The sequence below is a fragment of the Oharaeibacter diazotrophicus genome (genome assembly GCF_004362745.1).
GTDB lineage: Bacteria > Pseudomonadota > Alphaproteobacteria > Rhizobiales > Pleomorphomonadaceae > Oharaeibacter > Oharaeibacter diazotrophicus.
In genome coordinates this window covers 284,178-338,937 of sequence record NZ_SNXY01000007.1, presented here as the reverse complement: position 1 = coordinate 338,937, position 54,760 = coordinate 284,178, and the positions used below count along the sequence as shown (strand labels likewise).

Here is a 54,760-nt window from a genome sequence, read left to right as displayed (position 1 = left end):
ACGATGCCGCTCGGCGGCGCGCCGCGCGCGTCGGCGGTGAGGGAGGAGAGGAGGCGGTCGGTCTGGCTCATCGGGGACATCCTGGCGCGGCGCCGGCTGCGCCGCTCGCGCGCCCTGCCATATCGCGGCCGGGCGCGCGGGGAAACCCCTGCCGGCGGTCGGGACCGGCGGTCAGCGCGCCTTGAGGGCGTCGCGGATCTCGGTGAGGAGCACCACCTCGGCCGACGGCGCCGGCGGGGCGGCGGGAGCGGCGGCCTCCTTGCGCTTCAGCCGGTTCATCGCCTTGACGACCATGAACAGCACGAACGCCACGATCAGGAAATTGATGAACAGCGTCAGGAAGTTGCCGTAGGCGAGCGTGGCGCCGGCCTTGCGGGCCGCCTCGAGGTCGTTCTCGACCGGCGTGCCGGCGAGCTGGACGTAGAGGTTGGTGAAGTCGATGCCGCCGGTGATCACGCCGACGATCGGCATGATGATGTCGGCGACGATCGAGTTGACGAGGCCGCCGAAGGCGCCGCCGATGATCACGCCGATGGCGAGGTCGACCATGTTGCCCTTGAGGGCGAACTCCCGGAATTCCTTCAGCATCGCCGCAACTCCCCTAGAGACGAGAAAAACGTCAACCGTCCGTCAACCTTTTAGCAACCGCGCCGGCGCGGTTGAAGCCCGCCGTTCACGCCGTCCACCATCGCGCCGCCTCCTCCCCCCGGGTCCCTCCCGATGGACAAGGCCGGCGCGACGTGGTCGGATCGGACCCGATGAGGCACGGCGCGGGGAACGCCGGCCGGGAGGGGCGGCGGATGCTGCTGCAGGGTTGGGCCATCATCGCGGTGGCGCTCGCCTACATCGGGGCGCTGTTCCTGGTGGCGAGCCTCGGCGACCGCCGCAGCCTGCGGCGACCCGGCGGCCGTGGCCGGCCGATGATCTACGCCCTGTCGCTCGGGGTCTACTGCACGTCCTGGACCTTCTTCGGCGCAGTCGGCCTCGCCGCCGGCCACGGCTTCGACTACCTGACGATCTACGTCGGGCCGATGCTGGTGTGGGCGCTCGGCTATCCGGTGATCCGGCGGATCGTCCGCCTCGCCAAGGCCGAGCACATCACCTCGATCGCCGACTTCCTCGCCGCCCGCTACGGCAAGAGCCAGGCGGTGGCGGCGACGGTGGCGATCATCGCGGTGGTGGCGACGCTGCCCTACATCGCGCTGCAGCTGAAGGCGGTGTCGAGCTCGGTGTCGGCGCTGATCTCGTTCGACCACGGCGAACCGATGGGCCCGGTGCCGGTGATCGGCGACGTCGCGCTCCTGGTGGCGCTGACCATGGCCGCCTTCGCGGTGCTGTTCGGCACCCGCCACATCGACGCCACCGAGCACCAGGAGGGCCTGATGCTGGCGGTGGCGACCGAGTCGGTCGTCAAACTGGTCTGCCTCGTCGCCGTCGGCATCTACGTCACCTTCCACCTGTTCGACGGCCCGGCCGACCTCTGGGCCAAGGCCGAGCAGACCGGCGCCTCCGCGGTGCTGCGCAACGGCGGCCAGGGCGGCACGCTGATCGCGCAGACGCTGGTGTCGGTGTTCGCGATCCTGATGCTGCCGCGCCAGTTCCACGTCACCGTGGTCGAGAACAACGCCGACCGCGAGATCCGGCGCGCGACCTGGATGTTCCCGCTCTATCTGGTCGCGATCAGCCTGTTCGTGGTGCCGATCGCGCTGGCCGGCCTGATCCGGCTCGGCCGCGACGTGCCGGGCGACCTGTTCGTGCTGGCGCTGCCGATGCACGCCGGCGACGGCTTCGTCACCATGGTCGCCTTCGTCGGCGGGCTGTCGGCGGCGACCGCGATGGTGATCGTCGCCTGCGTCGCGCTGTCGATCATGATCTGCAACGACCTCGTGATGCCGTTCCTGCTCCGGCGCCGGCCCGACGACGCCCTGAACCGGCGCGACATCGGCAGCCTCGTGCTGGTGGTGCGGCGGATCGCGATCTTCGTGCTGATGGTCGCCGGCTACGTCTACTACCGCGCCGCCGGCAATTCGGCGGCGCTGGCCTCGATCGGCTTCCTGTCCTTCGCCGCGATCGCGCAGCTGGCGCCGGCCTTCCTGATCGGCCTCGTCTGGCGCGGGGCGACCGCGCGCGGCGCCATCGCCGGCATGGTCACCGGCTTCGCGCTCTGGCTCTACACGCTGATGCTGCCGGCGCTCGCCGGCGCCGGGCTGGTATCGACCGACGTCCTGCATTCCGGCCCGTTCGGGCTCGAACTCCTGAAGCCCGAGGCGCTGTTCGGCATCGCCTTCGAGCCCTTCACCCACGGCGTGTTCTGGAGCCTGACGCTGAACGCGCTGGTGCTGGCGACCGTGTCGGCGCTCGGCCGGCCGCGGCCGATCGAGCGGGCACAGGCCTCGATCTTCGTGCCGCCGCAGTTCGCCCCGGCACCGTCCTACCGGCGCTGGCGCACCAGCGTCACCGTCGACGACCTCAGGACGACGGTGGCGCGCTACATCGGCGAGGAGCGCACCGAGCGCTCGTTCAACCGGCACGCCCGCGAGCAGGGCGCGACGCTGGAACCGCTGATGCCGGCGAGCGTCGACCTCCTGCGCTTCGCCGAGCAGATGCTGGCGAGCGCGATCGGCGCGGCGTCGGCCCGGCTGGTGCTGTCGCTGCTCCTGAAGCGGCGCGACCCGTCGACCAAGGCGGCGATGAAGCTGCTCGACGACGCCACCGAGGCGATCCAGTATTCGCGCGACCTGATGCAGATCGCGCTCGACCAGGTCGCGCAAGGCATCGGCGTGTTCGACAAGGACCTGCGGCTGATCTGCTGGAACCGGCGCTACCGCGATCTCCTCGACCTGCCGCCCGAATTCGGTCAGGTCGGCACGCCGCTCACCGAGATCCTGCGCTACAACGCCGAGCGCGGCCTCTACGGCGACGGCTCCCCGGAGGACATCGTCGCCGACCGGCTCGACCGCTTCGTGCGCCGGCTCGCGACAGTGCAGGAGACGCTGCAGCCGACCGGCACCGTGCTCGAACTGCGCACCAGCGCCATGCCGGACGGCGGCATCGTGATGACCGCCACCGACATCACCGACCGCGTCGAGAGCGAGCGCGCGCTCGCCCGCGCCAACGAATCCCTCGAGCGCCGCGTCAAGGAGCGCACCGAGGCGCTGACGGCTGCCAACGACGCCCTCGCCAAGGCCAAGGCAACCGCCGACGAGGCCAATCTCGGCAAGACCCGCTTCCTCGCCGCCGCCAGCCACGACATCCTGCAGCCGCTCAACGCGGCGCGGCTCTACACCACCAGCCTCGTCGAGAAGACCGCCGGCGGCGGCCTCTCCGACCACGTCGCCAACATCGACGCCTCGCTGGAATCGGTCGAGGAGATCCTCGGCGCCGTGCTCGACATCTCCCGGCTCGACACCGGGGCGCTGAAGCCGGAGATCGGCCTCGTCCGCCTCGACGAGGTGTTGAAGCCGCTGACGCTCGAGTTCGAACCGCTCGCCCGCGACAAGGGCCTCGAACTCGTGGTGGTGCCTTCGACCGCCACCGTGCGCTCCGACCGCCGGCTGCTCCGGCGCATCCTGCAGAACCTGATCTCCAACGCGATCAAGTACACCGAGGAGGGCCGCGTCCTGGTCGGCTGCCGGCGGCTCGGCGGGCGGATCGCGGTCCAGGTCACCGACACCGGCATCGGCATCCCCGCCGCCAAACAGCGGGCGATCTTCCGCGAATTCCACCGGCTCGACGCCGGCGTCCGCGTCGCCCGCGGGCTCGGGCTCGGGCTGTCGATCGTCGAGCGCATCGCCCGGGTGCTCGACCATCCGGTGACGGTGGACTCGACGCCCGGCCGCGGCTCGACCTTCCGGATCGAACTGCCCGAGGCGGCGCCGCTGCCGAACCTCGTGGTCGCACAGCCGCAGCCGAAGCCACCGACGGCCGATCTCGCCGGCCTGTCGATCCTGTGCATCGACAACGAACCCCGGATTCTCGACGGGATGCGGGCACTGCTGGAAGGCTGGGGCTGCCGGGTCGTCACCGCCCCCGGGGCCAAGGAGGCGATCGCCGCGGTCAAGGAGACCGGCGCGCCGGACGTCATGCTGGTGGACTACCACCTCGACGAGGGCACCGGCATCGACGCGGTGGTGCGGCTGCGCTGGCGCTTCGGCGGCGACATTCCCGCCGTGCTTATCACCGCCAACCGTCAGCCGACCGTAAAGTCCGAGGCGGCGGAGAAGGACGTCGGCGTCTTGTTCAAGCCGGTCAAACCGGCGGCGCTGCGCGCGATGATCGCCCAGCAGCGCGCGAGCCGGGCCGCCGCGGAATAGGCGGCGCGCGCCCCGGGGATCGGCCGACGGGCGCGGGGGATCCCGGCGCCGGGCCGGGACGCCGCGACGACCGCGTCAGTCGTTGGCGGGAGCGCCGCGGGCGGCCGACATCGACACGACCTCGCCGCCGGTCCTGGCGGCGTCGTGGCGCGAGGGGGCGGCGGTGCTCGGCAGATCCGTCGCCGACCAGTCGAGCACGTTGCAGGAGCCGGCGACGAGCGCCTCGCGAACCACGGTCTCGACGTCGAAGGCCATCGGCGACGGCGCACGGCGACGAACCTCGAGATAGGTGCCCGGCGTCACGCCTCGGCGTGCCACGTGGCGCAGGGCCGCGTCGAGCAGCAGGGCTTCGTTCGGGCACTGAATCGTCGCGGTCGCGTGGAGATAGCGCATGGTCGATCCGTCGTCGTGTGAGATGGCGAGACCATGCCGAAGCCGGCGGATTTTATCCAGTTGATAAAACAATGGGCTGAAATCCATTTCTTGCATATCTCCGGGACGCCGCCGGAGGTCGCATCTGATTTATAAGGCGTTTCCGCCATGTGTACGCCGCACGACCGGTGGCGCGACGCCGCGCCGCCACCGCGCGGCAGCCGACTCGCCTCGAGGAACTGATATCGTTTTCAGCGATCCCCCCATCGTCCGCTTCGATGATCGCGCGGTGCGGCGGCCTGGTCGTCGGTCAGTAGCGGGACAACCGCAGGCCCGCCGCGACGGAGCCGCGCTGGGTGAAGGAGCCGAACGTCTCGGAAAACCGGTGCGAGATCGAGCCGGACGCCGACGTCGTTCCGAACCGGATCGCGCCGCCCCAGCGGTCGGTGAGCGGGCCGGTCGCGAAGGAGGCCGACGCGCCCTTCAGGGGCACGTCCTTGGCGAAGCCGATCGCCCAGTCGTCCTCCCAGTCGCACGGCGCCGAGTTGGATATGGCCTCGCCGCCGAACAGGGAGACGCGCGCCGCGCCCGGCTTCTTCTGCGACAGCGTCGCCTGGACCCGGCCGGCCAACCCCAGCTTGGCGGTGCAGGTCGTCTTGCCGTTCTCGACGAGGCTGGCGCGGCCGAGAGCCGAGACGTCGCCCTGGAAGCGCGACCAGCACGACGGCGCGAAGGTCACCGCGACGGACCGCGCTCCCTGCGACGGCCGGTAGGAGACGGCCGGCAGGCGGACGGTCTCGGGGACGCCGTTCGGATCGGTGTAGGTGAGGCTCGGCACCATGGTGAAGCTGCCGTCGATGGCGGCGAGGCGGTCCTTGCGCAGCTACGACACCCGCCGGCTCAGCTCGGAGAAGCCGGCGCAGATCGCCGCGCCGGGATCGTAGGCATGTCCGCAGCCGAGCCGGTACTTCGGCGGCAGCGCCGCGCACGAACTCACCGTGAGCAGCGGGCAGAGGAGGTTCATCGAGAACTCGAGGTCCGACTGCACCTGGTCGACCCGGCGCAGGTACTCCTTGACCACCAGCAGGTCGACCTCGGCGCGCCAGTCGTTGGCCTGCGGCGAGACCCGCCGCGCCGGAATGTCGACCGTGCCGAAGCCCGGGCCGACGACCCGGAGCCCGACGCCGCCGACGTCGATCGGCCGTGGATAGGCATAGGGCGCCGGACAGGCCGCCAGCGTCGCCGAGAAGGCGACGCCGCCGACCGGGATCCGCCGGGCCGAGGCCGGCGGCGTCGGCCGGCCTGCCGCGAGGCGACGAAGGACCAGGCCTCCTCGCCGATCCGCGCCACCGCGGCGACGTCGTCGGTCGGCGATCGGTAGATCGTCAGCGAGTCGGCGGCCGCCGACACGGCGACCACGTCGGCGGCGGCGGCCGGCGGGATCGCCGGGAGGAGAAGGGCGGCGAGGACGGCGGGAACGGCGGTGCGCACGGCGGATCTCCGGTTGCGGAGAGGGGGCCGGACCGCGCGGCGGCGCGCGGCCGGTGCGGCGGGACGACGCGCCGCAGGGATCCGTCGGTGCGGACACCAGCGCCGTGGAGACCGGCGCGCCCGACCTCTTGCCGGTGGACGACCGCCTCGACGCCAATCCCGGCATCGACGCGCTCGTATCGGCATCTCGGCCGCGCCGTCGCCGCGGCGTCGATCATCGCCAGCGGGGCCCGGATCGTCAAGCCGGCGGCGGTGCCGTCCGACCCGCCGGCCCTCGATGTTTCATCCGTTACAGACGGGTCGTTCGGCGCGACCTCGTACCGAAACAACCCGGGTTCATCGTCACTTTCAACGCCGGACGACGGAAATCACGGATCGACCGGCGCTCAGGTCCTCAGCAACGCCTCCCGCCGTCGCCATCCGAAAAGGAACGAACCGATGTCCAAGTTCACCGCCCTCGCCACCGCCGTCTTCGCCATCGCCACCGCGGCCACCGTCTACGACGCGTCCGCCCTGCAGATCACCGGCAACCGTCTGATCGAGCAGGCGAGCAGCGACTGCGGCGATCTGATGAACTGCTACGTCACCTTCAGCCCCGTTCCCATCGGCAAGCGCCTCGTGATCACCGACGTCAGCTGCAGGGCCATGATCCCGAAGAACGAGAGCATCTACTACTCGCTGCTGAATGGGACCAAGTCCAACGGGTCCAAGACGGAGCAGGAGACCTACCTCACCATGACGAAGATCGGCGACGCCCCCTACGGCGGCACGAGCATCTGGCAGGTGAATCAGAAGGTGACCCACGTCCTGCTGGCCGGCCAGCGCCCCTACATCGGCATGTATCGGACGACCGACAGCCTCTTCAACACGGGCACCGACTGCTCGATCTCCGGCATCCTGGAGTGACCACGCCCGCCGCAGGAGCCGCTCGCGACCCCGCCCCTCGTCGAGGGGCGGGGCTTTCGCTCAGCCCGCCGCCTGCAGCGCCTGCCACTGGCCGTTCTCGATCTTCGAGGCGGCGATCACGGCCTGGGTGCGGCTCTCGACGCCGAGCTTCTGCAGGATCGCCGAGACGTGCGCCTTGACGGTCGCCTCCGACACCGTGAGCTCGTAGGCGATCTGCTTGTTGAGCAGCCCCTCCGACAGCATCATCAGCACGCGCACCTGCTGCGGCGTCAGCGAGGCCAGCCGGGCGACGAGGTCGGAATTCTCGTCGCGACCGGAGATGTCGATGTCGGGCGGGGTCCAGACGCCGCCCTCGAGCACGCGGCCGACGGCGGTGCGGATCACCTCGATGCCGAGCGACTTCGGGATGAAGCCCGAGGCGCCCATTTCCATGCAGCGGCGGATCACGGCCGCCTCCTCGGTGGCCGAGACCACCATCACCGGCACGCCCGGGAACGAGGCGCGCAGGTAGAGCAGGCCGGAGAAGCCGCGGACGCCCGGCATGTTGAGGTCGAGCAGCACGAGGTCGACGTCCTCGTCGGCGGCGAGCGCCGTGCCCATCGCCTCGATCGAGCCGGTCTCGATGATGACGACGCCCTCGAACATCCCCTCCAGCGCCTGACGCAACGCGCCGCGGAACAGGGGATGGTCGTCGGCGATCAGAAACCGGTAGCGTGCGTTCTCCATGGCGCTCTCCCCCCTCGCGCGACGGCGACCGGCACCCCGTGCGGGAGCGTCCGGGTCGGCGGGGAACGGGGCGGGACGATCCTGTCGTCCGCCCGACGGGGCCTTCTCGCGGGCCCTCCTCCCCTCCGACGGCGGCACCCGTCCGGGACCGCCGCGACCGTCTCGTGAAAACAGTATCTATCCTCGCCCCCGCCCTGCAAGCCTGGAAGATGCCGAGGGGCGGAAATGCAAGGGACGCGGGACTTTCCCGCCTCAGATCCGGCTCTCGTCGCCGAACTCGCGGCGCATCTCGCGGACCATGCCGAAGAAGCGCCGGAACGCCTTGTCGGAGAAGTCGAGGAACTCGTCGAGCCGCTTCTCCTCGTCCGCGGCGTCCGCCGGCGGGCGGCGCTCGGCGCGAAGGGCCGCGACCTCGGCCTCGAGGTCTGCGACGCGCTTCTTCAGCGCGGCGATCTCGCCCTCGTAGGCGTCGCGGTCGTCGGGCACGAGGCTGCAGCGCCACGCGCCGGCCTTCTCCTCGCAGAGCGAGATCCGGCCGTCGCGGCGGTCGATCTTGAGGTGGCGGCCCTCGGCCGGGGCGATCGCGAAGTTGTCCTCCGCGGCCACGGGGCCGTCCACCGGCGGCGGCGCCGGTTCGGCGGCCACGGCGGCGCCCGCGACCAACGCCGCGAGGGTGGCGACGACGATGCGCATCACGTCCTCCTTGCCCGAGCCCCGCGCACAGTCTAGGCGCCGGAGCCGCCCGGCGCCATGGCGTCGCGGCGAAAAGGGCGGGCGGTCGGACGATGCGGGAAGCGCGACGGTCTCAGAGCCCGCGCCGGCCGAAGGTCTGCGGCGGGTTGCTTGGGCCGCCGCCCTGCCAGCCGGCCGGTCGCGACCAGCCGCCATCGGACGGCGACCGAGCGTCCGGGCCGGCGTCCGGCGTCTCGCCCGGGCCGGCGGCGACGTCGCGGCGGACGACACGCGCCACGATCTCGTCCCGCAGCGCCGCGTCGAGGGCGGCGCGGTCGGCCGGGTCGAGATCGTAGCGGTTCGGGCCGGGCGTGCCGGCGAGGAAGCCGCACTCGACCAGCACCCAGAGCGAGCCGACGTAGGGCACGCAGTTCATCAGCAGCCACACCGCCGACTTGTCACGGTCGTGCCAGCGCTTGACCTGAAGCGCGACGGTGATCCAAAGCCCGACCAGGAAGCCGAGGAACAGCAGCGCAAAGGCGGCCGGCGACGGCCCCTCCGGACCGGCGCGCCACATGGCTAACAGCGCGAAAACGATGGCGATCGAGATCAGCATCGGCACGAGGCCGCCGACCCAGAAGGCGAGCCGGCCGATCCGGCCGCGGAACCCGAACAGGAGATTGAACAGCGACATCGCGGCCCCCGTGCCGTGGAGACCGCGACTTTGACGTGCCGGACATGACGCCCCGGTTGCCGGATCAGCGCCCGCGCGCGATTTTTCGCGCGATGGTTGACGCGAGGTTTCACCCGGCGCCGGGGCGCGGGATCAGTCGCGCAGGAGGTCGTTGATCGAGGTCTTGGAGCGGGTCTTCTCGTCGACGCGCTTGACGATCACGGCGCAGTAGAGGCTGGGACCGGGCCGCCCGTCCGGCAGCGGCTTGCCGGGCAGCGAGCCGGACACCACCACCGAATAGGGCGGCACGCGGCCGACGTGGACCTCGCCGGTCTCGCGATCGATCACCTTGGTGGAGGCGCCGATGAAGACGCCCATCGAGATCACCGACCCCTTGCCGACCACGACGCCCTCGACCACCTCGGAGCGCGCGCCGACGAAGCAGTCGTCCTCGATGATGGTCGGGCCGGCCTGCATCGGCTCCAGCACGCCGCCGATGCCGACGCCGCCCGAGAGATGCACGTTCTTGCCGATCTGGGCGCAGGAGCCGACGGTGACCCAGGTGTCGACCATGGTGTCGGTGTCGACGTAGGCGCCGAGGTTGACGAAGGACGGCATCAGCACGACGCGCGGCGCCACGAAGGCCGACCGGCGCACCACCGCGCCCGGCACGGCGCGGAAGCCGGCGGCGCGGAACTCGTCCTCGCCCCAGCCGGCGAACTTGGAGGGCACCTTGTCCCACCAGGTCGCGCCGCCGGGACCGCCGGGGATCACCGCCATGTCGGTGAGGCGGAACGACAGCAGCACCGCCTTCTTGAGGAACTGGTTGACCACCCAGTCCTCGCCGATCTTCTCGGCGACGCGCACCTTGCCGCCGTCGAGCAGGTTCAGCGCCTCCTCGACCGCCTCGCGGACGGGGCCGCGGGTGTCGAAGCCGACGTTCGCCCGGTCCTCCCAGGCGGCGTCGATGGTGGCGGCGAGGTCGGCGTGGGCGGCGAGCGCGGCGGAGGTCATGGCTTGTCCCCGGACGAAGGGCTGGATCGGCGCGGGACCCTAGTGAAGCCCGCCCGCCGTTGCAACGCCCCGAGCGGGCGCCGCGACGAACCGGCCCGCCGCGAGGTCTCCGAGCGGCCGGCGCGCGCTGCCGCGGCGGGAACCCGAGGGGTGTCCGAGGGGTTACCGAAACTCAAAGCGCTTCGAGCGTGAGAACGGCCGGATTGCGGCGGGATTCCGCCGAAAACAAAATCCGTCCGGCGCTCCTCCGCGGCCCTTGACAGTGGTTCGCGGAAGCGCTTTGGATCGTTTCATCCGAGCCATGGGGAGGCGTAGCGTGACCATCCGCACGACCGTGTGGGGCGAGAACGTCCACGAGCAGACCAACGAGATCGTCCGGTCCATCTATCCGGACGGCATGCACGCGACGATCGCCTCCGCGATCGCCGCCGACCCCACCGTCGCCGTCTCCACGGTGACGCTGCAGGACCCCGAGCACGGGCTGACCGAAGAGAAGCTGGCGGCCACCGACGTGCTGGTCTGGTGGGGCCATCAGGCCCACGGGGAGGTCGACGACGCCGTCGTCGAGCGCGTCGCCCGCCGGGTCTTCGAGGGCATGGGCCTCATCGTCCTGCACTCCGGCCACTTCTCCAAGATCTTCAAGCGCCTGATGGGCACGCCCTGCGCCCTGAAGTGGCGCGAGGCCGGCGAGCGCGAGCGGCTCTGGGTCATCAACCGCAACCATCCGATCGCCGCCGGGCTGCCCGAGTATTTCGAGCTCGAGAACGAGGAGATGTACGGCGAGCCCTTCTCGGTGCCGGAGCCGATGGAGACGGTGTTCGTGTCCTGGTTCCAGGGCGGCGAGGTGTTCCGCTCCGGCCTCTGCTACAAGCGCGGCGCCGGCAACGTGTTCTACTTCCGCCCTGGCCACGAGACCTATCCGACCTACCACGATCCCAACGTCCGCCGGGTGCTGCTCAACGCGGTGAAGTGGGCCTACAACCCCGCCGCCGCCTGGATCGGCATCCACGACGCCCCGAACGTGCCGACCGAGACCGCCCCCGAGAAGATCGAGGAGCGCGGGCCGAAGCTGCACGCCCCCGGCGAGGCCGGCTACCGCTGATCCCCCGGACGGCCGCGTCCTGCGCGGCCGTCCGCCCCCACGGCCGGCCGGAAACCGCGCCGCCGCTGCTTCTCCGGGAGCGCCCCGCCGCCGGACGATCGCCGGCCCGCCGCCATCGGACCATCGCATCCTCGTCAAACGATCGCCGCGCGGCGCGCCCATGGTGGGCTCGACGTCGCGGCGGCCGCCTCCCCTCTCGTGCGGCACCGCCCCCCGGGCCACCCGGCGTCCGGCGCCGCCGCGCCGGTTCCCGCGTACCCTCCCCCCGAACGACCACCCCTCCTCCCGAGCGACCTCCCATGCGGCTCCTCATCCTCGGCACCGGTTCGATGGCGGCCAACCACGCCAAGCATTTCGCGGCGATCGACGGCGTCTCCGTCGTCGGCGCGGTCGACATCATGGCCTCGCGCGTGGACGCCTTCTGCGCCGGCCACAACATCCCGAACGGCTTCACCAGCCTCGACGAGGCGATCGCCTGGGGCGACTTCGACGCCGTCGCCAACGTCACGCCCGACGCCGAGCATCATCCGACCACGATGAAGCTGATCCGGGCCGGCCGGCACGTCTTCTGCGAGAAGCCGCTGGCGGTGACCTACGCCGACGCCCTCGAGATGACCCTCGCGGCCGAGAACGCCGGCGTCGTCGCCATGGTCAACCTGTCCTACCGCAACGTCCCGGAGATCCAAAAGGCGCGCCAGCTGGTGCTCGACGGCGTGATCGGCGAGGTCCGCCACGTCGAGGCGAGCTACCTGCAGAGCTGGCTGGTCGGCCTGCACTGGGGCGACTGGCGCACCGAGGACCGCTGGCTGTGGCGGCTCTCCACCGCCCACGGCTCCAAGGGCGTGCTCGGCGACGTCGGCATCCACATCCTCGACTTCGCCTCCTGGGGCGCGGCGAGCGACGTCGACAATCTGTTCTGCCGGCTCAAGACCTTCCACAAGGCCGAGGGCGACCGCATCGGCGACTACCCGCTCGACGCCAACGACAGCTTCTCGGCCACCGTCGAGTTCGCCAACGGCGCGCTCGGCGTCATCCACGCCAGCCGCTGGGCCTCGGGCTACGCCAACACGCTGCGCCTGCGCCTGTTCGGCGACAAGGGCGGCCTCGAGGTGCAGCACGGCTTCGACGGCTCGACGCTCAAGGCCTGCTGCGGCGAGGACGTCCATACCCAGAACTGGCGCGACGTACCGGTCGAGACGGTGCCTACAAACTACGACCGCTTCGCCCGCGCCGTCCTCACCGGCGCCGCCGAAGAGCCGACGTTCCGCCGCGCCATGGAGCTGCAGAAGGTGATCGACGAGAGCTACGTCACCGAGGGCGACCGCCGCGAGCACCGCATCGCCGAGCCGCGCTGACCGGTCTCGTGCAAGGTTGCGGCCTCGCGGCCGGCGCCCGTGGGCGTTCCGACCCGTGGTCGGGACGTCGCGCGCTTGGGCTCACGTCCGACCGATGCTCGCCAGCGTGCGCGCCTTCAGCGCGTGGACGTCGGCGAGGAGGGCCGGCACGTCGGCCGTGAGGAGGCGGCCGGCCTCGACCACCGGCCGCCCGGCGACCAGGACATCGGTCACGTCGGCCCGGCCGGCGGCGAAGACGAGGTGGGCGACCGGGTCGAACAGCGGTGCCGCGTGGACGCGGTCGGTCGCGACCAGCACCAGGTCCGCCTGCTTGCCGACCTCGATCGAACCGATCCGGTCGGACGCGCCGAGGGCGCGCGCGCCGGCCGTGGTCGCCATCGCGAGCGCCTGGCGCGGCGACACCGCGGTGGCGTCGCCGGTCACCGCCTTGTGCAGCGTCGCGGCGAGCCGCATCGCCAGCCAGAGGTCGATGTCGTTGCCGGAGATGGCGCCGTCGGTGCCGAGGGCGACGTTGACGCCGGCTTCCAGCATCGCCGGCACCGGCGCGAAGCCGGAGGCGAGCTTCAGGTTCGACAGCGGATTGTGCGCGACCGTGGTGCCCGAGGCCGCCATCGCTGCGATCTCCTCGGCGTCGACGTGGACGCAGTGCGCCAGCACCGTGCGCGGCGACAACAGGCCGAGCGCGCCGAGGTGGCGGATCACGCTCCGGCCGTAGCGGCCGGTCACGGTGTCCTGCTCGGCGCGCGTCTCGGCGGCGTGGGTCGAGAAGAAGCCGCCCGCGGCCTCGGCCACCGCGAAGGCGTCGGCGAGCCCGGCCGGCCCCACCGTGTAGGTGCCGTGCGGCAGCGTGCCGACGAACACCGTGGGATCGCCCGCGTGCGCGGCCGCGAAGGCCTCGGCGTCGGCGCGCCGACGTTCGGCGCCGTGGCCGTCCATGCCGGGGAAGTCGAAGAAGATGCCGCCGGTGGCGACGCGGATGCCGAGCGCCTTGGCCGCCCGCACCGTCGCCTCCGGGTGCCAGAACATGTCCATCACGGTGGTGACGCCGGAGAGCAGCAGCTCGGCGAAGCCGAGACGCGCACCGAGCTCGCAGGTCTCCTCGGTCAGGATCGCCCGCTCCGCCTTCCAGACGGTCTGCAGCCACGGCTCCAGCGGGAGGTCCTCGACCAGCCCGCGAAACAGACTGTCGGCGGCGTGGCAGTGCAGGTTGACGAGACCGGGCATCAGAATGCGGTCACGGGCTTCGATCACGCGGCGCGCCGAGGCCGGCGCAAGGGCCGTCGGGCCGATCCAGTCGATCTTTTCACCCCTGATCGCGACGGCCGCGTCGGCGAGCACCGTGCCCTCGGGATCACACGTGACGAGCGTCGCGCCGCGGATGACGAGATCGTGAGAGCCGGCCGTCATGGCACCTCCGCCGTGGCACCGGGTGCCGGCGCCGCATCGCTCGCCCCGGACGGGGGCGACCCGGCGATTTCGCACGGCGGGCGCCGCTCCCGCAACCCCGCGGGCCGCCGCGGCCGCGGCGCGGACGGGGGTGGAGCGCGGCGCGGCGAACCGGTGCTGCCACCGGCCGGAACGTTTCATCGCGAAAGGTAAAGTGAAGATCACTCCCACGTGATCGACAGGTGACCACCCCCGGATCGATCACGAATTGCGTAACGGTTTGTTCAATGGCGACCCTCTTCCACCGGTCGGCCGGCTGGATTAGATCAGGGTCACCGAGGCGGACGACAACGAACCGCCCAGTACCGAGACGAAAACTTCAACGTCGATCGGTCAGACGAACAAAATACGGGATGATTACCATGAACGCCAAGATCTCCACCATCGCCGCCGCCGCCCTGATCGCGCTGACCTCGGCCGCTTCCGCCGCCGGCGTCGACTTCGCCAACAGCGCCCAGGACGCCGCCCAGCGCGCCCAGGCCTTCTCGGTCGCCCCGTCGGCCGACGGCCGCGTCACCACCCCGGCGATCGACCTCGCGCTGTCGCAGCAGGACGCCAACGAGATCGTCCGCTCCCAGGCCGTCGCCGTCGTGACCACCCACGGCGCTGCCGCGACGGCCACCGCCCCGGCGATCGACCTCGCCATCGGCGACCAGACCCGCTGATCTCCGACGCGGGTCCACCCCTCCCGCGACCCGACCTCCGAAGCGTCCTCCCGAGACTTCTCCCCTCCCCGTGGCGCCCCCTCCCGGCAGCCCGGACATTCAAGAAGGCAAGACCATCATGACCACCAAGCTCGTCACCCTCTCCGCCGCCGCCCTGATCGCCCTGACCTCGGTCGCCTCGGCCGCCGGCGGCGTCGACTTCGCCAACAGCGCCCAGGACGCCGCCCAGCGCGCCAACGCCTTCACGGTCGCCCCCTCGGCCAACGGCTACGTGACCACCCCGGCGATCGACCTCGCCCTGTCGCAGCAGGACGCCAACGAGATCGTCCGCTCGCAGGCCGTCCCGGTCGTCACCACCCACGGCGCCATCCCGGTGCAGAAGGCCCCGGCGATCGACTTCGCCCTCGGCGATCAGATCCGCTGAACCGGCGGCTCCACCCTCTTCCCCTTCCCTTCCGGCGCGACGCCCACCGTCCGCCCGATTCTGAAATCGAGACCGTCATGAACACCCGCATCCTCTCCGCCGCCGCGATCGCCCTGGTCGCCCTCACCTCGGCCGCTTCGGCCGCCGGCGTCGACTTCATGAACAGCGCCCAGGACGCCGCCCAGCGCGCCAACGCCTTCACGGTCGCCCCCTCGGCCAATGGCTACGTGACGACCCCGGCGATCGACCTCGCCCTGTCGCAGCAGGACGCCAACGAGATCGTCCGCTCGCAGGCCGTCCCGGTCGTCACCACCCACGGTGCCATCCCGGTGCAGAAGGCCCCGGCGATCGACTTCGCCCTCGGTGACCAGACCCGCTGAACCGGCGACCACACCCTCTTCCCTCCCCGGCGCGACGCCCTCCGTCCGCCCGATCCTGAAATCGAGACCGTCATGAACACCCGCATCCTCTCCGCCGCCGCGATCGCCCTGGTCGCCTTCACCTCGGCCGCCTCGGCCGCCTTCGACCCGGCGCTGTCGCAGAGCGACGCCGCCTCCCGCGCGACCGCCTTCGCCGTCGCCGACACCGGCGGCTACGTCTCGACCCCGGTGGTCGACCTGACGCAGTCGCAGCAGGACGTCGCCTCCGCCGCCCTCGCCTCGGCCGCGCCGGTCGTGACGACCCACGGCTCGGTCTCGGCGAACGCCGCGACGCTCGACATCGTCAACGGCGACTCCAGCCGCTGACGCCGGCTCGCCGCCGACCCGCTCCCGAGGGGAGCGGGCCGCGGCGATCGAACGCCCACCGCCCCCGACGGGGCGGCCCGCAACGGCGCCGGATCTCCTCCGGCGCCGTTTCGCGTTCGCACGCCGTTTGCGCCCGGCCGCCCGGCCGGCCTAGGATCGCGGACCGCGTCAACCGGGACCCAGCCGTGCCCCTCGCGCCCCGCCTCCTGCCCGCCTCCGGCCACGGCGAGTTCCCGACCGACGAGCGCTGCCACATCCTGGAGCTCCTGAACCGTGACGAGCTGCCGGGGGTGTCGCTCGCCCGCGCCCGTGTCGAGCCCGGCGTCACCACCGAGCTCCACACCCTCGACGTCCGCGAGATCTACGTGGTGCTGTCCGGCCGCGGCCTGATGGAGGGCGGCGGCGCGGCCTTCCCGGTCGGCCCCGGCGACGCGGTCGACATCCCCGCCGGCGCGCCGCAGCGCGTCACCGCCGTCGGCGACGACGACCTCGTCTTCCTTTGCCTGTGCCTGCCGCGGTTCCGGCCGGAGGGCTACCGCTCGCTCGAGGCCGCCGCGCCGACGCCGTGACGGCCGGCTCGCCGATTCCGACCATGGCCGTGAACGCGCGGACCGGGGCCGCTTCCGCAGGTTCGCGACCTCCTGTACGGTCGCACCGTCGACGGCGCATCCAGCGCCCGGGAGTGGCGACCGCATGGGGCAGCGGCAGATCTGGATCCTCGCTGCGACCGTCTTTGCCATCCTCTGTTGCGTCGGTGCGCTCGCGAGCGTCTGGCGCGACCACGAGACCACGCGCCGGCTCGTCGCCGCCGAGGTCTCCGGACGCGTCGACCAGTTGGCGGCCCACGCCGATCAGGGCCTGCGCAACGCCGCCGCCGTGCTGACGCGCGCCGCCGACATCGTCGCCGGCCTCGATCCCGACGACGTCACGGACATCGCACCGTTGGCGCTCCGCCTCGACGACCTCGTCGTCGGCAACCCGGCGGTCGGCACGATGTGGGTGGTCGACCGCCGCGGCTTCACCTGGGTCAACAACAAGGCGACCACCCGGATGCGCACCGACGTGCGCGACCGCGCCTATCTGCGGGCGGTGCGCGCGCAGCCGGACGGGCTCTACGTCGGACGGCCGGAACTCGGCAGCGTGGTGCCGCGGATGCGCTCGCCGGTGGCGCTGGCGCTGCACGACTCGAAGGGGAGATTCGCCGGGGCGGTGGTCGCCGGCGTCGACCAGGGCTTCTTCTCGACCATCTACGGCCGCGTCCTGCGCGATCCCAACTCGGGCGCCGCGGCCCTGAACGCCGCCGGCGAGACCCTGGCGGCGGCCCCGCCCGCGATGTCGGGCCGCGTCGCCGGGCTCGCCATGCGGATCGCCGCCGCCGCCGACGGCGACCGGATCGAGGCCGACGGCTGGCTCTACGCCGTGCGCCGGCTCGACGACGCGCCGGTCACACTGGTCGCCGCGACCGATCTCGGCGTCGCCTTCGCCGACTGGAAGGCCCGCTCGCTTCGGCTCGGCGCCATCGGCGCGGTCACCGTTCTCGGCTTCGCGCTCCTGACCCTGCACGGCCTGCGGGCGGTCCGGCGCGAGGAGGCGACCGCCGCGGACCTGCGCCACGCCAACGAGACGCTGGAACGGCGCGTCGCCGAGCGTACCCACACGGTGGAGCTGCTGTTCCGCGAGCTCAACCACCGGGTCAAGAACAACCTGCAGATCATCGCCAGCCTGCTCCGGCTGCAGATCCGGCGCACCACCGACCCGGGGGTCAAGGCGGTGCTGCAGGACAGCGTCAACCGCGTCTTCGCGATCGCCGACGTCCACGGCGAGCTCGAGGGCGGGCGCGACGGCTCGGTGCGGCTCGCCACCTACGTCGGACGGATCGTGGATCGCATCTGCGAGGCGATGCGCAAGCCCGACCAGACGATCGACGTCACCGTCGCCGTCGAGGACGTCGAGCTGCCGCTCGACCGGGCGGTACTGGTGGCGATCGCGCTCAACGAGACCGTGACCAACGCCTTCAAGCACGCCTTCTCCGACCGCGCCCACGGCCGGCTCGACATCGCCGTGCGCATCGACGCCGGCGATCTCGAGATCGCCGTCGCCAACGACGTCGCCGAGGCGACGGCCGAGGACGCGCCGACGCGCGGCTCCGGGCTCGGCGCGCAGATCGTCGACATGTTGGTGCGGCAGATGAACGGGTCGGTCGTCGTCGATCGCGACGCCGGCTACCGCGTGGTGATCCGCGTGCCGGTGGACGCCGTCGCGGCGTGAAACGCCTCCGGGCGGTCGCGGCCGCCGGGCGTCGGAGCTAGAGGTCGAGACGCCGGCGGATCCGCCGCAGCAGCGCGGCCTCGGAATAGGGCTTCTGCTCGATCGGCGCGAGATCGGCGAGATCGGGGGAAAGGTCGCGGTCGCGCGACAGGCCGGAGGTGACGATCACCGGCACCGTCGGACGGTGCCGGCGGATCCAGCGCACGAGGCCGAGCCCGTCGGTCGAGCCCGGCATCTGCACGTCGGTGAAGACGAGGGAAACATGTTCGCCGGAGGCCATCACCGCGATGGCCTCGTCGGCGCTCGCCGCCTCGACGACGTCGAAGCCCTGACCGCGCAGGAAGTCCGAAACGTCGAGCCGGATCAGCACTTCGTCCTCGACGACGAGGATGACGCCGGCCGGCTCCGGTTCGTTGGCGACGATGATCTCGAGGGCACCCATGCTGCCAGAACGCCCGGACCCTGGTGTGGTTCCATGCATCGGCCACCATTCGTCATTTCGGTGCGGCCGCGCGGCGTTCGGCAGGGTGTCGGCGGGCTTCAGAGCCCGGAGAGGGTCACGGCCGCGACGGGCATCGCAAAGCGCTCGGCGAGGTGCCAGCGCAGTTCACGGGGCGATGCGTAGTCGTAGGTGCGGTCGACCAGGTGGCTGACGTCTTCGGCGTCGCCGGAGTAGATCGCCGTCAGACGGCCGATCCGGAAGCGGGTTCCCTCGCGCGTCTCGCGGACGCGGACGGGATGATAACGAAATTCCAAGTGCTTTCCTTTTGCGTGTGGGTCGTCCCGCGGCGCGTCGCGCCGCGGGAGACGGGTCGAGGGCCGATCAGGCGGCCTTCAGGTTGTCCGCCGAGGACTTGCCCGAGCGACGGTCCTTGACGATCTCGAACGAGACCTTCTGGCCGTCGGCGAGGCTGCCGAGGCCGGAGCGCTCGACGGCGGAGATGTGGACGAAAACGTCCGGGCCGCCGTTGTCCGGAGCGATGAAACCGTAACCCTTGGTGGTGTTGAACCACTTGACGGTGCCCTGGTTCATGATGACGATCCCTTTCCTTGAAGTCGGGATTGTAGAAAGCGCCGTGAGCGCGCGACGGGTGTCGCGCGGCGCGGGGGTGGTACCGATTTTGGAGGGTCGTCAGACTCGTTCCGTGCATCCCGCACGGAACCGCAGGCCCATCGTCTGGCCAAATCGATGTCGTGAAGATAGGCGCAGCGGGCCCGCTTGGCAAGACCCGCCGGGATATCGGAGTCCGAGGGCGGCGGCGGGACCGTTCCGGGACCCGCCGCCTGCTCCGTTCAGACCCACTCGCCGCCGCGCATCACCGGCTCGGAAGCGCCGTCGGCGTAGAGGCCGTCGACGTCGATCTCGCCCGATCCGATCATCCAGTCGATGTGGATCAGGCTGGAATTGGCGCCGCGGGCGGCGAGGTCCTCCGGCGACAGGCCGGCGCCGCCGTCAAGGAAGCACTTGGAATAGGCCTGACCGAGGGCGATGTGGCTGGAGGCGTTCTCGTCGTAGAGGGTGTTGTAGAACAGGAGCCCGCTCGCCGAGATCGGCGAGGAATGCGGCACCAGCGCGACTTCGCCGAGCCGGCGCGCGCCGGCGTCGGTGTCGAGCACCTTGGCGAGCACGTCGGCGCCGCGCGAGGCGGTCGCCTCGACGATCCGCCCGCCCTCGAAGCGCACCGCGATGTCCTCGATCAGCGTACCCTGGTAGCTGAGCGGCTTGGTCGAGCGGACATGACCGTCGACGCGGTCCTTGTGCGGCGTCGTGAACACCTCCTCGGTCGGGATGTTGGCGTTGCAGACGAGGCCGTTCTTCGACGTCGCCGCGCCGCCGCACCACTCGTGGTCGTCGGCGAGGCCGACGGTGAGGTCGGTGCCCGGCCCGCGGAAGCGCACCGCGGAGAAGCGTTTGGCGTTGAGGAAGTCCTTGCGGGCGTGGAGCCCGGCGTTGTGACGCGCCCAGGCCGCCAAGGGATCGTCGACGTCGACGCGCGAGGCGGCGAAGATGGCGCGCCACAGCGCGGCGACCGCCTCGTCCTCGGACAGCGCCGGGAACATCGCACGGGCCCAGGCCGGCGTCGCGTAGGACACGATGGTCCAGTTGATGTCGAAGTTGACGATCGGCTTCATCGCCGGCTTGTAGGCCGCCGAGGTGGCGCGGTTGGCGCGGGCGACCTTGTCCGGATCCTGGCCGGCGAGCAGGTTCGGATCGGCGCCCGAGACAGCGAGCCGCGCCGCACCCGCCTCGTAGGCGCGGGCCATGCCCTCGTAGAGCCAGGCCGGCGCGACGTCGAAGGCGGCGTCCGGGGCATGGGCGAAGCGGGCGAGCGTCGCCTCGTCGTCGGCGTAGAGGGTGGTGACGAGGCTGGCGCCGGCCCGGTAGGCCGCGGCGGTGATCCGGCGCACCAGCGGCACCGACTGGATCGGGGCGGTGATCACCAACTCCTGGCCCGCCTTCAGCCCGAGGCCGACCTTGACGGCGACCTCGGCGAGACGTTCGAGGCGGATGTCGTGGTCGGAAGGGACGGGCGCGTTCATCGGCGTTGCTCCGGCTGGATCGGGAGTCGGATATAGGCCCGGCGTGCGCGCCTGTCATCCCGCCCGGGCGCGGGAGGGCGCGCAGCGGTTGCGCGGCACTGCGGTACGTTTCTCAATACCTTGAATTCACGCTGAATTTCTTTCTCTCCCTGCAGTTCTGCAACGCTCCGTTAACCGCCTCCTCCCGACATTTCCTCCGCCCGAGGGAGTGCCACCCGATGTCGCTGTCGATCCGTGCCAAGTTGTTCCTCGCCGTCGGCATGCTGCTGGTGCCGCTGGCGCTGATGTCCGGCCTGTTCGTGCTGCAATCGCTGAAGGACATCCACTTCGCGGAGGCGGAGCGGGGCGGCGTCGCGGAGCTCCGCGCGCTCCGTGACGACCTGATCGGATTTGCCGCCGAGCCCGCGCCGATCGGTTCGGATCGCGTGGCCGCGACCGTCGCCGCCCTCGGCGCGCCGGCGATGCCCGAGGCGGTCCGCACCGCCGCCGCCGCCCTCGGGACGGCCGCCGCCGGCGGCGACGCCGCCACCGTCGCGGCGGCCTTCCGCGACCTCGCGACCGCGATCGGCAACGAGTCCAACCTGATCCTCGACCCCGACCTCGACAGCTTCTACGTGATGGACACCGTGGTGGTGCGCCTGCCCGACCTGATCGGCCGCGCCGCCGCGCTCGACCGCCTCGCCCACGCCCAGGCGGGCGCGGCGACGCTCGGCGACGACGCCAAGGCCGCCTTCGTCATGGAACTCGGGCTGGTCACCGCCGCCGCCGACACCATCGACGCCTCGATCGGGACGGCGGTCGCCAAGAACGCCGACGGCTCGGTGAAGCCCGCGCTCGCCGAGCCCGTGGCCGCGCTCGGCGCCGCCACCGACGCGTTCGAGGCCGCCGCCACGGCCGCGGCGGCCGCGCTCAGGGCCGACGGCACCCGCGCCGGCGCCGACCTCGCCCCGCTCGCCGCCGCCCGCGCCGCACTGGTGGAGGCCGCGGGCACGACGCTCGACGCCGCGCTCGGCAACCTCGACCACCTGCTCGCCGCACGCATCGACGGCTTCGCCACGCGGCTCTGGACCATGCTCGGCGTCGCCATGGCGGTCGCCGCCGCCGCGGTCGCCTTCGCCGTGGCGCTCGCCCGCTCGATCGTGCGCTCGATCGACCGGCTGGTGCGCCGGATCGACGAACTCGGCGAGGCCGACATCGGCGCCGACGTCGTCGAGGCGCGCGGCCACGACGAGATCGCCGGCATCGCGCGCGCCGTCGCCCACTTCCGCGACCGCACCATCGAGAAGCTGCGCGAGGCCGACAGCGACGAGCGCCGCCGCGAAATCATGCGGCGCGAGCGCACCGCTCTCGCCGGCGTCGCCGAGCGGCTGAGCCGGACGGTCGGCCGGGTCGTCGAGGCGATCGAGCGGCTGGCCGGCAACATCCAAGGTGCGGTCGAAACCGTCGGCTCCAACGCCGGCGAGACGCGCTCCGCGCTCGGCGCCGCGGTCGGCAACCTCGACGGCGCCAGCCGCGACCTGGCGGTGGTGGCCGCCGCGGTCGGCGAACTCGGCAACTCGATCGGCGAGATCGCCGGCCAGACCGGACGCTCGGCCCGCGAGGCCGGCGCGGCGCGCGAGCGCGCGGAGCACGCCCGCAGCGTCGGCGACCATCTCGGCCGCTCCTCCGAGCGCATCGGCGAGGTCTCCAAGCTGATCGCCTCGATCGCTGCCCAGACCAACCTGCTCGCGCTCAACGCCACCATCGAGGCGGCGCGCGCCGGCGAAGCCGGCAAGGGCTTCGCCGTGGTCGCGGCCGAGGTCAAACAGCTCGCCGACCAGACCGCGCGCGCGACCGGCGAGATCGAGAGCCAGGTGGCGGAGATCCGCGGCGCGGCCCGCGAGGTCGCGGCCGCGGTCGGCGACGTCACCGCCGCGATCGACGGCATGTCGAACCTCGCCTCGGCGATCGCCGGCGCCGTCGAACAGCAGAGCGCGGCGACCGCCGAGATCGACGCCAGCCTCGACCGCACCGCCGCCGCCACGCGCGAGGCGGTCGACGGTCTCGCCAGGCTGCCCGCGCTGGCCTCGGCCACAGAAACGGCGGCCGGCTCGCTCGACGGCCTCAGCCGGTCGCTGGTCGACCTGATCGGCTCGCTCGACCGCGAGGTCGGCGCGCTGCTGCGCGACCTCACCGACAAGCGGCGCTATCCGCGCAAGTCCGCCGACGTCGCGGTCGAGGTCGCGGTCGGCGGCCGCGTCGCGCGCTGCACGCTGATCGACGTCGCCCGCGGCGGCGTCCGGCTCGGCGGCCTCGCCGTCCTCGCCCCCGGAACGACGGTCGACCTCGCCGTCCCTGGCCTCCGCCGCCTTCCGGCGACGGTGGTCTGGCAGTCCGGCGACACCACCGGCCTCGCCTTCCGGGACACGCTGCTCACCGAGGCGGAGGAGGACCGCGTCGCCGCCCCGCTCGCGGCGTGAGACCCGTCTCGTAAACTCCCGACTCGTCGGGAGTTTACGAGGTTTCGGCCTGTCGGCCGGCGCCCGGTCGGGCGCTTCTCGCCCGTAATGCTCCGACCACAGGTCGGAGCATTACGGGCTCGTGACCGGAGCGCGGCTCGCCGGTCCGCGGCCGACCGTGCTATGCTCCAATCATGAACGCCCGCACCGTCATCGCCGCCGATGGTCTCCCCCGCCGCCTGTTCACGGTGGCGGACGTCGAACGCATGGTCGAGGTCGGCCTCATCGAGGAGGACGAGCGCATCGAGCTCGTCGAGGGGGAACTCATCCCGATGTCGCCGAAGGGAAACGAGCACGAGATCTGGAAGAACGCTCTCGTCCACCACTGGGCACGGAACTGCCCGCGCGAGCTGTTCTTCGCGGTCGAGACGACGTTTCGTCTGTCGCTCGACAGTTTCGTCGAGCCCGACTTGGTGGTGATGCCGCGAGACGTCGGCATTCGCGGTCTGAACGCCTCGACGGCTCTTCTCGCAGTCGAGATCGGCGTGTCCTCACTCGGATACGACCTCGGCCGAAAAGCCGCGCTCTACGCGCAGTCGGGGCTCCGAGAACTCTGGGTGGTCGATCCGGTGGCGAAGGTCGTCCACGTCCGCCGGCGGCCCGGACCGACGGGCTATGCCCTCGAGGAAAGGCACGGCACCGACGATATCCTCGTGCCAGAGTTCGCGCCGGCCCTTTCGCTGCGCTTTGCCGACCTCGATCTGCCGCACTGACCCGCGAGGTCAGGGCGTTTGCGCACCGCCGAGGGCGCCCCCGGCGACCTGCGCCGAGACATCGGTCGAGGGCGGCGATCCCCGCCGCCCTCGCCGTTCGCTCACTTCTCGATCTGGCCGACGTCGCGCACGGCGCCGCGGGCGGCGCTGGTTGCCATGGCGGCATAGGCGCGCAGCGCCGGCGTGACCTTGCGCGGGCGCGGGGCGGCCGGCTTCCAACCGTCGCGGCCCTTGGCGTCCATCGCCGCGCGGCGGGCGGCCAGCACCTCGTCGGAGACGTCGACCCGGATGATCCGGTTCGGGATGTCGATGACGATGGTGTCGCCCTCCTCGACGAGGCCGATCGCGCCGCCCTCGGCCGCTTCCGGCGAGCAGTGGCCGATCGAGAGGCCCGACGTGCCGCCGGAGAAGCGGCCGTCGGTGACGAGCGCGCAGGCCTTGCCGAGGCCCTTCGACTTCAGGTAGCTGGTCGGGTAGAGCATCTCCTGCATGCCGGGGCCGCCCTTCGGGCCCTCGTAGCGGATCAGCACCACGTCGCCGGCCTTGATCTCGTTGGAGAGGATCGCCTTCACCGAGGCGTCCTGGCTCTCGAAGATGCGGGCGCGGCCGGTGAACTTCAGGATGCTCTCGTCGACGCCGGCCGTCTTCACGATGCAGCCGTCCTCGGCGATGTTGCCGTAGAGCACCGCGAGGCCGCCGTCGCGGCTGAAGGCGTGCTCGACCGAGCGGATCACGCCCTTCTCGCGGTCGGTGTCGAGCTCGGCCCAGCGGTTCTCGGTCGAGAAGGCGACCTCGGTGCGCACGCCGCCGGGGGCGGCGCGGTAGAAGTCCTTGACGCTCTCGCTCTTGGTGCGCGTGATGTCCCAGCGGTCGAGCCCGTCGCCGAGCGTCTCCGAATGGACGGTGCCGCAGCCGGCGTGGATCAGCTGGTTCTTCTGCAACTCGCCGAGGATCGAGACGATGCCGCCGGCGCGGTGGACGTCCTCCATGTGGACGGTCTGCACCGACGGCGCGACCTTGCACAGCACCGGCACCCGGCGCGACAGCCGGTCGATGTCCTTCATGGTGAAGTCGACGCCGGCCTCGTGGGCGGCCGCGAGCAGGTGCAGCACCGTGTTGGTCGACCCGCCCATGGCGATGTCGAGCGTCATGGCGTTCTCGAAGGCCTCGAAGGTGGCGATCGAGCGCGGCAGCACGGACGCGTCGTCCTGCTCGTAATAGCGGCGGGCGAGGTCGACGATCAGGTGGCCGGCCTCGACGAACAGGCGCTTGCGATCGGCGTGGGTGGCCAGCGTCGAGCCGTTGCCGGGCAGCGACAGGCCGAGCGCCTCGGTCAGGCAGTTCATCGAATTGGCGGTGAACATGCCCGAGCAGGAGCCGCAGGTCGGGCAGGCGTTGCGCTCGATCGCCTGGACGTCCTCGTCGGAGATCTTGTCGTCGGCGGCGGCGACCATGGCGTCGACGAGATCGAGCTTCTTCAGCTGGTCGGCGAGCACGACCTTGCCGGCCTCCATCGGCCCGCCCGAGACGAACACCGCGGGGATGTTCAGGCGCAGCGCCGCCATCAGCATGCCCGGGGTGATCTTGTCGCAGTTGGAGATGCAGACCATGGCGTCGGCGCAGTGCGCGTTGACCATGTACTCGACGCTGTCGGCGATCAGGTCGCGCGAGGGCAGCGAATAGAGCATGCCGTCGTGGCCCATCGCGATGCCGTCGTCGACGGCGATCGTGTTGAACTCCTTGGCGACGCCGCCCGCCTTCTCGATCTCGCGCGCCACCATCTGGCCGAGGTCCTTGAGGTGGACGTGGCCGGGCACGAACTGGGTGAACGAGTTCACCACCGCGATGATCGGCTTGCCGAAATCCTCGTCCTTCATGCCCGTCGCGCGCCACAGGCCGCGCGCGCCGGCCATGTTGCGGCCGTGGGTGGTGGTGCGGGAGCGATAGGCGGGCATGGTGCGGGTCCGTCCGGCAGGAAACGAGGCGGGAACGTATATCGGCACCGGCGGGCAATTGCAAAAGGGCGCGCGGACCCGGCGGTGACCGTCTCGCCGCGCGGCGGCGGTGCGACGGGGGGAAAGCTCCCGGACCGGAGTGGACCGCGATGCACGAATACGTGATCATTGACTGCACGTTCATGCACATGTATCGACATGTCCGCACGAACGCGCAGGCAGTCATGATCCCGATCGCCCTCTCCCCCGACGAGCGGCAGGCCCGCATCCTCGATCTCCTCGCCGGCGCCGACCGGTTGCCGGTGGCCGGGCTCGCCGAGCGCTTCGGCACGTCGGAGGACTCGATCCGGCGCGACCTGCGCGCGCTCGCCGGTGCGGGGCGGATCCGGCGGGTGCACGGGGCGATCCTGCCGGCGGCCGTGCTCGGCGGCTTCGACCAGCGCGTGGGCGAGGACGCGCCGGACAAGGCGGCGATCGGACGCGCCGCGGCGGCGCTGGTCGCGGACGCGGCGAGTCTGCTGGTCGACGGCGGCACCACGACGCGTGCGGTGGTCGCGGCGCTGCCGCGCGACCGCCGGATCCAGGTCGTCACCACCAGCCTGCCGGTGGTCGACGCCCTCGCCGACCACCCGCTCGCCGAGGTGGTCGTGGTCGGCGGCCGGTTCGACCGCCACAGCCGCACCACCGTCGGCGCCGAGGCGGTGGCGGCGATCCGCGGCTTCCGCGCCGACGTCTGCCTGCTCGGCCTCTGCGCCGTCGACACCGCCGCCGGCATCACCGCCGTCGGCTACGAGGAGGCGGCGGTGAAGCGGGCGATGATCGAGGCGGCCGCCCGCGTGGTCGCCGTCACCACCGCCGACAAGATCGGCACCGTCTCGCCCAACGTCGTCGGCCCCGCCGCGGCGATCGACGTGCTCGTCACCGACCGCGCCCCCGCCGCCGCCGACGCCGAGGCGCTCGCGGCACTCGGCGTCGCGGTCGTCGTCGCCTGAACCCAGCCCCCTCCTCCGCCCACCGGAGCCGAACCCGTGCCCCTCTCACCGCTCGTGCGCGCCCGCGTTGGCGTCGCCGCCATCTTCCTCGTCAACGGCATGCTGCTCGGCAGCTGGGCGCCGCAGGTGCCGATCGTGAAGACGCGCCTCGGCCTCTCCGACCTCGAACTCTCCGCCGCCCTCCTGGCGATGGCGATCGGCGCCGTCGTCACGATGCCCTTCACCAGCCCGCTGGTTGCCCGCTTCGGCAGCGCGCCGGTGACACGGATCTCGGCGGCGGCGATGGCGCTCGGCCTGCCGCTCGCTGCATTGGCGCCGAGCTACGCCTTCCTGCTGCCGGCCTGCCTCCTGTTCGGCGGCGGCATGGGCCTCTCCGACGTCGGCATGAACACCCAGGCCGTCGAGGTCGAGACCGCGTGGCGGCGGCCGATCATGTCGGGCCTGCACGCGATGTTCTCGGTCGGCGGCTTCCTCGCCGCCGGCGCCGGCGGGCTGGCGCTGGCGCTGACCTCGCCGACGGTGCACGCCCTCGCCGCCGCCGCGGTCGCCCTCGCGATCGTCGCCCTCGCCGGCCCGATGCTGCTGCCCGGCCGCCCCGAGGGCCACGGCCACGGCGGCCTCGCCCTGCCGACCGGCCCCGTGCTGGTGCTCTCGCTCCTGACCTTCGCCACCTTCATGGCGGAAGGCGCCATGCTCGACTGGACCGCGGTGTGGCTGCACGAGGACCGCGGCGCCTCGCCGGCGCTGGCCGCGGCGGGCTATTCCGCCTTCGCCTGCGGCATGGCGATCGGCCGCTTCTCCGGCGACGCGGTCCGCGCCCGCACCAGCGCGGTGCCGCTGGTGGCCGTCGGCGCGGCGCTGGCCGCGCTCGCCCTTGCGGCGGCGGTCGCGCTCGCAGAGCCGGTCGCGGCGATCGCCGCCCTCGGCGTCGCCGGCCTCGGCCTTTCCAACGTGGTGCCGGTGCTGTTCACCGCCGCCGGCAAGGCGCCCGGCCAGACCGCCGCCGGCGGCGTCGCGGCGGTGGCCACGACCGGCTACCTCGGCATCCTCGCCGGCCCGCCGGTGATCGGCTGGATCGCCGAGCACGCCGGCCTGTCGGCGGCCTTCGCGGGCCTTTCCGCCGGCTGTCTGGCGGTCGCGCTGTCGGCCCGCGCCGCAGCCCCTGCCGACCGGACCTGACCGGGGGCGGAAGTCGCCGCCGCCGCACACGCGGAGGTGACGAATCCCGCCGAAAAGCGGCTTGCGCAGGCGGGTGCGCCGCAATACGGTCCGCCCGCCGCAAGGATCCCCCTCCCCCCGCGCCGCGGCCAACAGATCCAGCGTTCGGAGACGCGCCCCCGATGTCCTTCCTCGCCAAGTCGCTCGCCCGCGTGAAGCCGTCCGCCACCATCGCGGTCACCAACAAGGCCCGCGAACTCAAGGCGGCCGGCCGCGACGTCATCGGCCTCGGCGCCGGCGAGCCCGACTTCGACACGCCGGAGAACATCAAGGAAGCCGCGATCCGCGCGATCCGCGACGGCCGGACCAAGTACACCGCCGTCGACGGCATTCCCGAGCTCAAGGCGGCGATCGTCGAGAAGTTCAAGCGCGAGAACGGCCTCGCCTACACCCAGGCGCAGATCACCGTCGGCACCGGCGGCAAGCAGGTGCTCTACAACGCCCTGATGGCGACGCTGAACCCCGGCGACGAGGTGGTGATCCCCGCCCCCTACTGGGTCAGCTACCCGGACATGGTGCTGCTCGCCGGCGGCGAGCCCGTCTTCGTCGACGCCGGCATGGAGACCGGCTTCAAAGTGACCGCCGCCGCCCTCGAGGCCGCGATCACCCCGAAGACCAAGTGGTTCATCTTCAACTCGCCGTCGAACCCGACCGGCGCCGCCTACACCCGCGCCGAGATCCGCGCCATCGCCGACGTGCTGCTGCGCCACCCGCACGTCTGGGTGATGACCGACGACATGTACGAGCACCTCGTCTACGACGAGTTCGTGTTCACGACGCCCGCCCAGGTCGAGCCGGCGCTCTACGAGCGCACGCTGACCGTCAACGGCGTCTCCAAGGCCTACGCCATGACCGGCTGGCGCATCGGCTACGCCGGCGGCCCGGTGCAGCTGATCAAGGCCATGGGCGCGATTCAGTCGCAGTCGACCTCCAACCCCTGCTCGATCTCGCAGTGGGCGGCGGTCGAGGCGCTGAACGGCCCGCAGGACTTCATCCCCACCAACGCCGTCCTGTTCAAGCAGCGCCGCGACCTCGTGGTCTCGATGCTGAACCAGGCGCGCGGGCTGCAGTGCCCGACGCCGGAGGGCGCCTTCTACGTCTACCCCTCCTGCGCGGCGCTGATCGGCAGGACCGGACCGTCCGGCAAGGTGATCGCCACCGACGAGGACTTCGTCTCCGAGCTGCTCGAGGCCGAGGGCGTCGCGGTGGTACAGGGCTCGGCCTTCGGCCTCGGCCCGAACTTCCGCATCTCCTACGCCACCTCGACCGCCGACCTCGAGGAAGCCTGCATCCGCATCCAGCGCTTCTGCGGCTCGCTGACCTGAGACGGCCGCACCCGAATCGCGAACTCGAACATCAAGGGCCGGCGCGGCGACGCGCCGGCCCTTGATGTTCGCGCGGTCGGCGATGCGTCGGATTGCGCCCCGTCCGGAGACGCTTCGTCAACCATTCGTTCACACCGGTGAACGCGCCACGGAATGGCCACGATTTCTCCGGCCGGTGCCCGCATTCTCGGCCTTCCCAGACCCAAGTCCCATCGTGAAATCAGTCCCATGGGCCGGGGCGAACGGCAAGCGAGGGGAAGTCGGGTCATGGGGGTCTATCATCTCACCGAGGAGCACGGCGCCGGCATGGGCGTCGGTGTCGACGCGACCGAGAACGTCACGGTCGGGACCGGCGCGTCGATCGTGGTCGCGGTCGCAGCGGCGATCGCGCTGCTGCTGACCGTGCTGGTCGCCACGCTGTCGACCGTGGTCGGCGCCAGCGCCGCGCCGACCGCCGTCGGCACCGTCCCGGCGGTGTCGGAACTGTTCACGACGGTCGACGCGCCGTCGCGTCCGGTGGCCGCCGCCTATCGCATCACCGACCTCGCGCCGCCGCGCGACGGCACCTTCGCCGTGGTCTCGCGTGCCGCGGACCGCGACAGCGTCGCCCCGCTCGTGCTCGGCGGCCTGATGGTGATGACTGCCGCGGCCGCCGCCGCGACGCTGCGCAGCCTCGGCGCCGCCGTCGGCGCGGTGCCGCGCGCCCGCCGCTCCGGCACCGAGCATCGCCGCCGCGGCTGACGCGACCACGTTGCCGGACCGCGCCGGCCGGGGCACACTCGGCGGGCGCGCCGGCCACCGACGCCGCGGCGCGACGGAGCGGAACCGACGTGACGCGACGCAGCCTTCTCGGCGGCCTGTCCGCCCTGGTGACCACGGGCCTCGCGGCGATCGCCATCCGCGGCCGCGACCGGGTCATGACCGACCTCTTCGGCGATCCCGACACCGGCCCCTTCGACTTCGCCCACCCGATCCGCACCGGCTGGCCCAACGACGCCCTCGCCTGCCCGCCCGGGGAATGCGCCGACGCCGCCCCGGACATCGCGACCACCCCCTCGACCCGGCCGGCCGCCGACGTTCTCGCCGACCTCCGCCGCCTCGTCGCGGCCCTGCCCGGCGCCGTCGTCGTCGAGGACGTCCCGGCCGAGGGCCGGTTCCGCGCGGTGGTGCGCACGCCGCTGCTGCGCTTTCCCGATACCGTCTCGGTGCGCGTCGCAGCCCTCGCGGACGGCCGCACCGGCGTATGGATCTATTCGCGCAGCAAGGTCGGCTCGGCCGACCTCGGCACCAACCGCCGCCGCCTCGCCGGCCTTCTGGCCGGTCTCGTCGCCGACCGATCCACCGAGGGCGCGCCGCCGTAGACTCGTTTCGGACGATCGCGCGCCGCGCCGCCCGCGCGGGATTTTTCGTCCGGCCGACCGAACCCTTCGCGGGCTCGCGCGTTCACGGTGGAACGTGCCGAATTCCAGCCTGGACGGAGGCGGGGACGGCATCATGGGGAGGAGGTCGCGGGCGATGGCCGACCTTGAGGGACTGCGCATTCTCGTGGTTGAGGACGAGGCGTTGATCGCGATGGCGCTCGAGGACATCCTCCTCGATCTCGGCTGCGTCGTGGTCGGTCCGGCGGCGTCGGTCGAGGCGGCGCTGCAACTGGTCGACGGTCCGCTCGACGGCGCACTGCTCGACGTCAACGTCAAGGGCACGCTGATCTATCCGGTCGCGGAGAAGCTCGCCGCGCGCGGCGTTCCGGTGGCGCTGTGCTCGGGCTACGCGCTGACCTCCGCGATCCCGCCGCCCTACGATCGCTGGCCCCAGATCGCCAAGCCCTACAACCCCGCCATGGTCCGCGGCACGATGGAGCGGGCGTTCCTCGCCGGCACCGCCGTCGATCCGGCCGCCTGAGCCGGGAGGCTCTCCCGTCCTCGCAGTCAGCGCCGCCGGGACAGCCGGCGGGCGTTGGCGGCGACGGTCTTGTAGCCGGGCGCGAGCGCCGCGTCGGCGATGGTCAGCATGTCGGAGACCAGCGTGTCGGCCGTGACGGCGCCGGTGGCGGCGCGCAGCGACAGGGCGTGGCAGGCCGCGCCCGCGCCGACGGCGCCGAGCGCGACGGCCGCGACCTTCTCCGTCCAGGCCCGCTGCCATTCCACCATCGTCCCGAAGTCGGGCGCGGCGAACAGCAGCGGCATCCGGAAGGTCAGCGTCGTCGCGGTGTCGACACCCGCCTTGACGGCCGCAGCGGTGGTGCGGCCGAGGGCGATGGCGGGATCGTGACGGGACATGCGCGAACTCCGGACCGCTGGCGAGTCGGCGGGGTGCCGACCTCCGTGGTCTTCCCAACCGACTTTCCCCGCATGAACGCGGCACTTCAAGCGATGGTTCGGCCTCCGTTGGTCGAAGGCGGCGAAGCGTCGCGCAATTCTCCGCGACCATTGCGCGGGACGCACGGGGTCCACCGCACTTGACCGCGTGCGGCGGCGGGGCCAGCGTGGCGGCGTTTCGACTCCGGGGACCTTGAACCCCCGCGACCATCGAGGACGCCATGCCGACCCGCCGTTCCGTGCTCGCCGCCGCCTGCGGCGCGGGCGCGCTCCTCGCCGCCCCCTTCCGCCCCGCCCGCGCCGAGGGCCGCCCGCCCGGCGCCCCCGCCGAACCCCGTCCGGGGCGCACCGTCGACCTCGTGCTCGACGCCGCCGAGCGTCCGCAGGCGCTGCCCTGCTTCGCCGGCAAGCCGCTGCCGCTGTGGACCTTCTCGGCGGACACGGCCCTGCCGATCGTCCGGCTCGGGCTCGGCGATCGCCTGCGCACCCGCCTCGTCAACGGCCTGACCCGGCCGGGCGAGCACCTCGCCATCCACTGGCACGGCCTGCGCGTCCCGATCGCGCAGGACGGCGTGCCTTACATCTCGCAGCGGCCCGTCGAGCCGGGGGGGACCTGCGACTACGACTTCGTGCCGCCGGACACCGGTAGCTTCTTCTTCCACACCCACTGCAACACCGTGGAGCAGCTCGGCCGCGGCCTCGCCGGCCTCTTGATCGTCGAGGGCGACGAGACCGAGCCCTACGACGGCGAGCTGGTGCTGGCGGTGCGCGACTGGCGGATCGGCGAGGACGGCGGCTTCCTGCCGTTCCTCACCGACACCGGCGCCGGCAACGCCGGCAGCTTCGGCACCGTGCGCAGCACCAACGGCGAGGCCGCCGCCCGCTTCGAGGTGCCGGCCGGTGCCGACGTCCGGATCCGCCTCTACAACGTCGACCCCACCCGCATCCTCGAGGTCGGCGTCGAGGGCGCCGAGGCGGCGGTGGTGGCGATCGACGGCCACGCGGTCGTGCCCTTCCCGCTCGCGACGTGGCGGATGGGCACGGCGATGCGCATCGACCTCGTGCTGCGCACCCCCGCCGACGGCGCCAGCGTCCGCCTGATCGACTGGCGCGTCGCCGAACCCTGGACGATCGCGACCCTGGTCGCGCGCGGCGCGCCGAAGCGCCGGGGCGCCTTCGACCCGGCGCCGCTCCGGGCCTCGCGGGTGCCGGAGCCCGACCTCCGGGGCGCCGAGACGCTGCGCTTCGAGTTCGCCTCCACGGCCGCCGCCGCCGCGGTCGCCGCCACCGACGAGCGCTTCCCGGGGATCGACGACCTCTGCCTGTCCGACCGGACCTTCTGGTCGATCAACAAGACGACGTGGCCGGCCGACGGCCACCACGCCCTGCCGCCGCCGCTGGCGGTGCTGCGCCGCGGCGCCACCTACGTGTTCGAGCTCTCGAACATCTCCAAGCAGTTCCACCCGATCCACTTCCACGGCTTCGCCTGGCGCTTCCTGTCGTCGGACCGCCAGGAGCTGCCGCCCCACCTCGCCGACACCGTGCTCTTGGTGCCGCGCGAGAAGCGCCGCGTCGCCTTCGTCGCCGACGCCCCCGGCGACTGGATGTTCCACTGCCACCTGATCGAGCACCAGGAGACCGGCATGATGGGCTACGTCCGGGTGGTTTGAGGCGGGAACGGCCGGCCGTGCGCCGCGATCGTTCACCCGTGGTTGACGGTCCGTCCCGCCCTACGGTGTTTGCCGGACCGGGCGGAACGGCCGATATAGGGGATCGAAGCGGCGGACCGGCCCCGGCCCGCCCGAGGGGAGATCTCCCATGGACCTGCAGCTCGGCGGCATCCACCACCTGACCGCCATCACCGCGGACGCCCAGGCGAACGTGCGCTTCTACACCGACGTGCTCGGCATGCGGCTCGTCAAGAAGACCGTCAACCAGGACGACACCAGCGCCTACCACCTGTTCTACGGCGACGGCGAAGCGAGCCCCGGCTCGGACATCACCTTCTTCGAGTGGCCGGTGCCGCCCGCCCGGCGCGGCACCCGCTCGATCGTGCGCACCGGCTTCCGCGTCGGCGCGGATTCCCTGCCCTATTGGCGCGACCGGCTCCGGGCCGCCGGCGTCGACACCTCCGACGTCAAGACGGTCGACGGCCGCGCCACCCTCGCCTTCGAGGATCCCGAAGGCCAGCGTCTGACGCTCTACGACGACGGCGGCGCCTACGCGGTGCATCCGTGGGCGAAGAGCCCGGTGCCGGCCGAGCACCAGATCCGCGGCCTCGGTCCGATCACCATTTCGGTGCCCGACGTCGGCCCGACCGCGACCGTGCTGACGCAGGTGATGAACATGCGGGCGGTCCGTCACTACCGCTCGCCGCACGACGTCGCCCGCACCGTCCACGTCTTCGAGATGGGCGAGGGCGGCGCCGCGGCGGAACTGCACGTCGCCGTCGAGCCGGGCGCGCCGGTCGCACGCGAAGGTGCGGGCGGGGTCCACCACGTCGCCTTCCGCACGCCGGACTACGACGGCCTCGCCGCCTGGACCGAACGGGTGCAGGGCTTCCGGGTGCCGAACTCGGGCGAGGTCGAGCGCTTCTACTTCCGCTCGCTCTACTTCCGCGAGCCGAACGGCGTGCTGTTCGAGATCGCGACCGACATCCCGGGCTTCTCGGCCGACGAGCCGATGGAGACCCTCGGCGAGAAGCTGTCGCTGCCGCCCTTCCTCGAAGGGCGCCGGGCGGCGATCGAACGCGGCCTCAAGCCGGTCTGAAGGAGGTTCGAGATGACCACCGTCACCACCACCCGCGGCCGCGCCCCCCACGCCGGCCAGCGCGTCCACGCCACCGGCGCCGCGCTCGGCACCGCGCCGGTCGCGATGATCCTGCTGCACGGCCGCGGTGCCACCGCCCGCGACATCCTGATGCTGGCCGGCGCCTTCGAGCGCGAGGACGTCAGCTATCTCGCGCCGCAGGCGGCGGGCCATCAGTGGTACCCGCTGCGCTTCGTCGAGCCGACCGCGCGCAACGAGCCGGCGCTGTCGGCCGCCCTCGCGGTCGTCGACGACCTCGTCGCCGACGTCGCGGCGGCCGGCGTGCCGCCCGAGCGCACCGTCGTGCTCGGCTTCAGCCAGGGCGCCTGCCTCGCCACCGAATACGCCGCCCGGCGGCCGCGCCGCTACGGCGGGATCGTCGGCCTCTCCGGCGGGCTGATCGGCAGCGACGCCGAGGTGACCGCCCACGCCGGCGACCTCGCCGGCACGCCGGTGATACTCGGCTGCAGCGACGTCGATTCCCACATCCCGCTGACGCGGGTGAAGGCGACGTCGAAGGTGCTGGCGGGTCTCGGGGCCGACGTCGACGAGACGATCTACCCGGGCATGGGCCACGGCATCGTCGAGGACGAGGTGCGGCGCGTGCGCGCACTGCTCGACGCCCTGGCGCGCACCGCCTGACCGATCCGCCTCGTGCTTTCGTAGGAAACGGCCGCCGGGCCTCGAAACCCGGCGGCCGTTTTCCGCGTATCGGAAGCATGGTCGGCGGGGGCGGCGGCGACGGGCGACACCGTGCCGCTGACCCGGGCGGCCAAAAGCGTCTAAGCAGGACGCGAAGGGCTCGCGTGCCCCGCTCCGCGGGCACGGGGGCACCCGCGCGGCGCGATCCGACGGATCGTCCGGGCGCCGAACGGCGCGCGACGCCGTCGTGAAAGCCACGGCGCAGCGCGCCGTCGTGGACTACGGTGTCGGCCGATTCCGGTTTCCCTCGACCGGATCGGCGGACCAGGGGGCTCCGGTCCGCGAGGGTCGGAGCCCCCGCTTCGCGCCCTCCCCGCTCGCCCCGTCCCCGCTTCGCGTTCCCCCTGTCACGTTCCGTGATGGATCCATGGCAGGATGCAAGCCTCGCAACGGAGGCGACCATGGCCCGTATCGACATCCTGCTGATCGACGCCTTCGCCGACTGGGAGGCCGCGCCGCTCGCCGCCGCGGCCCGGTCGGATCTCGGCGACACCGTCCGGGTGATGACGCCGGACGGCGGCCGCGTCACGTCGATGGGCGGTCTCACCGCCGTCCCCGACCTCGCCGCGACCGACTGGCGCGCCGAGGACGCCGACGCGCTGATCGTCGTGGGGTCGCCGGTGTGGATGACGCCGGAGGCGCCCGACGTCGGCGACCTCCTCCGGCGCGCCGTCGCCGCCGACCTCGTGGTCGGCGCCATCTGCGGCGCGACGTTGGCGCCGGCGCGCGCCGGCCTGCTCGACGACCGCGCGCACACCAGCAACGACGCCGCCTTCCTCGCCGAACAGGGCGGCGACTACGCCGGCACCGCGCTCTACGTCGAGACGCCCGCGGCGGTGACGGGCGGGCGGCTGGTCACAGCGCCGGGCAGCGCCCCGGTCACCTTCGCGGTCGCCGTGCTGTCGCTGCTGCACCCCGAGCGCGCCGCCTACATCCAAGAGCTGCGCACCATGAGCGCGCGGGAGTTCGAGGGCTGAAATGGGGAGGCGTCACTCGTCGGCAGGAATCAGCGGACCGGCGTAGACCGGGGCGCCCGAGGGCTCGCCGGTCGGCGAGCCGCCCGGCGGCTCGACCGTGATCGCGAACAGGCCCTTGGCCGGGATCGGCCCGGCCTTCTCGCCCGAGATGGTGACGACCGCCGCCTTCGGGTCGACGAGCCCGAGCGAGCGCGGCTTGCCGCCGTCCGGGATGACCCAGAGTTCGAGGCTGCGGCCCGCCGGCTGTTCGGCGGCGACCGGGCGGACCGTGACGACGCCGCGGCCGGTGTCGACGTCGACGATCAGCGCCGGCAGCGAGGCGTCGCGGTTGACGACGGCGACGTAGCGCCCGCCGGCCGGCAGGGTGCCGAGCCACTGCGGCAGCCGGTCGACCACCGCCAGCGCGGCGAGACCGGCGGCGAGCGCGCCGAACACCACCGCGGTGGCACGCCAGCGCCGGACCCGGGCGGCGAGGTCGACCACCTCGGCGACCGGCCCGACCGGCGCGCCGACCCGGTCGGCCGGATCGACCCGCGGCACCACCGCCTCGGCGCCCACGGCGGCGCGGATCTTCGGCCAGACCCGGTCCGGCGGCGTCACCGCGGCCGCCTCGGCATCGAGCGGGGCAAGACGGTCCTGCCAGTCGCGCACGGCGCGGGCGAAGGCGGGGTCGGCCTCGATCCGGGCCGCCGCGGCGGCGCGCTCGGCGTCCGGCAGGGTGCCGAGCACGTATTCCGCCGCCGCCATGTCGCGATCGTCCGCCGTCATGATGCTTCCAGACAATCCTTGAGCCGGGCGAGCGCCCGGTGCAGCCAGGTCTTGATCGTGCCGACGGGGCGGCCGAAGCGCTCCGCCAGTTCCTCGCGCGACAGGCCGTCCCGGTAGGCCAGCAGCACGCAGTCGCGCTGCTCGGCCTCGAGCCGGCCGAGGCAGGTGCGGAGCGCCTCGCGGTCGCCCGGGTCGACGGCGAGCGCCGTCTCGTCGGGCACCGCGGCGAGCGCGTCCTCGTCGCCGTCCGGCGAGATCCGGGCGTCGAGCGCCCGCCGCCGCCGCACCGCGTCGATCGCCGCGTTGCGCGCGATCGACGCCATCCAGGTGATCGGACGGCCACTCGCCGCCTCGTAGCGGGGCGCGTATCGCCAGATCCTGACGAAGGTCTCCTGTAGCACGTCCTCGGCACTCGCCCGGTCGCGGGAGATACGGAGCACGATACCGAAGAGTTTCGCCGACGCCGCCGCGTAGAGCCGCTCGAAGGCGGCGCGGTCGCCGGCGGCGACGCGCCGGATCAGAGCCTCGAGATCGGGCGTCGCCGAGACGATCGCGTTTCCTGTCACGGTTCCTCCGGCTCCCCCTCCCCACCCCGGCGCGACGCCCCGGGATGGACCCCCGCCCGCCATCCTGGTACGGAGCCGGCGGACGGGCAACCCCGGCTCGACGCGGCTATACGCAGCGGCGCACGCGCCGGTTTCGGGAGGACGGGACATGACGACGCGCATCGTGGTGGCGGGCTCGACCGGCTGGGTCGGCCGCGAACTGGTCAAGGCGATCGCCGCCGCGCCGGATCTCGCGCTCGCCGGCGCCGTCTCGCGCAAGGCGGCCGGCGTCGACGCCGGCGTCGCCGCGGGCATCGCGGCGCTCGGGCTGACCGTGGTCGCGACCGTCGAGGAGGCGCTCACAGCGCCGTCCGACGTGGTGATCGACTACACCCATCCGGGCAGCGTCAAGGCGCACGCCCTCGCCGCCCTCGGCGCCGGCCGCCGCGTCGTCGTCGGTACCTCCGGGCTCACCGCCGACGACTACGCCGAGATCGACGCCGCCGCCACCGCCGCCGGCGTCGGCGCCTTCGCCGCCGGCAACTACTCGGTCACCGCCGCGCTGCTCTTGCGCTTCGCGCTCGAGGCCGCCCGCCACGTCGCCGACGTCGAGGTGATCGACTACGCCTACGAGGGCAAGCCGGACGCGCCGTCGGGCACCGCCCGCGAGCTCGCCGAGAAGCTCGCCGACGCCCGCCGGCCGGGCACGCAGAAGCCGCTCGACGCCGTCCGCGGCCCGCGCGAGGCCTACGGCGCCGAGATCGGCGGCACCCGCGTCCACTCGGTCCGCCTGCCGGGCTTCGTGCTCTCGGCCGAGGCGCTGTTCGGCGCGCCGGGCGAGCGGCTGACGATCCGCCACGACGCCGGCAGTTCCGCGGCGCCCTATGTCGGCGGCACCCTGCTCGCCGCCCGCAAGGTCGGCGGCTGGACCGGCCTTCGCCGCGGCATGGACGGCCTGCTCGGCTGATCCGAAGCCGACTAACCGATCACCTTCGCCACCTCGAGGAATTACCCGTCCGTCGCCGGTTCCGACCGGCGGCGGGCGGGGGCGGCGCGGGCGATCGCGAAGCCGGCGAGCATGGCGGCGACGAACACCAGTGCCCCCGGCGCGCCGAGCGGCACCGCCACGATCGCCGGGCCCGGACAGAAGCCCGACAGGCCCCAGCCGACGCCGAACAGCGCGGCGCCGCCGACGAGGCGGGCGTCGACGGGGGCGCGCGGCGGCAGGTGGAAGCCGTCGTCGAACAGCGGCCGGCCGCGCCGGCGCACCAGCCGGAAGCCCGGCAGCGCCACCGCGATCGCCCCGGCCATCACGAAGGCGAGGCTCGGGTCGAAGTCATCGGAAACGTCGAGGAAGGCCAGCACCTTGGCCGGGTCGGCCATGCCGGAGAGGCAGAGGCCGAGGCCGAACAGGAGGCCGGCGGCGAAGGCGGCGAGCGCGCGCATCTGCCGGCCCCTCACGCGAGATGGCGGACGAGGAAGACAGTCGCGACCGCGACGGCCATGAACACGGGCGTCGCCACCAGCGAGCGCGGCGACAGCAGCGCCAGCCCGCAGACGCCGTGGCCGCTGGTGCAGCCCGAACCGACCACCGTGCCGATCCCGACCGCGAGCCCGGCGAGCGCCATCACCGCGAGGTCGCCCGACACCGTCTGCGCCGGCGGCGCGCCGGTCGCGAGCCACCAGACCAATGGCGCGGCGAGGAGCCCGGCGACGAACGCTATCCGACAGGCGCGCGCCGCCGCCGGCCAGGGCGGCAGCAGGCGCGAGACGATCCCGCTGACGCCGGCGATCCGGCCCTCGGCGGCGAGCAGCAGCACCGCCGACAGGCCGATCGCCATACCGCCGAGGAGGGACGAGACGGGGGTGAAATCGGACAACCGCGGCTCCGGCACGGACTTGAGGACGCCCATGACTAGGGTCGTTCGCGCCGGCCGGCAACCGCATCCGCGCCCCCGCCGCCCGGCGGCATCAGCGCGCGCCGCGCCGCCGTCGTGACGGCCGCGGTGAGCGCCCGCAGCGAGGCCGCCGGGAGGCGCGCGACGGTCCAGTGCAGATCGACGTCGAGCGAGCGGCCGGGCGCGATGTCGACGAGGCGGCCGGCGGCGAGATGCGGCGCGGCGAGCGCAGCCGGCTGCATGCCCCAGGCGAGGCCGGCGAGCGCGAGGTCGAGGAAGGCGTGGGTGGAGGGCACCCAGTGCACCGGACCGGTCGGCGCCACGCCGACGGCGGCGGCGGCCCAGCGCGCCTGGAGATCGTCGCGGCGGTCGAACCGCAGCTGCGGCGCCGACGCCATCGCCTCGGCGGTGGCGCCGGCGGGGAAGTGGCGGGCGGCGAAGTCCGGGGCGGCGCAGGCGGCGTAGCGCAGCGTGCCGAGCGGCAGCGTACGGCAGCCCGGCACCGGCCCGGCATCGGCGGTGACCGCGGCGACCACCTCGCCGCCGCGCAGCCGCTCGGCGGTGTGGCCCTCGTCGTCGAGCGTCAGGTCGAGCGTCGCCGCCGCGGCACGCCCGAAGGCGGCGGCGGCCGCGGGGAACCAGGTCGCGAGGCTGTCGGCATTGACCGCGACCCTGAGCGTCGGCGGCGCCTCGCCGGCGGCGCGGGCGCCGAGCGCGGGCGCGAGGTCGGCTTCCATCAGGCGGACGCGGTCGAGATGGCCGACCAGGGCGCGGCCGAGCTCGGTCGCCCGGCAGGGCTGGCCGCGCACCACCAGGATGGCGCCGAGGCGCTCCTCGAGGCCGCGGACGCGCTGCGACACCGCCGAGGGCGTGATGGCGAGCGCCGCGGCGGCGCGCTCGAAACTGCCCTCGCGGATCACGGCGGCGACGGCGGCGGCGGCGGGATAGTCGATCATGAATGAAGTTCTGCTTCATCCAAGTGAGGAGAACAAGTTCGACTTCGCCGACGGCACACGGCATGGAAGCGCCATGACGTTCACCCTCGCCCCCTTCCTCGCCGGTTTCGCGCTCTCCGCCGCCCTGATCGTGGCGATCGGTGCGCAGAACCTGTTCGTCCTGCGCCAGGGCCTCCGGCGCGAACACGTCGGCCCGATCGTGCTGTTCTGCGGCCTCGCCGACGCGACGCTGATCGTCCTCGGCGTCGGCGGCGCGGGGGCGGCGCTCGCCGCGCTGCCGCAGCTGACGCTGCTGCTCGCCCTCGCCGGCGCGGGCTTCCTCGGCTGGCACGGCATCGCCGCCTTCCGCCGGATGGCGCGGCCGGCGGGTGCGACGGTGTCAGCCGCCGACGGCGGCGGCTCGCTCGGCGCCGCGCTGGCGGCGACCGCCGGCTTCACCTTCCTCAACCCGCACGTCTATCTCGACACCGTGCTCCTGATGGGTGCCGCCGGCTCGGCGCAGGCGGCGCCGGACCGGCCCGCCTTCGTGATCGGCGCGGCCGCCGCGAGCTTCGCCTGGTTCACCGCGCTCGGCTACGGCGCCCGCCTCGCCGGGCCGCTGTTCGCCCGGCCCGCCGCCTGGCGCGTGCTCGACGCGGTGGTCGGCACGGTGATGCTGGCGCTCGCCGCCTCGCTGCTCGCCGCCGCCTTCGGTCCCGGCGGATGAACCGATCCCCGCGTCAGCGCCGGTAGGGCGCGAACCAGCCGAGGCCGTCCACGGTGTGGCCGCGCGGGTTGTACTCGCAGCCGACGTGGCCGGCGTAGCCGAGCCGGTCGAGTTCGGCGAACAGGAAGCGATGGTCGAGCTCGCCGTCGTCCGGCTCGTTGCGGGCGGGCACGCCGGCGACCTGGACGTGGCCGGTGATCGGCAGCAGCGCGCGGAGCGCCATGGCGACGTCGCCATGCAGGATCTGGCGGTGGTAGACGTCGAACTGGAGCTTGAGGTTGGGAAGGCCGAGGTCGCGGATCAGCGCGACGGCGTGGCCGTAGTCGTCGAGGAAATAGCCCGGCATGTTGCGCCGGTTGATCGGCTCCAGGAGGAGGTCGACGCCGCGTTCGCCGAGCCGCGTGGCGACGTGCTCGACCGACCGGCGGTAGGCCGACACCGCCGCCGGGTCGCTCCGCTCGCCGATCCCGGCCATCAGGTGGACCCGGCCGACGCCGGTGGCCGCGACGTAGGGCAACGCCCGCTCGAGCCCGGCGGCGACGTCGTCGAAGCGGCCGGGCACGGCGGCGAGGCCGCGCTCGCCGGCGGCCCAGTCGCCCGGCGGCAGGTTGAACAGCACCTGGACGAGGCCGTGGCGGGCGAGCCGCTCGGCGATCGCCTCGGGCGGATGGTCGTAGGGGAACAGGAACTCGACGGCGCGAAAGCCGGCGTCGGCCGCCGCGGCGAAGCGGTCGAGGAACGGCCGGTCGGTGAAGAGCGTCGAGAGATTGGCGGCGAAGGCGGGCATCGGCGGCTCCGGCGGCGGATCGTGGCGGCGACCATAGCCGCGGCCGTGCCGCTGGGATACCGAGCGCGGCGCCGCAGCCGGAGGGCCGACCTTCGCGAGCGCGGCGTCAGCCGCCGTATTCGGCGTCCGTGACGTGCTCCAGCCAGTCGACGGCACGGCCGTCGAGGCTCTCCTGGACCGCCACGTGGGTCATCGCCGTGGTCGGCGCGGCGCCGTGCCAGTGCTTCTCGCCGGGCGGGAACCAGACGACGTCGCCGGGGCGGATCTCCTCGACCGGCCCACCCGCGCGCTGCACCCGGCCGCAGCCGGAGACGACGATCAGGACCTGCCCGAGCGGATGGGTGTGCCAGGCGGTGCGGGCGCCGGGCTCGAAGGTGACGGTGTTGCCCGCGGCCCGCGCCGGCGCGGTGGCGGGGAACAGCGGATCGATCCTGACCCGCCCGGTGAACCAGGCCGCCGGCCCCTCCGTGGACGGCCGGCTGCCCGCACGCACGATTTCCATGGCCTTGGGTCTCCTCGCGATTTCCGTCTCGGGCGGGGTTCAGTTCCGGAACGCGGCGAGCAGCGTAGCCAGCTCCACCGCGTTGCGCACGCCCATCTTCTCGAAAACGCGGGCGCGGTGGACCTCGACCGTGCGCATCGACACCCCGAGCGTGTCGGCGATCTGCTTGTTGAGCTCGCCGCGGACGAGATGGTCGAGCACCTCGCGTTCGCGCAGCGTCAGGCCGGCGAGCATCTGCTCGATGCTCTCGCGCCGCTGCACCACCGAGGACGCGGCCGCGGCGCTGTGCAGCGCCTCGACCGCGCGGTCGACCAGGGCGTTGTCGTCGAAGGGCTTCTCGATGAAGTCGAAGGCGCCCTTCTTCAGCGCCTCGACCGCGATCGGCACGTCGGCGTGACCGGTGAGGAACAACACGGGCAAGCGGCTGCCCGCGGCACGCAGCCGTTCGAAGGTCTCGAGGCCGGAGATGCCGCCGAGGCGGATGTCGAGCACTACGCAGGCGCAACCCGCGGCCGGGCCGCCCGCCAGGAACTCCTCGCCGCCGGCCCAGGCCCGCGTGGCGATCGCGCGCGAGGCGAACAGGAAGACGAGGCTGTCGCGGATGGCCGGGTCGTCGTCGACGACGTGGACGATCGCGCCGGGCGGCGGGGCGGGCTCTCGATCGGTCATGCGGCGACGTCCTCGACGAGAACCGGCAGGGCGACGGTGAACACCGTGCCGCCACCCGGGCGCGGCCGGTGCTGCAGCCGGCCGCGGTGCAGTTCCACGATGGTGCGGCAGATGTTGAGGCCGATGCCCATGCCGTCGGCCTTGGTGGAGACGAAGGCGTCGAACAGGCGGTCGGCGACCGCCGGGTCGATGCCGGGGCCGCGGTCGGCGACCTCGAGCGCGACCTCGGCGCCATCCCGCGCCAGCGTGACGGTGAGCACCCGACGGTCCGCCGGCACCGCCGCCATCGCCTCGGCGCCGTTGCGCACGAGGTTGAGCAGCACCTGCTCGACCAGGATGCGGTCGGCCCTGACCGGCGGCAGGTCCGGCTCCAGCTCCGCGTCGATCCGGAGCCCGGCGGTGCGGGCGTCGATCGAGGCGAAGGCGATCGTCTCGCGCACGACGTCGGCGAGGTCGACCGGGCCGAAGCGCGGTTCGCGCTTCTTCACGAAGTCCTGGATGCGGCGGATGATGCCGCCGGCGCGCTGCGCCTGGGCGGACAGCTTCTCGAGCGCCCCCTCGATGGCGGCGCGCTCGGCCTCGCCGCGGCGGATCAGGTTGAGCGAGCCGGCGGCGTAGCTCGAAATCGCCGCCAGCGGCTGGTTGAGCTCGTGGGCGAGCGAGGTCGCCATCTCGCCGAGGGTGACCAGACGGGCCGAGCGCTGCAGGCTCTCGGCCTGACGCTGGGCGAAGGCGGCGGCCGCCTTGCGCTCGGTGATGTCGATGATCGAGCCCATCCAGCCACGCACGGTGCCGTCGCCGTCGACCAGCGGCGCCTCGTAGAGCAGGGCGTCGAACACGCTGCCGTCGGCGCGACGGAACCGGGTCTCCCAGCTGGTCGGCTTCAGTTCGCCGTGGATCTGGGCGTCGTGGCGGGCCCTGGTGGCGTCGAGTTCGTCCGGCAGCCAGTAGGGCATCGGCGGGTCGCGGCCGACGAGGGCCTCGGCGGGGTGGCCGACCATCCGGCAGAAGGCCGGGTTGACGTAGAGGATACGGCCGTTCGGGTCGCGCGCCCGCATGCCGACGGTCAGGCTGTCCTCCATGGCGCGGCGGAACGCGGTCTCGGTCCTGAGCTTCTGCTCGGTCAGCCGGCGCCGCGCCACGTGGCGCTGCAGCAGCACCAGCGACAGGATCGCCAGCGCCGACAGGCCGGCGACGGCGGCGTAGAGCGCGTAGCCGGCCCGGTCGCCGGCGGCGCGGTAGGGCGCGACGGCGAGCTCGGTGCCGCGCAGCGGCGGATCGAACGAGATGCGGTGGACGACGTCGCGGTCGGACGGCTCGACCCGCGCCTTCTCGGTGAGGATGCGGCCCGAACTGTCGACGAGGCGCACGGCGTAGCGCTCGGCGATCCACCACGGCACGTAGCGCTTGACGAGGCCCGAGACCGAGACCACCGCGACGACGGCGCCGCGCCCGTCCGCGCCCTCCGGCACCGCGACGGCGAGGTCGACCGTGAGCTGGCCGCCCTCGCCGCGGCGGAGGTCCCCGTAGACCGGCCGGGCCGAGAAGCTGGCGCGGCGGGCGAGGTCCGGCAGGCGCGCCGGCAGCGCGCCGGCGTCGACCAGGTCCGGCACCGCGGCGCGGACGTCGCCGTCGGCCTCGATCCAAGCGACCGCGGTCACCTCCGGGTTGTTGGCGACGATCAGGCGCGCCCGCTCGCGGAAACGCGCCGGCGAGGCCTCGGGCGCGGCGACGTCGATGGCGAGGCGGGCGACGGAATCCTCGTCGGTAGCGAGCTGGAAGCGCAGCGTCTGCTCGACCCAGAGCGCGTCCGAGATCAAGGCGGTGCGGGCGCGCTCGCGGTCCTCGCCGTCGAGGAAGGCGACGATCAGCGCCAGCACGGCGATCAGCAGCAGGATCGCCACCACCGGCATCGCCGAGAGCACGGTGTCGCGCCAGCGCGCCGTCGCCGGCAGCGGCTCGAGATCGTGGTCGATGATCGGCGTACGCTCGCCAATCAAGGTGTCCGGGCTCCTCCCTGCCGGACGGGACCGGCCCGTCCGCCTCCGCCTCTCCCCGGGCTTCGGAAATCCACAATAGCGGCAGCGGGCACGGCGACACTAGTAGTTCCTCCACGCCGGCGCGGAGGAGCGCCCGGCCGTTTCGGAGGAAACCCCATGATTTCCCGTCGTACCGCGACGTCCCTCGTCTCCGCCGGCATGCTGGCGCTGTTCACCGCCCTCGGTGCAGCCGCCGCCTCCGCCGAGGAGATCGTCATCAAGTTCAGCCACGTGGTGGCGCCGAACACGCCGAAGGGCAAGGCCGCCGACAAGTTCAAGGAGCTTGCCGAGAAGTACACGGACGGCAAGGTCAAGGTCGAGGTCTACCCGAACTCGCAGCTCTACAAGGACAAGGAAGAGCTCGAAGCGCTCCAGCTCGGCGCCGTGCAGATGCTGGCGCCTTCGCTCGCCAAGTTCGGCCCGCTCGGCATCAAGCAGTTCGAGGTGTTCGACCTGCCGTTCCTGTTCAAGGATTACGACGCGCTCCACAAGGTCACCTACGGCGAAGCCGGCGCGGAGATGCTGAAGCTGCTCGAGGCCAAGGGCATCACCGGTCTCGCCTACTGGGACAACGGCTTCAAGGTGATGAGCGCCAATTCGCCGCTGCACACGCCCGACGACTTCCTCGGCCTGAAGATGCGCATCCAGTCGTCCAAGGTGCTCGAGGCAGAGATGAACGCCCTCGGCGCGGTGCCGCAGGTGATGGCCTTCTCCGAGGTCTATCAGGCGCTGCAGACCGGCGTCGTCGACGGCACCGAGAACCCGCCGTCGAACATGTTCACCCAGAAGATGCACGAAGTGCAGAAGAACGCCACGATCTCCAACCACGGCTATCTCGGCTATGCGGTGATCGTGAACAAGAAGTTCTGGGACGACCTGCCGGCCGACGTCCGCGGCGAGCTCGAGAAGGCGCTGAAGGAGGCCACCGAATACGGCAACGGCATCGCCCGGGCCGAGAACGAGGCCGCCCTGAAGGCGATGATCGACAGCGGCAAGACCGAGTTCATCGAGCTGACGGCGGAAGAGCGTCAGGCCTGGGTCGACGCCATGAAGCCGGTCTACGAGGAATCGGCCGAGCGTATCGGCGCCGACCTGATCGCGAAGATCCAGGCCGCCGCCAACGGCGGCTGACGAACCGGTCCTGCGAGGGTGCGTCGGCTCCGGCCGGCGCGCCCTCCGGACCCGGCCGAAAGACCCGCGCCCGTTCGGCGCGCGGCGGCGGCCGGCCATCCGCGTCGTCCGGCCCACACCCGCGCAAGGCGTCGCCCGGTCCGGCCGCCTGGCGCAGGGCGACGCGGATGGTCGACCTCCGCCGCACCGACCGACGATGTTCCGGCGACGGGCTCCGACGAGCCGGCGTCGCTCGTTCCCCTCCCCCGCCCCTCCCAACCGTCGAGGCCCGCCATGCTCCGGCTTCTCGACCGCCTCGAGGAGGTCCTCATCGCCACGCTGATCGCGGCGGCGACGACGATCATCTTCGCCTCGGTGGTCCACCGCTATTCGCTCGGCATGATCGCCGACGTCGTCGCCTACGGCCGTTCGGCCGGCATGCCCTGGCTGTCCGACGGCGCCAAGTCGGCCTATTTCGGCCTGCGTTCCGTCAACCTGATCTGGGCGCAGGAACTCTGCATCATCCTGTTCGTCTGGATGGCGAAGTTCGGCGCTGCCTACGGCGTGCGCACCGGCGTCCACGTCGGCATCGACGTCGTGATCAACAAGCTCGACACGCCGAAGCGTCGCCTGTTCATCCTGTTCGGCCTTTGCGCCGGCGCCCTCTTCACCGGCATCATCGGCAGCCTCGGCGCCAACTTCGTCTGGCACATGGCCCACACCGACGCCATCTCGCCCGACCTCGGCCTGCCGATGTGGATCGTCTACCTCGCGATCCCGCTCGGCTCCTATCTGATGTGCTTCCGCTTCCTCCAGGTCGCCGCCGCCTTCCTGCGCACCGGCGAACTGCCGCACCACGACCACGGCCACGTCGACGGCGTCGACGAGGATCCGGTCGGCTACGCCGTCACCCACAGCCCGCTGACGCCGAAGGACGACTGATCCCATGAACGCCTCGCTCATCTTCGGCGGTCTCGTCGCCCTCATGCTCACCGGCATGCCGATCTCGATCGCGCTCGGCCTGACGGTGCTGGTCTTCCTCTTCACCATGACCGCCGTGCCGATCGACACGGTGGCGCTCAAGCTGTTCACCGGCATCGAGAAGTTCGAGATCATGGCGATCCCGTTCTTCATCCTCGCCGGCAACTTCCTGACGCACGGCGGCGTCGCCCGCCGCATGATCAACTTCGCGACGTCGATGGTCGGGCATTGGCACGGCGGCCTCGGCCTCGCCGGCGTCATCGCCTGCGCGCTGTTCGCGGCGGTGTCCGGCTCCTCCCCCGCCACCGTGGTGGCGATCGGCGCCATCCTGCTGCCGGCCATGGTCAAGCAGGGCTTCCCACCGCGCTTCGGCGCCGGCGTCATCACCACCTCGGGCGCGCTCGGCATCCTGATCCCGCCGTCGATCGTGATGGTGATGTACGCGGTCGCGACCTCGGGCATGACGGTGACCGGTCCGGACGGGCAGGTCGTCTCGGCCGCCTCGGTCGGCCAGCTCTTCATGGCCGGCGTGATCCCGGGCCTGATGCTCGCCACCCTGCTCGGTGCCACCACCTGGTACCGCGCGTGGAAGAACGGCTATCCGCGGATGCCGCGCGCCTCGTGGGCCGAGCGCTGGACGTCCTTCCGCAAGGCCTTCTGGGGCCTCGCCCTGATCGTGATCGTGATCGGCGGCATCTACACGGGCGCCTTCACGCCGACCGAGGCGGCGGCGATGAGCGCGGTTTACGCCTTCGTCATCGCGGTGTTCGTCTACAAGGACCTGAAGCTGTCCGACATCCCGAACGTGCTGCTCGCCTCGGCGAACGTCTCGGCGATGCTGCTCTACATCATCACCAACGCCGTGCTGTTCTCCTTCCTGATGACCCACGAGGGCATCCCGCAGGCGCTCGGCGACTGGATGGTCTCCTCGGGCCTGTCCTGGTGGATGTTCCTGATCGCGGTGAACATCATCCTGCTCGCCGCCGGCAACTTCATGGAGCCGTCGTCGATCGTCCTGATCATGGCGCCGATCCTGTTCCCGGTGGCGGTCAAGCTCGGCATCGACCCGGTGCACTTCGGCATCATGATCGTGGTCAACATGGAGGTCGGCATGTGCCACCCGCCGGTCGGCCTCAACCTCTACGTCGCCTCCGGCATCACCCGCATGGGCATCACGGAGCTGACGGTGGCGGTGATGCCCTGGCTGATGACGATGCTCGGCTTCCTGCTGCTCGTCACCTACGTGCCGGAGATCTCGCTGTTCCTGCCGCGCCTGCTCGGCATGATGTGAGACGCCCCGCGCGCGGCCCCCGCCGCGCGCCGGTGTCCAGCCGCCGAGGCGCCATCGCCAGCCTCCGCACCGCGCGAAGCGGAAAGGCTCCCGACCACCCGGCCGGGAGCCTTTTCGCCATTCGGGCGGACTTGGATCCGGTTCCCGCCGGGCGGAGGAGTGGTGCCCGCGGTCGGCCACGGTGCAGCCCTCGCGAGGATCGTCGAGCCCTCGGACGGGATCGCCGCGACGGGAAAGGCATGAGGGAAAGAACAGGACGAAGAGCGGTCCCGGCCGTGTCGGCGGGCGGGACGACCGGCGGCGAGTTCACGGGGCAGCGAGCAACAGGGTCGCCCGAACCTCGCGCACGGAGGTTTGGGAAAAGACCGAAAAGCCGTGAAAAATCAGCATGCCGGCCGATAAGATGGCGCTCCCTAGGGGACTCGAACCCCTGTTTTCGCCGTGAGAGGGCGACGTCCTAGACCGCTAGACGAAGGGAGCGTCGGCGCGGTGATTGCGTGGGCGGGGATATAGCCTCGCCGCCGGACGGGCGCAAGCGGAAAATGAGACGGTGCCGTGACATCGCCGCGGGGCGCATCGGTCGGTGGCCGGAACGCGGCGGGGGCCCGGGGTTTTCGAGGATGCAACGCGGGCGGTTGGCCTGGGGGCGCGCGCCGGGCGGACTCGGCGGCGCCTCGGGCGGTCGGCCGCGCGGCGCTCGAGGCGCCGCGATTCGGGCATGGTGCGCCGCGGCGCGCGACTCGCGTGCCGCGGCACCGAGTGCCTATTCGGCGGCCGCGGCGGTCGGTGCGACGGCCGGGCGGCCGTCGTGTTCGCCGCGCGGGGCGACGCCGTTGGTGAGGATGTAGTCGATGCCGAACAGGACGTCGTCGAGATGGGGACGGGCGAAGGGCATGGTCTGAACCTCACCGCCGAACAGCGTGCCGTTCGGGCGCACGAGGAACATCGCCGGCTCGACGAAGAACTCCGGCTCCTCGAGGCCGCGCGAGGACATTCCGCGACCGCGCGAGAGATAGAGCCCCCAGGCCTTGGCCTGATCGATCGTGAGGCCGTAGCAGAGCGTCAGCTCCTCGATGCCCCACTCCACGGCAGTGCGCTCGGCGCGCTCGCGGGTGTCGGCCGATACGGCGAGGACCCGCACGCCGCGGCGCCGGAAATCCTCGTACTTGGCTTCGAGCTCCTTCAACTGGTGCATGCAGAAGGGGCAGTGCAGCCCGCGATAGAACAGCACCAGCACGAAGTTCTTCGGCTTCTGGTCGCAGAGGCGCCAGCACGGTCCGCCGACCGTATCCACCAGCAACGGCGGTACGGGCTCCCCGGGCTTGAGACGCGCGAACTCGGACATCGTGAAATCGACCTCTCCATGAACGGCAGGATGTTCACGCCGGAAACTGGACCCTAGTCCATCACAGTTTAAGAACGCCCGTCATCACGATTCGCTGAGCACTCCCGCCCGTCCGAACGCGCGTGCCACACGGTCGCGCGAGCGCGCCGCGATCACGGCTCCGCCCCGCCGCGGCCCCTCGGGAAATCGTGCTCACGGAAGGCCCGCCGGCGACGGCGCCGTCGCGGTCGGCCCGTGATCGGGCGGACCGGGCCGGATCACGGCAACGTGCGCCGGCGGACGAAAAAAGGGCGGACGACCCGCCGGCCGCCCGCCCTCTTCCGATGTCGTCGTCTCGGCGACGCGGTGCCTCAAGCGGTCGGCTGCACCGCCTGCAGCCGGCCGCGGCCGGCGTCGTCGGCCATCCGACGGACGGCGTCCTGCACCTTCTCGAAGGCGCGCACCTCGATCTGGCGGACGCGCTCGCGGCTGACGCCGAACTCGGTGGAGAGCTCCTCCAGCGTGATCGGATCCTCGGCGAGGCGGCGCGCCTCGAAGATGCGGCGCTCGCGCTCGTTCAGCACGCCGATGGCGCGCTTCAGCAGCGCCTTGCGCTGGTCGAGTTCCTCGGTCTCGGCGAGGACGGTCTCGGGATCGTCGCGGTCGTCGACGAGCCAGTCCTGCCACTCGCCGCCGTCCGCGTCGGCGCGGATCGGGGCGTTCAGCGAACTGTCGCCGGACAGCCGGCGGTTCATCGAGACGACGTCGTCCTCGCTGACGCCGAGCTTGGTGGCGATCTGGGTGACCTGATCGGGCTTGAGGTCGCCCTCCTCGAGGGCCTGGATCTGGCCCTTGACCTTGCGAAGGTTGAAGAACAGCCGCTTCTGGCTGGCCGTCGTGCCCATCTTCACCAACGACCACGAGCGCAGGATGTACTCCTGGATCGCGGCCTTGATCCACCACATCGCGTAGGTGGCGAGGCGGAAGCCCTTCTCGGGCTCGAAACGCTTGACGGCCTGCATCAGGCCGACGTTGCCCTCCGAGATCACCTCGCCGATCGGCAGGCCGTAGCCGCGATAGCCCATGGCGATCTTCGCCACGAGACGCAGATGCGAGGTGACCAGCTTGTGGGCGGCGTCGCGATCGCCATATTCGAGATAGCGCTTCGCGAGCATGTATTCTTCCTGCGGCTCCAGCATCGGAAACCGCCGGATCTCTTCCAGGTACCGGCTGAGGCCGCCTTCACCGGCGGCGAGCACGGGCAGGGACGGTTGGGCCATGGTCGCACCCCTCCAGGTCGTTGCGGTCCCCGTCTCGTACGGCGGACCGGGCGGCGCCCGCCTCCGCGGCGCGCCGGTCCCCCAATATAGTCACGATCGCGCCGGAAACACGGCCCCCGATCACACGGTTCCGAGAGCACGGAAAGCGTCGACAAGCTCTTCCATATCTTGTGGAAGTTCGCTTTCGAACCGCAATATCTCGTCACTGCCGGGGTGCTCGAACGCGATCAAGAAGGCGTGAAGCGCCTGACGGGGGAAGTTGCGGACCATGTCGGCGAGCGGTTCGGGCAGCCGGTTGGCCTTGGTGAGGAAATGGCGGCCGTAGTCCTGGTCGCCGATCAACGGATGCCCGGCCGCGGCCATGTGGACGCGGATCTGGTGTGTTCGCCCGGTCTCGAGGTGGCATTCCACCAGCGAGGCGATGGCGTCGCGGCCGGCGCGCGCGGGGAAGCGCTCGACCACCTCGTAGTGCGTCACGGCCTCCTTGCCGCCGTGCTTCACCACCGCGATCCGGGTGCGGTCGGTGGTTGAGCGGCCGAGCGGGGCGTCGATGGTGCCGCGGAACGGCTCCGGGCTGCCCCAGACCAGCGCGAGATAGCCGCGCTCGAGCGGCCCGGTGCGCCCGTGGTCGGCGAACTGGGCGGAGAGCGCCTTGTGGGCCTGGTCGGTCTTGGCGACCACCATCAGCCCGGTGGTGTCCTTGTCGAGCCGGTGCACGATGCCCGGCCGGCGCACGCCGCCGATGCCGGACAGGCTGTCGCCGCAATGGTGGATCAGCGCGTTGACGAGGGTGCCGGTCCAGTTGCCGGCGGCCGGATGGACGACGAGGCCGGCCGGCTTGTCGATCACGATCAGGTCGTCGTCCTCGTGGACGACCTCGAGCGGGATGTCCTCGCCCTTCGGCTCGGGATCCTCGGCCGGCGGCACGTCGACCGTCAGCACCTGCCCGGGACCGACCTTGCGGCCGGGATCGTCGACCACGGCGCCGTCGACGGTCACCCGGCCCTCCTCGATCAGCGCCTTGAGGCGCGAGCGGCTGAGTTCGGCGACCGCCTCGGCCAGCAGCTTGTCGAGGCGTTGGCGCGGGGCCTCCGGCGGCACCGTCACGGTGGTCGCCGCGCCGGCGGGCGCGTCGTCGTCGTCGAGATCGAGGGGGTCGGCCATCACGTGTTTCCGCTGGTTCGTCGGTCCCGCCGTCGACAAACGCGGGCCTGTTGGATAAACGCGGCGACGATCCGGCGCAACGACCCCGAGGATGCCCCATGGCCGACCGCTTCGACGACAAGGACGACGACGAGCCGCTCGACCCGGCGGTGGAGCGCATCCAGCAGCGCCTGCGCCGGCTGATCCTGGTCTCGGGCGGCACGCTCGCGATCGGCGTGCTCGCGGTGCTGTTCGCCGTGGTCTGGCGGGTGATGCACCTGCAGCCGTCGAAGGGCGCCACCTGGACCGCCACGATCGAACTGCCGGCCGGGGCCACCATGGTCGCCAGCGACGTCGACGGCGACCGTGTCGCCGTCACCCTCGACGGTGCCGACGGCCGTGCGATCCAGGTCTACGAACTCTCGACCGGCCGCCTCGTCGGCCGCACGGTGCTGATCGCCCGCTGAGACGGCGGACCCCGTCGCCCGCAAAGGGCCGGCGGCGGGGCAAGCGCGGCCGCCCGCGCGACGCGGGCGGCCGGGATCAGAGCCCCCAGGCCGCCAGTGCGCGCTGGAACACCTCGCCGCCCGGCGTGCCCTTCTCGAAGGTGAGGATGGCACGGCGGCGGTTGAGGTAGCGGATCGGCACGTCGATCCACTCGCGCTCCTTGAGCAGCGCGACGTTGCGGACCGCGTCCTGATCGGCGCCGGACAGCGCGAGCCAGAACAGGTTGTCCGACACCTTCGCGACGGCGCCGATCAGCGGGTCGCCGCGGGCGTCCTCGGTCTGCTTCAGGATCAGGCCCGGAGTGGTGTCGATGCCGCGGCCGGGGAAGTCGGACGGCAGGTCGAAGCGCATCTCGGCGATGTGGCTCGCCGGCAGCGCCTGATCGGTGTTGCGGCGGATCGACAGCACCAGCTTGATCTTGCGGTCCGGCACCTCGACGGTGGCGCGGATCTGCGGCACCGGCGCCTCGCCGGGCAGCACCGGCTCGTCGACCAGCGTCCACAGCACCTGCCCCTCAACGCGGGCGCCGTCCGAACCGGGGATCGGCTCCTCGTAGAGGATGGCGCGCTGGGCGACCAGCACCACCGGCTGGTTCGCGGCCGGGGCCGGCGTCGTGGTGGTCGGGGCCGGCGCGGCGGTGTCCGTGCCCGTCGGCGCGGGGGCCGCGGGCGTGACCGGCTCGGTCGTGGTGGTGGTGCCCTCGGGTGGCGCGAACGCCGGCGGCGGCACGTCGACGCCGGGCGGCGGCGTGCCGGCGGTGTCGGCCGGCGGCGGTGCGACGGGCTCGGTGGCGACGGGCTCGGTCGTGGTGGGCGTCGCCGGCTCCGCCGGCGGCGGCGTCGCGGCGGGCGCGGTGGCGGCGGGCGGGGTCTGCACCGGCTCGGTGGCGGCGACGTCCGTGGTCGGCGCGGTGGCGGCGGGCGGGCTCGCGGGCTCGGCCGGCGCCGCGGGCGGCGGCGGCGTGCCGGGCTCGGCCTCGACCGCGGTGACGCGCTCGGTGGCGACGGCCTTGGCGTCCGGCGCGGCCGGCATCGGCTCGCCGTTCTGCGGCAGACGGTCCGGGATCTTGGGCTCCAGCGCCTCGCCGCCCTGGTCGGACGGCTGCACCGCGGCGACGTCGGCGCCGGAACGGGTGTCGCGCTCGCCGAGCAGCGGGCCGATGCCGACCTGGCTGATCGCGTAGGCCGCGGCGCCGCCGGCCACCAGCAGCAGCGCGACCACGGCGGCGATCACCATGCGCTTGCGACGGTCGCCGTCGGGCGCCGACATCGGCTCGGCCGCGTCGGCCGGCGCCTCGTCGAGCGGGCGGCGACGGCGCACCGGCGGCTCGATCGGCGCCTCGAGCGGCGGCGGCGGCACGACCGGGCGGCGCGGTTCGGCGCCGGCGAAGCCGGGCTCGATCTTGTCCGGCTCGGCCACCGGCAGCCGCGGCTCGAGCTCGGTGTCCTCGATGGCGTCGCGGGCGTGGCGGACGGCGTTGGCACTGGCGCCGCCGAGCGCCTCGGCCTGACGCAGCGTCTTGGCGAGAGCGTCGACGCCGGCGCCGATCCGCGGCTCGCCGGCCGCGGGCGCCTCCGCGGCGGGCTGATTCGCCTGCGGCTTCGGCGCGACCTTCTGCGGCGCCGGACCGGCCGGCTTCGCCGGCTCGGCCTTCTTGCCGGCGGGCTCGGCGCGCACCGGGGCGGGCTCGACCTTCTTGGCGGCCGGCTTCGGCGTGGTCTCGCCAGCGGCCTGCGGGCCCGGCGCGGCGACGGCGGGCGCCGGCTTGTCGGCGGCGGGCTTGGCGGGCGCGGGCGCGGCCGGCTTCTCGGCGGCCGCCTTTTCGGATGCCGGCTGGTTGGCGTCCGGCTTGGCCGGGGCCGGCTTGGCGGCGGCGGGCGGCTCGGGCTTCGGCGCCGGCGCCTTCTCCGGCGCGGGCCGGGCGGCGGCGGGCGCCGCCTCGGGCGCGGCGGCCGGCTTGTCGGCGACCGCGGCGGCGGGCTTGTCCTGGGCCGGCTTCTCGGCTGCGGCCTCGGCACGCACCGGTTCGGCCGC

General features: G+C 72.5%; 57 protein-coding genes and 1 tRNA gene (2 of these 58 only partly in view). 28 read left to right on the top strand and 30 right to left on the bottom strand.

The features are described from left to right. Both EDD54_RS10115 and mscL read right to left on the bottom strand, forming a co-directional pair. Nucleotides 1-71: the beginning of a pyridoxal phosphate-dependent aminotransferase gene (locus tag EDD54_RS10115; RefSeq protein WP_207620276.1), read on the bottom strand. 1,138 nt of this gene lie to the left of the window's left edge; the window shows 71 of its 1,209 coding nt (coding positions 1-71); it begins with the start codon at nt 69-71; the stop codon falls past the left edge of the window. Between the two features lie 100 nt (nt 72-171). Beyond that, complete coding sequence (gene mscL / locus EDD54_RS10110; RefSeq protein ID WP_126541050.1) at nt 172-588, bottom strand: large conductance mechanosensitive channel protein MscL; 417 nt, start codon at nt 586-588, stop codon at nt 172-174. 212 nt (nt 589-800) lie between these two features. Here mscL and EDD54_RS10105 point away from each other — a divergent pair, with 212 nt between their 5' ends. After that, nucleotides 801-4,313 carry a hybrid sensor histidine kinase/response regulator gene (locus EDD54_RS10105; protein ID WP_245515718.1) on the top strand — a complete coding sequence of 1,171 codons (3,513 nt, stop codon included), beginning with the start codon at nt 801-803 and terminating at the stop codon, nt 4,311-4,313. A 75-nt stretch (nt 4,314-4,388) separates the two neighbouring features. Here the strand turns inward: EDD54_RS10105 and EDD54_RS22930 are convergent, their stop codons facing one another. The 3 genes from EDD54_RS22930 to EDD54_RS10095 form a co-directional block, all read right to left on the bottom strand. Continuing rightward, a complete protein-coding gene (locus EDD54_RS22930) occupies nt 4,389-4,793 on the bottom strand; it encodes a hypothetical protein (protein WP_166653444.1) in 405 nt (134 codons plus the stop codon). Nucleotides 4,794-4,995: 202 nt separating this feature from the next. After that, nucleotides 4,996-5,526 (bottom strand): hypothetical protein, encoded by a 531-nt coding sequence (locus tag EDD54_RS10100; protein ID WP_126541049.1) that lies wholly within the window; start codon nt 5,524-5,526, stop codon nt 4,996-4,998. A 42-nt stretch (nt 5,527-5,568) separates the two neighbouring features. Continuing rightward, the gene (locus EDD54_RS10095; protein WP_126541048.1) at nt 5,569-5,766 is read right to left on the bottom strand and encodes a hypothetical protein; all 198 of its coding nucleotides are present in this window, start codon (nt 5,764-5,766) and stop codon (nt 5,569-5,571) included. A gap of 848 nt (nt 5,767-6,614) precedes the next feature. On the opposite strand from EDD54_RS10095, the gene EDD54_RS10090 reads away from it, so the two are divergent. Continuing rightward, nucleotides 6,615-7,082 (top strand): hypothetical protein, encoded by a 468-nt coding sequence (locus EDD54_RS10090; RefSeq protein ID WP_126541047.1) that lies wholly within the window; start codon nt 6,615-6,617, stop codon nt 7,080-7,082. Nucleotides 7,083-7,142: 60 nt separating this feature from the next. Here the strand turns inward: EDD54_RS10090 and EDD54_RS10085 are convergent, their stop codons facing one another. The 4 genes from EDD54_RS10085 to dapD form a co-directional block, all read right to left on the bottom strand. Next, entirely contained in the window at nt 7,143-7,808 is a 666-nt protein-coding gene (locus EDD54_RS10085) for a response regulator (protein ID WP_126541046.1), read from the bottom strand. A gap of 252 nt (nt 7,809-8,060) precedes the next feature. Further along, nucleotides 8,061-8,501, bottom strand: a complete 441-nt coding sequence (locus tag EDD54_RS10080; RefSeq protein WP_126541045.1) for a hypothetical protein — start codon at nt 8,499-8,501, stop codon at nt 8,061-8,063. 112 nt (nt 8,502-8,613) lie between these two features. Next, complete coding sequence (locus EDD54_RS10075) at nt 8,614-9,174, bottom strand: DUF805 domain-containing protein (protein ID WP_126541044.1); 561 nt, start codon at nt 9,172-9,174, stop codon at nt 8,614-8,616. Between the two features lie 132 nt (nt 9,175-9,306). Then, nucleotides 9,307-10,167 (bottom strand): 2,3,4,5-tetrahydropyridine-2,6-dicarboxylate N-succinyltransferase, encoded by an 861-nt coding sequence (gene dapD / locus EDD54_RS10070; RefSeq protein WP_126541043.1) that lies wholly within the window; start codon nt 10,165-10,167, stop codon nt 9,307-9,309. Between the two features lie 316 nt (nt 10,168-10,483). Between dapD and EDD54_RS10065 the strand changes: the two genes are divergently transcribed. Both EDD54_RS10065 and EDD54_RS10060 read left to right on the top strand, forming a co-directional pair. Next, entirely contained in the window at nt 10,484-11,269 is a 786-nt protein-coding gene (locus EDD54_RS10065; protein WP_126541042.1) for a ThuA domain-containing protein, read from the top strand. A 299-nt stretch (nt 11,270-11,568) separates the two neighbouring features. Next, nucleotides 11,569-12,624, top strand: coding sequence for a Gfo/Idh/MocA family protein (locus EDD54_RS10060; RefSeq protein ID WP_126541041.1), 1,056 nt, complete (start codon nt 11,569-11,571; stop codon nt 12,622-12,624). An 81-nt stretch (nt 12,625-12,705) separates the two neighbouring features. Here EDD54_RS10060 and EDD54_RS10055 read toward each other — a convergent pair whose 3' ends face one another. Then, the gene (locus tag EDD54_RS10055; RefSeq protein WP_126541040.1) at nt 12,706-14,031 is read right to left on the bottom strand and encodes an amidohydrolase family protein; all 1,326 of its coding nucleotides are present in this window, start codon (nt 14,029-14,031) and stop codon (nt 12,706-12,708) included. Between the two features lie 401 nt (nt 14,032-14,432). Here EDD54_RS10055 and EDD54_RS10050 point away from each other — a divergent pair, with 401 nt between their 5' ends. The 6 genes from EDD54_RS10050 (at nt 14,433) to EDD54_RS10025 (ending at nt 18,173) form a co-directional block, all read left to right on the top strand. Next, a complete protein-coding gene (locus EDD54_RS10050; RefSeq protein ID WP_126541039.1) occupies nt 14,433-14,735 on the top strand; it encodes a hypothetical protein in 303 nt (100 codons plus the stop codon). A 118-nt stretch (nt 14,736-14,853) separates the two neighbouring features. After that, nucleotides 14,854-15,159 (top strand): hypothetical protein, encoded by a 306-nt coding sequence (locus tag EDD54_RS10045; protein ID WP_126541038.1) that lies wholly within the window; start codon nt 14,854-14,856, stop codon nt 15,157-15,159. Between the two features lie 77 nt (nt 15,160-15,236). Continuing rightward, nucleotides 15,237-15,539, top strand: coding sequence for a hypothetical protein (locus EDD54_RS10040; protein WP_126541037.1), 303 nt, complete (start codon nt 15,237-15,239; stop codon nt 15,537-15,539). Between the two features lie 72 nt (nt 15,540-15,611). Further along, complete coding sequence (locus EDD54_RS10035) at nt 15,612-15,905, top strand: hypothetical protein (protein WP_126541036.1); 294 nt, start codon at nt 15,612-15,614, stop codon at nt 15,903-15,905. 185 nt (nt 15,906-16,090) lie between these two features. Next, entirely contained in the window at nt 16,091-16,474 is a 384-nt protein-coding gene (locus tag EDD54_RS10030; RefSeq protein ID WP_208112176.1) for a cupin domain-containing protein, read from the top strand. 124 nt (nt 16,475-16,598) lie between these two features. Continuing rightward, the gene (locus EDD54_RS10025; protein ID WP_126541035.1) at nt 16,599-18,173 is read left to right on the top strand and encodes a sensor histidine kinase; all 1,575 of its coding nucleotides are present in this window, start codon (nt 16,599-16,601) and stop codon (nt 18,171-18,173) included. A gap of 37 nt (nt 18,174-18,210) precedes the next feature. Here the strand turns inward: EDD54_RS10025 and EDD54_RS10020 are convergent, their stop codons facing one another. The 4 genes from EDD54_RS10020 to EDD54_RS10005 form a co-directional block, all read right to left on the bottom strand. After that, complete coding sequence (locus tag EDD54_RS10020) at nt 18,211-18,615, bottom strand: response regulator (RefSeq protein WP_126541034.1); 405 nt, start codon at nt 18,613-18,615, stop codon at nt 18,211-18,213. A gap of 98 nt (nt 18,616-18,713) precedes the next feature. Then, a complete protein-coding gene (locus tag EDD54_RS10015) occupies nt 18,714-18,929 on the bottom strand; it encodes a hypothetical protein (protein ID WP_126541033.1) in 216 nt (71 codons plus the stop codon). 67 nt (nt 18,930-18,996) lie between these two features. Beyond that, nucleotides 18,997-19,206 (bottom strand): cold-shock protein, encoded by a 210-nt coding sequence (locus EDD54_RS10010; RefSeq protein WP_126541032.1) that lies wholly within the window; start codon nt 19,204-19,206, stop codon nt 18,997-18,999. A gap of 260 nt (nt 19,207-19,466) precedes the next feature. Then, nucleotides 19,467-20,714 carry an aminopeptidase gene (locus EDD54_RS10005; protein WP_126541031.1) on the bottom strand — a complete coding sequence of 416 codons (1,248 nt, stop codon included), beginning with the start codon at nt 20,712-20,714 and terminating at the stop codon, nt 19,467-19,469. 218 nt (nt 20,715-20,932) lie between these two features. On the opposite strand from EDD54_RS10005, the gene EDD54_RS10000 reads away from it, so the two are divergent. Continuing rightward, a complete protein-coding gene (locus EDD54_RS10000; RefSeq protein WP_126541030.1) occupies nt 20,933-23,173 on the top strand; it encodes a methyl-accepting chemotaxis protein in 2,241 nt (746 codons plus the stop codon). Nucleotides 23,174-23,346: 173 nt separating this feature from the next. Beyond that, nucleotides 23,347-23,925 (top strand): Uma2 family endonuclease, encoded by a 579-nt coding sequence (locus EDD54_RS09995; protein ID WP_126541029.1) that lies wholly within the window; start codon nt 23,347-23,349, stop codon nt 23,923-23,925. Between the two features lie 101 nt (nt 23,926-24,026). Here EDD54_RS09995 and ilvD read toward each other — a convergent pair whose 3' ends face one another. Continuing rightward, the gene (ilvD, locus tag EDD54_RS09990) at nt 24,027-25,880 is read right to left on the bottom strand and encodes a dihydroxy-acid dehydratase (RefSeq protein ID WP_126541028.1); all 1,854 of its coding nucleotides are present in this window, start codon (nt 25,878-25,880) and stop codon (nt 24,027-24,029) included. Nucleotides 25,881-26,104: 224 nt separating this feature from the next. Between ilvD and EDD54_RS09985 the strand changes: the two genes are divergently transcribed. From EDD54_RS09985 to EDD54_RS09960, 6 genes are all read left to right on the top strand, one after another. Next, nucleotides 26,105-26,872 (top strand): DeoR/GlpR family DNA-binding transcription regulator, encoded by a 768-nt coding sequence (locus tag EDD54_RS09985; protein WP_165644759.1) that lies wholly within the window; start codon nt 26,105-26,107, stop codon nt 26,870-26,872. 36 nt (nt 26,873-26,908) lie between these two features. Next, nucleotides 26,909-28,051 carry an MFS transporter gene (locus tag EDD54_RS09980; RefSeq protein ID WP_126541026.1) on the top strand — a complete coding sequence of 381 codons (1,143 nt, stop codon included), beginning with the start codon at nt 26,909-26,911 and terminating at the stop codon, nt 28,049-28,051. A gap of 161 nt (nt 28,052-28,212) precedes the next feature. Further along, entirely contained in the window at nt 28,213-29,415 is a 1,203-nt protein-coding gene (locus tag EDD54_RS09975; RefSeq protein WP_126541025.1) for a pyridoxal phosphate-dependent aminotransferase, read from the top strand. A gap of 267 nt (nt 29,416-29,682) precedes the next feature. After that, the gene (locus tag EDD54_RS09970; RefSeq protein ID WP_126541024.1) at nt 29,683-30,156 is read left to right on the top strand and encodes a hypothetical protein; all 474 of its coding nucleotides are present in this window, start codon (nt 29,683-29,685) and stop codon (nt 30,154-30,156) included. Nucleotides 30,157-30,245: 89 nt separating this feature from the next. Then, nucleotides 30,246-30,776: a DUF1499 domain-containing protein gene (locus EDD54_RS09965; protein WP_126541023.1), complete on the top strand. Its 531-nt coding sequence runs from the start codon at nt 30,246-30,248 to the stop codon at nt 30,774-30,776. A gap of 154 nt (nt 30,777-30,930) precedes the next feature. Beyond that, entirely contained in the window at nt 30,931-31,317 is a 387-nt protein-coding gene (locus EDD54_RS09960) for a response regulator (RefSeq protein ID WP_207620653.1), read from the top strand. A 26-nt stretch (nt 31,318-31,343) separates the two neighbouring features. On the opposite strand, the gene EDD54_RS09955 is transcribed toward EDD54_RS09960, so the two are convergent. Further along, the gene (locus EDD54_RS09955; protein ID WP_126541022.1) at nt 31,344-31,694 is read right to left on the bottom strand and encodes a hypothetical protein; all 351 of its coding nucleotides are present in this window, start codon (nt 31,692-31,694) and stop codon (nt 31,344-31,346) included. A 260-nt stretch (nt 31,695-31,954) separates the two neighbouring features. Here EDD54_RS09955 and EDD54_RS09950 point away from each other — a divergent pair, with 260 nt between their 5' ends. The 4 genes from EDD54_RS09950 to EDD54_RS09935 all read left to right on the top strand — a co-directional run bounded on the left by EDD54_RS09950 (nt 31,955) and on the right by EDD54_RS09935 (nt 36,220). Beyond that, nucleotides 31,955-33,403, top strand: coding sequence for a multicopper oxidase family protein (locus tag EDD54_RS09950; protein WP_126541021.1), 1,449 nt, complete (start codon nt 31,955-31,957; stop codon nt 33,401-33,403). Nucleotides 33,404-33,551: 148 nt separating this feature from the next. Beyond that, complete coding sequence (locus tag EDD54_RS09945; protein WP_126541020.1) at nt 33,552-34,502, top strand: ring-cleaving dioxygenase; 951 nt, start codon at nt 33,552-33,554, stop codon at nt 34,500-34,502. A 12-nt stretch (nt 34,503-34,514) separates the two neighbouring features. Beyond that, nucleotides 34,515-35,183, top strand: a complete 669-nt coding sequence (locus EDD54_RS09940) for an alpha/beta hydrolase (RefSeq protein WP_126541019.1) — start codon at nt 34,515-34,517, stop codon at nt 35,181-35,183. A 461-nt stretch (nt 35,184-35,644) separates the two neighbouring features. Next, complete coding sequence (locus tag EDD54_RS09935) at nt 35,645-36,220, top strand: DJ-1/PfpI family protein (RefSeq protein ID WP_165644844.1); 576 nt, start codon at nt 35,645-35,647, stop codon at nt 36,218-36,220. Between the two features lie 12 nt (nt 36,221-36,232). Here EDD54_RS09935 and EDD54_RS09930 read toward each other — a convergent pair whose 3' ends face one another. Further along, a complete protein-coding gene (locus tag EDD54_RS09930; RefSeq protein ID WP_126541017.1) occupies nt 36,233-36,988 on the bottom strand; it encodes an anti-sigma factor in 756 nt (251 codons plus the stop codon). Further along, nucleotides 36,985-37,554 (bottom strand): sigma-70 family RNA polymerase sigma factor, encoded by a 570-nt coding sequence (locus EDD54_RS09925; protein ID WP_245515717.1) that lies wholly within the window; start codon nt 37,552-37,554, stop codon nt 36,985-36,987. Before EDD54_RS09925 ends, EDD54_RS09930 begins: the two co-directional genes overlap by 4 nt. A 148-nt stretch (nt 37,555-37,702) precedes the next feature. On the opposite strand from EDD54_RS09925, the gene dapB reads away from it, so the two are divergent. Continuing rightward, nucleotides 37,703-38,500: a 4-hydroxy-tetrahydrodipicolinate reductase gene (gene dapB, locus EDD54_RS09920; RefSeq protein WP_126541015.1), complete on the top strand. Its 798-nt coding sequence runs from the start codon at nt 37,703-37,705 to the stop codon at nt 38,498-38,500. A 41-nt stretch (nt 38,501-38,541) separates the two neighbouring features. Here the strand turns inward: dapB and EDD54_RS09915 are convergent, their stop codons facing one another. From EDD54_RS09915 to EDD54_RS09905, 3 genes are read right to left on the bottom strand one after another with little or no spacing between them, the layout of a single operon-like run. Beyond that, complete coding sequence (locus EDD54_RS09915) at nt 38,542-38,979, bottom strand: DUF6691 family protein (protein ID WP_126541014.1); 438 nt, start codon at nt 38,977-38,979, stop codon at nt 38,542-38,544. A gap of 11 nt (nt 38,980-38,990) precedes the next feature. Further along, nucleotides 38,991-39,413, bottom strand: a complete 423-nt coding sequence (locus tag EDD54_RS09910; protein ID WP_126541013.1) for a YeeE/YedE family protein — start codon at nt 39,411-39,413, stop codon at nt 38,991-38,993. A 35-nt stretch (nt 39,414-39,448) separates the two neighbouring features. Next, nucleotides 39,449-40,387, bottom strand: coding sequence for an ArgP/LysG family DNA-binding transcriptional regulator (locus EDD54_RS09905; RefSeq protein ID WP_126541012.1), 939 nt, complete (start codon nt 40,385-40,387; stop codon nt 39,449-39,451). A 73-nt stretch (nt 40,388-40,460) separates the two neighbouring features. Here EDD54_RS09905 and EDD54_RS09900 point away from each other — a divergent pair, with 73 nt between their 5' ends. Continuing rightward, nucleotides 40,461-41,093, top strand: coding sequence for a LysE/ArgO family amino acid transporter (locus tag EDD54_RS09900; protein WP_126541011.1), 633 nt, complete (start codon nt 40,461-40,463; stop codon nt 41,091-41,093). A 13-nt stretch (nt 41,094-41,106) separates the two neighbouring features. Here EDD54_RS09900 and otnI read toward each other — a convergent pair whose 3' ends face one another. The 4 genes from otnI to EDD54_RS09880 all read right to left on the bottom strand — a co-directional run bounded on the left by otnI (nt 41,107) and on the right by EDD54_RS09880 (nt 45,051). Then, a complete protein-coding gene (otnI, locus tag EDD54_RS09895; protein ID WP_126541010.1) occupies nt 41,107-41,880 on the bottom strand; it encodes a 2-oxo-tetronate isomerase in 774 nt (257 codons plus the stop codon). A 106-nt stretch (nt 41,881-41,986) separates the two neighbouring features. After that, the gene (locus tag EDD54_RS09890; RefSeq protein ID WP_126541009.1) at nt 41,987-42,382 is read right to left on the bottom strand and encodes a (R)-mandelonitrile lyase; all 396 of its coding nucleotides are present in this window, start codon (nt 42,380-42,382) and stop codon (nt 41,987-41,989) included. Between the two features lie 39 nt (nt 42,383-42,421). Beyond that, nucleotides 42,422-43,051, bottom strand: a complete 630-nt coding sequence (locus EDD54_RS09885) for a response regulator transcription factor (RefSeq protein ID WP_126541008.1) — start codon at nt 43,049-43,051, stop codon at nt 42,422-42,424. Next, nucleotides 43,048-45,051 (bottom strand): PAS domain S-box protein, encoded by a 2,004-nt coding sequence (locus EDD54_RS09880; protein ID WP_208112175.1) that lies wholly within the window; start codon nt 45,049-45,051, stop codon nt 43,048-43,050. Before EDD54_RS09880 ends, EDD54_RS09885 begins: the two co-directional genes overlap by 4 nt. Nucleotides 45,052-45,207: 156 nt before the next feature. Here EDD54_RS09880 and EDD54_RS09875 point away from each other — a divergent pair, with 156 nt between their 5' ends. The 3 genes from EDD54_RS09875 (at nt 45,208) to EDD54_RS09865 (ending at nt 48,472) form a co-directional block, all read left to right on the top strand. Beyond that, nucleotides 45,208-46,221 carry a TRAP transporter substrate-binding protein gene (locus tag EDD54_RS09875; RefSeq protein WP_126541007.1) on the top strand — a complete coding sequence of 338 codons (1,014 nt, stop codon included), beginning with the start codon at nt 45,208-45,210 and terminating at the stop codon, nt 46,219-46,221. A gap of 273 nt (nt 46,222-46,494) precedes the next feature. Beyond that, entirely contained in the window at nt 46,495-47,142 is a 648-nt protein-coding gene (locus EDD54_RS09870) for a TRAP transporter small permease (RefSeq protein ID WP_126541006.1), read from the top strand. A 4-nt stretch (nt 47,143-47,146) separates the two neighbouring features. Next, complete coding sequence (locus EDD54_RS09865; protein WP_126541005.1) at nt 47,147-48,472, top strand: TRAP transporter large permease; 1,326 nt, start codon at nt 47,147-47,149, stop codon at nt 48,470-48,472. Nucleotides 48,473-48,876: 404 nt separating this feature from the next. Here EDD54_RS09865 and EDD54_RS09860 read toward each other — a convergent pair. From EDD54_RS09860 to EDD54_RS09845, 4 genes are all read right to left on the bottom strand, one after another. Further along, nucleotides 48,877-48,952 (bottom strand) — tRNA-Glu (locus EDD54_RS09860). A 283-nt stretch (nt 48,953-49,235) separates the two neighbouring features. After that, the gene (locus EDD54_RS09855; RefSeq protein WP_126541004.1) at nt 49,236-49,817 is read right to left on the bottom strand and encodes a redoxin domain-containing protein; all 582 of its coding nucleotides are present in this window, start codon (nt 49,815-49,817) and stop codon (nt 49,236-49,238) included. Nucleotides 49,818-50,167: 350 nt separating this feature from the next. Continuing rightward, nucleotides 50,168-51,076: an RNA polymerase sigma factor RpoH gene (gene rpoH / locus EDD54_RS09850; RefSeq protein ID WP_126541003.1), complete on the bottom strand. Its 909-nt coding sequence runs from the start codon at nt 51,074-51,076 to the stop codon at nt 50,168-50,170. Between the two features lie 120 nt (nt 51,077-51,196). Beyond that, on the bottom strand, nt 51,197-52,240 hold the full coding sequence (locus tag EDD54_RS09845) for an RluA family pseudouridine synthase (protein ID WP_126541002.1): 1,044 nt from the start codon (nt 52,238-52,240) through the stop codon (nt 51,197-51,199). Between the two features lie 98 nt (nt 52,241-52,338). Here EDD54_RS09845 and EDD54_RS09840 point away from each other — a divergent pair, with 98 nt between their 5' ends. Continuing rightward, nucleotides 52,339-52,686 carry a DUF6476 family protein gene (locus tag EDD54_RS09840; protein WP_126541001.1) on the top strand — a complete coding sequence of 116 codons (348 nt, stop codon included), beginning with the start codon at nt 52,339-52,341 and terminating at the stop codon, nt 52,684-52,686. A gap of 76 nt (nt 52,687-52,762) precedes the next feature. Here the strand turns inward: EDD54_RS09840 and EDD54_RS09835 are convergent, their stop codons facing one another. Continuing rightward, nucleotides 52,763-54,760, bottom strand: partial view of a hypothetical protein gene (locus EDD54_RS09835; protein WP_126541000.1) — the 3' portion only. The gene runs 297 nt beyond the window's last position; the window shows 1,998 of its 2,295 coding nt (coding positions 298-2,295); its start codon lies beyond the right edge, outside the window — the gene reads right to left on this strand; its stop codon occupies nt 52,763-52,765.

Excerpts from the sequence above, each read along its gene's own strand:
- mscL (WP_126541050.1), bottom strand. The coding sequence starts at position 588 with ATGCTGAAGGAATTCCGGGAGTTCGCCCTCAAGGGCAACATGGTCGAC.
- EDD54_RS10105 (WP_245515718.1), top strand. The coding sequence starts at position 801 with ATGCTGCTGCAGGGTTGGGCCATCATCGCGGTGGCGCTCGCCTACATC.
- EDD54_RS22930 (WP_166653444.1), bottom strand. The coding sequence starts at position 4,793 with ATGGATTTCAGCCCATTGTTTTATCAACTGGATAAAATCCGCCGGCTT.
- EDD54_RS10100 (WP_126541049.1), bottom strand. The coding sequence starts at position 5,526 with ATGGTGCCGAGCCTCACCTACACCGATCCGAACGGCGTCCCCGAGACC.
- EDD54_RS10090 (WP_126541047.1), top strand. The coding sequence starts at position 6,615 with ATGTCCAAGTTCACCGCCCTCGCCACCGCCGTCTTCGCCATCGCCACC.
- EDD54_RS10085 (WP_126541046.1), bottom strand. The coding sequence starts at position 7,808 with ATGGAGAACGCACGCTACCGGTTTCTGATCGCCGACGACCATCCCCTG.
- EDD54_RS10080 (WP_126541045.1), bottom strand. The coding sequence starts at position 8,501 with ATGCGCATCGTCGTCGCCACCCTCGCGGCGTTGGTCGCGGGCGCCGCC.
- EDD54_RS10075 (WP_126541044.1), bottom strand. The coding sequence starts at position 9,174 with ATGTCGCTGTTCAATCTCCTGTTCGGGTTCCGCGGCCGGATCGGCCGG.
- dapD (WP_126541043.1), bottom strand. The coding sequence starts at position 10,167 with ATGACCTCCGCCGCGCTCGCCGCCCACGCCGACCTCGCCGCCACCATC.
- EDD54_RS10060 (WP_126541041.1), top strand. The coding sequence starts at position 11,569 with ATGCGGCTCCTCATCCTCGGCACCGGTTCGATGGCGGCCAACCACGCC.
- EDD54_RS10055 (WP_126541040.1), bottom strand. The coding sequence starts at position 14,031 with ATGACGGCCGGCTCTCACGATCTCGTCATCCGCGGCGCGACGCTCGTC.
- EDD54_RS10050 (WP_126541039.1), top strand. The coding sequence starts at position 14,433 with ATGAACGCCAAGATCTCCACCATCGCCGCCGCCGCCCTGATCGCGCTG.
- EDD54_RS10045 (WP_126541038.1), top strand. The coding sequence starts at position 14,854 with ATGACCACCAAGCTCGTCACCCTCTCCGCCGCCGCCCTGATCGCCCTG.
- EDD54_RS10040 (WP_126541037.1), top strand. The coding sequence starts at position 15,237 with ATGAACACCCGCATCCTCTCCGCCGCCGCGATCGCCCTGGTCGCCCTC.
- EDD54_RS10035 (WP_126541036.1), top strand. The coding sequence starts at position 15,612 with ATGAACACCCGCATCCTCTCCGCCGCCGCGATCGCCCTGGTCGCCTTC.
- EDD54_RS10025 (WP_126541035.1), top strand. The coding sequence starts at position 16,599 with ATGGGGCAGCGGCAGATCTGGATCCTCGCTGCGACCGTCTTTGCCATC.
- EDD54_RS10020 (WP_126541034.1), bottom strand. The coding sequence starts at position 18,615 with ATGGGTGCCCTCGAGATCATCGTCGCCAACGAACCGGAGCCGGCCGGC.
- EDD54_RS10010 (WP_126541032.1), bottom strand. The coding sequence starts at position 19,206 with ATGAACCAGGGCACCGTCAAGTGGTTCAACACCACCAAGGGTTACGGT.
- EDD54_RS10005 (WP_126541031.1), bottom strand. The coding sequence starts at position 20,714 with ATGAACGCGCCCGTCCCTTCCGACCACGACATCCGCCTCGAACGTCTC.
- EDD54_RS10000 (WP_126541030.1), top strand. The coding sequence starts at position 20,933 with ATGTCGCTGTCGATCCGTGCCAAGTTGTTCCTCGCCGTCGGCATGCTG.
- EDD54_RS09995 (WP_126541029.1), top strand. The coding sequence starts at position 23,347 with ATGAACGCCCGCACCGTCATCGCCGCCGATGGTCTCCCCCGCCGCCTG.
- ilvD (WP_126541028.1), bottom strand. The coding sequence starts at position 25,880 with ATGCCCGCCTATCGCTCCCGCACCACCACCCACGGCCGCAACATGGCC.
- EDD54_RS09985 (WP_165644759.1), top strand. The coding sequence starts at position 26,105 with ATGATCCCGATCGCCCTCTCCCCCGACGAGCGGCAGGCCCGCATCCTC.
- EDD54_RS09975 (WP_126541025.1), top strand. The coding sequence starts at position 28,213 with ATGTCCTTCCTCGCCAAGTCGCTCGCCCGCGTGAAGCCGTCCGCCACC.
- EDD54_RS09970 (WP_126541024.1), top strand. The coding sequence starts at position 29,683 with ATGGGGGTCTATCATCTCACCGAGGAGCACGGCGCCGGCATGGGCGTC.
- EDD54_RS09960 (WP_207620653.1), top strand. The coding sequence starts at position 30,931 with ATGGCCGACCTTGAGGGACTGCGCATTCTCGTGGTTGAGGACGAGGCG.
- EDD54_RS09955 (WP_126541022.1), bottom strand. The coding sequence starts at position 31,694 with ATGTCCCGTCACGATCCCGCCATCGCCCTCGGCCGCACCACCGCTGCG.
- EDD54_RS09950 (WP_126541021.1), top strand. The coding sequence starts at position 31,955 with ATGCCGACCCGCCGTTCCGTGCTCGCCGCCGCCTGCGGCGCGGGCGCG.
- EDD54_RS09945 (WP_126541020.1), top strand. The coding sequence starts at position 33,552 with ATGGACCTGCAGCTCGGCGGCATCCACCACCTGACCGCCATCACCGCG.
- EDD54_RS09940 (WP_126541019.1), top strand. The coding sequence starts at position 34,515 with ATGACCACCGTCACCACCACCCGCGGCCGCGCCCCCCACGCCGGCCAG.
- EDD54_RS09935 (WP_165644844.1), top strand. The coding sequence starts at position 35,645 with ATGGCCCGTATCGACATCCTGCTGATCGACGCCTTCGCCGACTGGGAG.
- EDD54_RS09930 (WP_126541017.1), bottom strand. The coding sequence starts at position 36,988 with ATGACGGCGGACGATCGCGACATGGCGGCGGCGGAATACGTGCTCGGC.
- dapB (WP_126541015.1), top strand. The coding sequence starts at position 37,703 with ATGACGACGCGCATCGTGGTGGCGGGCTCGACCGGCTGGGTCGGCCGC.
- EDD54_RS09915 (WP_126541014.1), bottom strand. The coding sequence starts at position 38,979 with ATGCGCGCGCTCGCCGCCTTCGCCGCCGGCCTCCTGTTCGGCCTCGGC.
- EDD54_RS09905 (WP_126541012.1), bottom strand. The coding sequence starts at position 40,387 with ATGATCGACTATCCCGCCGCCGCCGCCGTCGCCGCCGTGATCCGCGAG.
- EDD54_RS09900 (WP_126541011.1), top strand. The coding sequence starts at position 40,461 with ATGACGTTCACCCTCGCCCCCTTCCTCGCCGGTTTCGCGCTCTCCGCC.
- otnI (WP_126541010.1), bottom strand. The coding sequence starts at position 41,880 with ATGCCCGCCTTCGCCGCCAATCTCTCGACGCTCTTCACCGACCGGCCG.
- EDD54_RS09890 (WP_126541009.1), bottom strand. The coding sequence starts at position 42,382 with ATGGAAATCGTGCGTGCGGGCAGCCGGCCGTCCACGGAGGGGCCGGCG.
- EDD54_RS09885 (WP_126541008.1), bottom strand. The coding sequence starts at position 43,051 with ATGACCGATCGAGAGCCCGCCCCGCCGCCCGGCGCGATCGTCCACGTC.
- EDD54_RS09875 (WP_126541007.1), top strand. The coding sequence starts at position 45,208 with ATGATTTCCCGTCGTACCGCGACGTCCCTCGTCTCCGCCGGCATGCTG.
- EDD54_RS09870 (WP_126541006.1), top strand. The coding sequence starts at position 46,495 with ATGCTCCGGCTTCTCGACCGCCTCGAGGAGGTCCTCATCGCCACGCTG.
- EDD54_RS09865 (WP_126541005.1), top strand. The coding sequence starts at position 47,147 with ATGAACGCCTCGCTCATCTTCGGCGGTCTCGTCGCCCTCATGCTCACC.
- EDD54_RS09855 (WP_126541004.1), bottom strand. The coding sequence starts at position 49,817 with ATGTCCGAGTTCGCGCGTCTCAAGCCCGGGGAGCCCGTACCGCCGTTG.
- rpoH (WP_126541003.1), bottom strand. The coding sequence starts at position 51,076 with ATGGCCCAACCGTCCCTGCCCGTGCTCGCCGCCGGTGAAGGCGGCCTC.
- EDD54_RS09845 (WP_126541002.1), bottom strand. The coding sequence starts at position 52,240 with ATGGCCGACCCCCTCGATCTCGACGACGACGACGCGCCCGCCGGCGCG.
- EDD54_RS09840 (WP_126541001.1), top strand. The coding sequence starts at position 52,339 with ATGGCCGACCGCTTCGACGACAAGGACGACGACGAGCCGCTCGACCCG.